This is a genomic window from Pontixanthobacter rizhaonensis (assembly GCF_012972675.1).
GTDB lineage: Bacteria > Pseudomonadota > Alphaproteobacteria > Sphingomonadales > Sphingomonadaceae > Pontixanthobacter > Pontixanthobacter rizhaonensis.
In genome coordinates, this window is sequence record NZ_JABCRE010000002.1 from 978126 (window position 1) to 1034451 (window position 56326).

At 54.5% G+C, this 56326-nt stretch carries 57 protein-coding genes, 1 tRNA gene and 2 pseudogenes (2 of these 60 only partly in view); 26 read left to right on the forward strand and 34 right to left on the reverse strand.

Going from position 1 to position 56326, the window contains the following annotated elements; translation table 11 throughout:
- Nucleotides 1–950, forward strand: the 3' portion of a protein-coding gene (carB, locus tag HKD42_RS04620; RefSeq protein WP_170010731.1) for a carbamoyl-phosphate synthase large subunit. The gene continues 2377 nt to the left of window position 1, outside the view; the window shows 950 of its 3327 coding nt (coding positions 2378–3327); the start codon falls outside the window, past its left edge; its stop codon occupies nt 948–950.
- 109 nt (nt 951–1059) lie between these two features.
- Nucleotides 1060–1527: a transcription elongation factor GreA gene (greA, locus tag HKD42_RS04625; protein ID WP_170010733.1), complete on the forward strand. Its 468-nt coding sequence runs from the start codon at nt 1060–1062 to the stop codon at nt 1525–1527.
- Nucleotides 1528–1549: 22 nt separating this feature from the next.
- Here greA and HKD42_RS04630 read toward each other — a convergent pair whose 3' ends face one another.
- The 6 genes from HKD42_RS04630 to HKD42_RS04655 all read right to left on the reverse strand — a co-directional run bounded on the left by HKD42_RS04630 (nt 1550) and on the right by HKD42_RS04655 (nt 4291).
- Nucleotides 1550–2029 (reverse strand): GNAT family N-acetyltransferase, encoded by a 480-nt coding sequence (locus HKD42_RS04630; RefSeq protein WP_170010735.1) that lies wholly within the window; start codon nt 2027–2029, stop codon nt 1550–1552.
- 23 nt (nt 2030–2052) lie between these two features.
- Entirely contained in the window at nt 2053–2283 is a 231-nt protein-coding gene (locus HKD42_RS04635) for a DUF4170 domain-containing protein (protein WP_170010737.1), read from the reverse strand.
- A gap of 129 nt (nt 2284–2412) precedes the next feature.
- The gene (locus HKD42_RS04640; RefSeq protein WP_170010739.1) at nt 2413–2904 is read right to left on the reverse strand and encodes a hypothetical protein; all 492 of its coding nucleotides are present in this window, start codon (nt 2902–2904) and stop codon (nt 2413–2415) included.
- A complete protein-coding gene (locus tag HKD42_RS04645; RefSeq protein ID WP_170010741.1) occupies nt 2901–3281 on the reverse strand; it encodes a hypothetical protein in 381 nt (126 codons plus the stop codon). Before HKD42_RS04645 ends, HKD42_RS04640 begins: the two co-directional genes overlap by 4 nt.
- Nucleotides 3278–3697, reverse strand: a complete 420-nt coding sequence (locus HKD42_RS04650; protein ID WP_170010743.1) for a phage holin family protein — start codon at nt 3695–3697, stop codon at nt 3278–3280. The genes HKD42_RS04645 and HKD42_RS04650 overlap by 4 nt, the downstream gene beginning before the upstream one ends.
- A gap of 39 nt (nt 3698–3736) precedes the next feature.
- Nucleotides 3737–4291 (reverse strand): hypothetical protein, encoded by a 555-nt coding sequence (locus HKD42_RS04655; protein WP_170010745.1) that lies wholly within the window; start codon nt 4289–4291, stop codon nt 3737–3739.
- A 222-nt stretch (nt 4292–4513) separates the two neighbouring features.
- Between HKD42_RS04655 and eno the strand changes: the two genes are divergently transcribed.
- The 3 genes from eno to HKD42_RS04670 are packed head-to-tail and all read left to right on the forward strand — an operon-like array spanning nt 4514 to nt 7997.
- Nucleotides 4514–5788: a phosphopyruvate hydratase gene (gene eno / locus HKD42_RS04660; protein ID WP_170010747.1), complete on the forward strand. Its 1275-nt coding sequence runs from the start codon at nt 4514–4516 to the stop codon at nt 5786–5788.
- 57 nt (nt 5789–5845) lie between these two features.
- The gene (locus HKD42_RS04665) at nt 5846–6919 is read left to right on the forward strand and encodes a phosphotransferase (RefSeq protein ID WP_170010749.1); all 1074 of its coding nucleotides are present in this window, start codon (nt 5846–5848) and stop codon (nt 6917–6919) included.
- Nucleotides 6906–7997 (forward strand): Rv3169 family protein, encoded by a 1092-nt coding sequence (locus HKD42_RS04670; RefSeq protein ID WP_170010751.1) that lies wholly within the window; start codon nt 6906–6908, stop codon nt 7995–7997. Before HKD42_RS04665 ends, HKD42_RS04670 begins: the two co-directional genes overlap by 14 nt.
- On the opposite strand, the gene ribH is transcribed toward HKD42_RS04670, so the two are convergent.
- A complete protein-coding gene (ribH, locus tag HKD42_RS04675; protein WP_170010753.1) occupies nt 7994–8416 on the reverse strand; it encodes a 6,7-dimethyl-8-ribityllumazine synthase in 423 nt (140 codons plus the stop codon). The genes HKD42_RS04670 and ribH overlap by 4 nt on opposite strands.
- A 212-nt stretch (nt 8417–8628) precedes the next feature.
- Here ribH and HKD42_RS04680 point away from each other — a divergent pair, with 212 nt between their 5' ends.
- Both HKD42_RS04680 and HKD42_RS04685 read left to right on the forward strand, forming a co-directional pair.
- Entirely contained in the window at nt 8629–9195 is a 567-nt protein-coding gene (locus HKD42_RS04680) for a hypothetical protein (RefSeq protein WP_170010755.1), read from the forward strand.
- Nucleotides 9192–10253, forward strand: coding sequence for a hypothetical protein (locus tag HKD42_RS04685; protein WP_170010757.1), 1062 nt, complete (start codon nt 9192–9194; stop codon nt 10251–10253). Before HKD42_RS04680 ends, HKD42_RS04685 begins: the two co-directional genes overlap by 4 nt.
- Nucleotides 10254–10268: 15 nt before the next feature.
- On the opposite strand, the gene HKD42_RS04690 is transcribed toward HKD42_RS04685, so the two are convergent.
- The 6 genes from HKD42_RS04690 to HKD42_RS04715 all read right to left on the reverse strand — a co-directional run bounded on the left by HKD42_RS04690 (nt 10269) and on the right by HKD42_RS04715 (nt 16062).
- A tRNA-Lys gene (locus HKD42_RS04690) sits at nt 10269–10344 on the reverse strand.
- 26 nt (nt 10345–10370) lie between these two features.
- Complete coding sequence (gene rodA, locus HKD42_RS04695; protein ID WP_170010759.1) at nt 10371–11489, reverse strand: rod shape-determining protein RodA; 1119 nt, start codon at nt 11487–11489, stop codon at nt 10371–10373.
- On the reverse strand, nt 11486–13561 hold the full coding sequence (gene mrdA / locus HKD42_RS04700) for a penicillin-binding protein 2 (protein ID WP_170010761.1): 2076 nt from the start codon (nt 13559–13561) through the stop codon (nt 11486–11488). Before mrdA ends, rodA begins: the two co-directional genes overlap by 4 nt.
- Complete coding sequence (gene mreD, locus HKD42_RS04705; RefSeq protein ID WP_170010763.1) at nt 13561–14115, reverse strand: rod shape-determining protein MreD; 555 nt, start codon at nt 14113–14115, stop codon at nt 13561–13563. Before mreD ends, mrdA begins: the two co-directional genes overlap by 1 nt.
- On the reverse strand, nt 14115–15005 hold the full coding sequence (mreC, locus tag HKD42_RS04710) for a rod shape-determining protein MreC (protein WP_170010765.1): 891 nt from the start codon (nt 15003–15005) through the stop codon (nt 14115–14117). The genes mreD and mreC overlap by 1 nt, the downstream gene beginning before the upstream one ends.
- Nucleotides 15006–15018: 13 nt before the next feature.
- Nucleotides 15019–16062 (reverse strand): rod shape-determining protein, encoded by a 1044-nt coding sequence (locus tag HKD42_RS04715; protein ID WP_170010767.1) that lies wholly within the window; start codon nt 16060–16062, stop codon nt 15019–15021.
- A gap of 192 nt (nt 16063–16254) precedes the next feature.
- Here HKD42_RS04715 and mutL point away from each other — a divergent pair, with 192 nt between their 5' ends.
- The gene (gene mutL, locus HKD42_RS04720) at nt 16255–18072 is read left to right on the forward strand and encodes a DNA mismatch repair endonuclease MutL (protein WP_170010769.1); all 1818 of its coding nucleotides are present in this window, start codon (nt 16255–16257) and stop codon (nt 18070–18072) included.
- A 10-nt stretch (nt 18073–18082) separates the two neighbouring features.
- On the opposite strand, the gene HKD42_RS04725 is transcribed toward mutL, so the two are convergent.
- From HKD42_RS04725 to HKD42_RS04765, 9 genes are all read right to left on the reverse strand, one after another.
- Entirely contained in the window at nt 18083–18547 is a 465-nt protein-coding gene (locus HKD42_RS04725) for a MaoC family dehydratase (RefSeq protein ID WP_170010771.1), read from the reverse strand.
- A 16-nt stretch (nt 18548–18563) separates the two neighbouring features.
- Nucleotides 18564–19664, reverse strand: a complete 1101-nt coding sequence (ychF, locus tag HKD42_RS04730) for a redox-regulated ATPase YchF (protein ID WP_170010773.1) — start codon at nt 19662–19664, stop codon at nt 18564–18566.
- A 78-nt stretch (nt 19665–19742) separates the two neighbouring features.
- A complete protein-coding gene (locus tag HKD42_RS04735; protein ID WP_170010775.1) occupies nt 19743–20738 on the reverse strand; it encodes an SDR family oxidoreductase in 996 nt (331 codons plus the stop codon).
- Between the two features lie 79 nt (nt 20739–20817).
- The gene (gene pth / locus HKD42_RS04740; RefSeq protein ID WP_170010777.1) at nt 20818–21390 is read right to left on the reverse strand and encodes an aminoacyl-tRNA hydrolase; all 573 of its coding nucleotides are present in this window, start codon (nt 21388–21390) and stop codon (nt 20818–20820) included.
- 108 nt (nt 21391–21498) lie between these two features.
- Nucleotides 21499–22158 carry a 50S ribosomal protein L25/general stress protein Ctc gene (locus tag HKD42_RS04745; RefSeq protein WP_170010779.1) on the reverse strand — a complete coding sequence of 220 codons (660 nt, stop codon included), beginning with the start codon at nt 22156–22158 and terminating at the stop codon, nt 21499–21501.
- 119 nt (nt 22159–22277) lie between these two features.
- Nucleotides 22278–23177, reverse strand: a complete 900-nt coding sequence (locus HKD42_RS04750; protein ID WP_170010781.1) for a TraB/GumN family protein — start codon at nt 23175–23177, stop codon at nt 22278–22280.
- A complete protein-coding gene (locus HKD42_RS04755) occupies nt 23177–24112 on the reverse strand; it encodes a TraB/GumN family protein (RefSeq protein WP_170010783.1) in 936 nt (311 codons plus the stop codon). The genes HKD42_RS04750 and HKD42_RS04755 overlap by 1 nt, the downstream gene beginning before the upstream one ends.
- Before the next feature lie 43 nt (nt 24113–24155).
- The gene (locus HKD42_RS04760; protein ID WP_170010785.1) at nt 24156–24587 is read right to left on the reverse strand and encodes a hypothetical protein; all 432 of its coding nucleotides are present in this window, start codon (nt 24585–24587) and stop codon (nt 24156–24158) included.
- Nucleotides 24577–24768 (reverse strand): helix-turn-helix transcriptional regulator, encoded by a 192-nt coding sequence (locus HKD42_RS04765; protein WP_170010787.1) that lies wholly within the window; start codon nt 24766–24768, stop codon nt 24577–24579. Before HKD42_RS04765 ends, HKD42_RS04760 begins: the two co-directional genes overlap by 11 nt.
- A gap of 597 nt (nt 24769–25365) precedes the next feature.
- Between HKD42_RS04765 and HKD42_RS04770 the strand changes: the two genes are divergently transcribed.
- The 3 genes from HKD42_RS04770 (at nt 25366) to ppdK (ending at nt 31098) form a co-directional block, all read left to right on the forward strand.
- On the forward strand, nt 25366–26289 hold the full coding sequence (locus tag HKD42_RS04770; protein WP_170010789.1) for a glycine--tRNA ligase subunit alpha: 924 nt from the start codon (nt 25366–25368) through the stop codon (nt 26287–26289).
- Nucleotides 26286–28349: a glycine--tRNA ligase subunit beta gene (gene glyS / locus HKD42_RS04775; protein WP_170010791.1), complete on the forward strand. Its 2064-nt coding sequence runs from the start codon at nt 26286–26288 to the stop codon at nt 28347–28349. Before HKD42_RS04770 ends, glyS begins: the two co-directional genes overlap by 4 nt.
- A gap of 79 nt (nt 28350–28428) precedes the next feature.
- Nucleotides 28429–31098 carry a pyruvate, phosphate dikinase gene (gene ppdK / locus HKD42_RS04780; RefSeq protein ID WP_170010793.1) on the forward strand — a complete coding sequence of 890 codons (2670 nt, stop codon included), beginning with the start codon at nt 28429–28431 and terminating at the stop codon, nt 31096–31098.
- Nucleotides 31099–31102: 4 nt separating this feature from the next.
- Here ppdK and HKD42_RS04785 read toward each other — a convergent pair whose 3' ends face one another.
- Nucleotides 31103–31858 carry a methyltransferase domain-containing protein gene (locus HKD42_RS04785; RefSeq protein WP_170010795.1) on the reverse strand — a complete coding sequence of 252 codons (756 nt, stop codon included), beginning with the start codon at nt 31856–31858 and terminating at the stop codon, nt 31103–31105.
- Nucleotides 31859–31911: 53 nt separating this feature from the next.
- Between HKD42_RS04785 and HKD42_RS13435 the strand changes: the two are divergent.
- The 8 genes and pseudogenes from HKD42_RS13435 to HKD42_RS04815 form a co-directional block, all read left to right on the forward strand.
- Nucleotides 31912–32073: pseudogene (locus HKD42_RS13435) on the forward strand (double zinc ribbon domain-containing protein); the annotation flags it as partial.
- 39 nt (nt 32074–32112) lie between these two features.
- On the forward strand, nt 32113–32700 hold the full coding sequence (locus HKD42_RS04790) for a ComF family protein (RefSeq protein ID WP_343042256.1): 588 nt from the start codon (nt 32113–32115) through the stop codon (nt 32698–32700).
- 312 nt (nt 32701–33012) lie between these two features.
- Nucleotides 33013–33390, forward strand: a complete 378-nt coding sequence (gene hisI / locus HKD42_RS04795) for a phosphoribosyl-AMP cyclohydrolase (protein WP_170010799.1) — start codon at nt 33013–33015, stop codon at nt 33388–33390.
- 31 nt (nt 33391–33421) lie between these two features.
- Nucleotides 33422–33889, forward strand: a complete 468-nt coding sequence (locus HKD42_RS04800; RefSeq protein ID WP_170010801.1) for a MerR family transcriptional regulator — start codon at nt 33422–33424, stop codon at nt 33887–33889.
- A 20-nt stretch (nt 33890–33909) separates the two neighbouring features.
- Nucleotides 33910–35715, forward strand: a complete 1806-nt coding sequence (locus HKD42_RS04805; protein WP_170010803.1) for an acyl-CoA dehydrogenase C-terminal domain-containing protein — start codon at nt 33910–33912, stop codon at nt 35713–35715.
- 218 nt (nt 35716–35933) lie between these two features.
- Nucleotides 35934–36833, forward strand: coding sequence for a sulfotransferase (locus HKD42_RS04810; protein ID WP_170010805.1), 900 nt, complete (start codon nt 35934–35936; stop codon nt 36831–36833).
- 252 nt (nt 36834–37085) lie between these two features.
- Nucleotides 37086–37208 (forward strand): annotated as a pseudogene (locus HKD42_RS13470) (TetR family transcriptional regulator); the annotation flags it as partial.
- A complete protein-coding gene (locus HKD42_RS04815; protein ID WP_246236737.1) occupies nt 37209–37631 on the forward strand; it encodes a hypothetical protein in 423 nt (140 codons plus the stop codon).
- Nucleotides 37632–37667: 36 nt separating this feature from the next.
- Here HKD42_RS04815 and cysK read toward each other — a convergent pair whose 3' ends face one another.
- The 4 genes from cysK to tyrS form a co-directional block, all read right to left on the reverse strand.
- Complete coding sequence (gene cysK / locus HKD42_RS04820; RefSeq protein WP_170012111.1) at nt 37668–38588, reverse strand: cysteine synthase A; 921 nt, start codon at nt 38586–38588, stop codon at nt 37668–37670.
- Nucleotides 38588–39874 carry an MFS transporter gene (locus HKD42_RS04825; RefSeq protein ID WP_170010809.1) on the reverse strand — a complete coding sequence of 429 codons (1287 nt, stop codon included), beginning with the start codon at nt 39872–39874 and terminating at the stop codon, nt 38588–38590. The genes cysK and HKD42_RS04825 overlap by 1 nt, the downstream gene beginning before the upstream one ends.
- A 78-nt stretch (nt 39875–39952) precedes the next feature.
- Complete coding sequence (locus tag HKD42_RS04830) at nt 39953–40291, reverse strand: PilZ domain-containing protein (RefSeq protein WP_170010811.1); 339 nt, start codon at nt 40289–40291, stop codon at nt 39953–39955.
- A gap of 111 nt (nt 40292–40402) precedes the next feature.
- Nucleotides 40403–41632 (reverse strand): tyrosine--tRNA ligase, encoded by a 1230-nt coding sequence (tyrS, locus tag HKD42_RS04835; protein WP_170010813.1) that lies wholly within the window; start codon nt 41630–41632, stop codon nt 40403–40405.
- A 132-nt stretch (nt 41633–41764) separates the two neighbouring features.
- Here tyrS and HKD42_RS04840 point away from each other — a divergent pair, with 132 nt between their 5' ends.
- Entirely contained in the window at nt 41765–42286 is a 522-nt protein-coding gene (locus tag HKD42_RS04840) for a DOMON domain-containing protein (protein ID WP_170010815.1), read from the forward strand.
- Nucleotides 42283–43491 carry an exo-beta-N-acetylmuramidase NamZ family protein gene (locus HKD42_RS04845; protein WP_170010817.1) on the forward strand — a complete coding sequence of 403 codons (1209 nt, stop codon included), beginning with the start codon at nt 42283–42285 and terminating at the stop codon, nt 43489–43491. Before HKD42_RS04840 ends, HKD42_RS04845 begins: the two co-directional genes overlap by 4 nt.
- Here HKD42_RS04845 and HKD42_RS04850 read toward each other — a convergent pair.
- A complete protein-coding gene (locus HKD42_RS04850) occupies nt 43488–44672 on the reverse strand; it encodes a vWA domain-containing protein (protein WP_170010819.1) in 1185 nt (394 codons plus the stop codon). The two genes, HKD42_RS04845 and HKD42_RS04850, sit on opposite strands and share 4 nt — an antisense overlap.
- A gap of 131 nt (nt 44673–44803) precedes the next feature.
- On the opposite strand from HKD42_RS04850, the gene HKD42_RS04855 reads away from it, so the two are divergent.
- Nucleotides 44804–46207 (forward strand): methyl-accepting chemotaxis protein, encoded by a 1404-nt coding sequence (locus HKD42_RS04855; protein ID WP_170010821.1) that lies wholly within the window; start codon nt 44804–44806, stop codon nt 46205–46207.
- Here HKD42_RS04855 and HKD42_RS04860 read toward each other — a convergent pair.
- From HKD42_RS04860 to HKD42_RS04870, 3 genes are all read right to left on the reverse strand, one after another.
- Nucleotides 46204–46476 (reverse strand): hypothetical protein, encoded by a 273-nt coding sequence (locus tag HKD42_RS04860; RefSeq protein ID WP_170010823.1) that lies wholly within the window; start codon nt 46474–46476, stop codon nt 46204–46206. The two genes, HKD42_RS04855 and HKD42_RS04860, sit on opposite strands and share 4 nt — an antisense overlap.
- Before the next feature lie 132 nt (nt 46477–46608).
- Nucleotides 46609–47472, reverse strand: coding sequence for an AAA family ATPase (locus tag HKD42_RS04865; protein ID WP_170010825.1), 864 nt, complete (start codon nt 47470–47472; stop codon nt 46609–46611).
- Between the two features lie 77 nt (nt 47473–47549).
- On the reverse strand, nt 47550–48773 hold the full coding sequence (locus HKD42_RS04870) for a serine hydrolase (protein WP_170010827.1): 1224 nt from the start codon (nt 48771–48773) through the stop codon (nt 47550–47552).
- 215 nt (nt 48774–48988) lie between these two features.
- Here HKD42_RS04870 and HKD42_RS04875 point away from each other — a divergent pair, with 215 nt between their 5' ends.
- On the forward strand, nt 48989–50206 hold the full coding sequence (locus tag HKD42_RS04875; RefSeq protein ID WP_170010829.1) for a bifunctional alpha/beta hydrolase/OsmC family protein: 1218 nt from the start codon (nt 48989–48991) through the stop codon (nt 50204–50206).
- Here HKD42_RS04875 and parE read toward each other — a convergent pair whose 3' ends face one another.
- The gene (gene parE, locus HKD42_RS04880) at nt 50207–52198 is read right to left on the reverse strand and encodes a DNA topoisomerase IV subunit B (protein ID WP_170010831.1); all 1992 of its coding nucleotides are present in this window, start codon (nt 52196–52198) and stop codon (nt 50207–50209) included.
- A 56-nt stretch (nt 52199–52254) separates the two neighbouring features.
- Complete coding sequence (locus tag HKD42_RS04885; RefSeq protein WP_246236739.1) at nt 52255–53430, reverse strand: penicillin-binding protein activator; 1176 nt, start codon at nt 53428–53430, stop codon at nt 52255–52257.
- A gap of 48 nt (nt 53431–53478) precedes the next feature.
- Between HKD42_RS04885 and rsmI the strand changes: the two genes are divergently transcribed.
- From rsmI to gshB, 3 genes are read left to right on the forward strand one after another with little or no spacing between them, the layout of a single operon-like run.
- Nucleotides 53479–54327 (forward strand): 16S rRNA (cytidine(1402)-2'-O)-methyltransferase, encoded by an 849-nt coding sequence (gene rsmI / locus HKD42_RS04890; RefSeq protein ID WP_170010833.1) that lies wholly within the window; start codon nt 53479–53481, stop codon nt 54325–54327.
- On the forward strand, nt 54324–54674 hold the full coding sequence (locus HKD42_RS04895) for a YraN family protein (protein ID WP_170010835.1): 351 nt from the start codon (nt 54324–54326) through the stop codon (nt 54672–54674). Before rsmI ends, HKD42_RS04895 begins: the two co-directional genes overlap by 4 nt.
- Before the next feature lie 26 nt (nt 54675–54700).
- On the forward strand, nt 54701–55663 hold the full coding sequence (gene gshB, locus HKD42_RS04900; protein ID WP_170010837.1) for a glutathione synthase: 963 nt from the start codon (nt 54701–54703) through the stop codon (nt 55661–55663).
- Between the two features lie 14 nt (nt 55664–55677).
- Here the strand turns inward: gshB and HKD42_RS04905 are convergent, their stop codons facing one another.
- Nucleotides 55678–56326 carry the 3' portion of a tyrosine recombinase XerC gene (locus HKD42_RS04905; RefSeq protein WP_170010839.1) on the reverse strand. The gene runs 248 nt beyond the window's last position, so only the last 649 of its 897 coding nucleotides appear in the window; its start codon lies beyond the right edge, outside the window; it ends in the stop codon at nt 55678–55680.

The following is a 56326-nucleotide window of genomic DNA, read 5'->3' on the forward strand; positions in this document are numbered from 1 at the left end:
GCGATGCGATTGAATGCGATGTTGATGTGATTTGCGATGGCGAGCAAGTCGTTGTCGCGGGCGTAATGCAGCATATTGAGGAGGCCGGCGTCCACTCAGGCGACAGTGCGTGTACTATCCCGCCATATTCGCTGCCATCTGACATTGTGGACGAGATGGAACGTCAGGCAGAAGCGCTTGCGATGGCGCTCGGCGTGCGCGGTTTGATGAATGTGCAATTCGCTGTGAAAGACGGCGTTGTGTATCTGATCGAAGTCAATCCGCGCGCGAGCCGCACCGTGCCATTCGTCGCAAAAGCCATTGGTCAGCCAGTGGCGAAAGTCGCAAGCCGTGTGATGGCGGGTGAAATGCTCAGCAGCTTCCCCGCATTTAAGCGCGATTTGCCCTATATGGCGGTGAAAGAGGCTGTGTTCCCGTTTGGCCGTTTCCCTGGTGCTGACCCGGTTCTTACACCTGAGATGAAGTCTACTGGCGAAGTGATGGGCATTGATGCTGATTTCCCGACCGCGTTCCTGAAATCGCAATTGGGGGCAGGGGTCACTTTGCCGCAAAGCGGGGTCGTGTTTGTGTCGGTGAAAGAAGGCGACAAGCCGATTATCGTGCCAGCAGTGCGCACTTTGATTGAGTGCGGCTTCACTATTATCGCAACCAGCGGCACTCAGCGGTACTTGTCTGAGCAAGGCCTTCCGGTGGAGCGGGTGAACAAAGTCGCGGAAGGGCAGCCCCACATTGTCGATAAGATGATCGATGGGGAAGTTGCCTTGGTGATCAATACAACCGAGGGTTGGCAAAGCATGATCGACAGTAAATCGATCCGCGCCACCGCCTTGGAAATGAAGATTCCATACTACACGACCGCCGCCGCCTCGCTGGCCACAGCGGAAGCAATCAAGTCGGTAAAACCGAGTGAGCTTGAAGTCCGCGCACTCCAAGACTATTATAGCGTGTAAATAGACGCACTCTCCCGACATTGTTTTGCGGAAATGCGCTGTCCCTGTTGGACGGCACGGTACTGAATTGTCTCTTGGGAGGGGCACTGAAAGAAGATTGAGAGTTACGATGGATAAGGTTCCAATGCTCGCTGAGGGCTACGAAACACTGACTGCTGAATTGAAAGAACTTCGCGCGGAGCGTCCGCAGATTGTCGATGCCATCGAAGAAGCGCGGGCACATGGTGATTTGTCCGAGAATGCCGAATATCACGCGGCGAAAGAACGTCAGGGTCAGGTCGAAGCAATGATCGCTGACATTGAAAACAAAGTGACGCGCGCGCAGATTATCGATCCAACGACATTGTCAGGCGATAAAATCGTATTTGGCGCGACTGTCACATTGCTCGACGATGATGATAAGCCAATTAAATATCAAATCGTCGGCCAAACGGAAGCCAATGCCAGCAAGGGCATGATTTCTTACAGCTCGCCCATTGGCAAAGCGCTGATCGGAAAAAGTCTGGGTGATGAGATTGAAGTCACTGTGCCAGCCGGTGACAAGTTTTATCTAGTCGAAAAAGTCGAATATATTTGATCTTAAAATCGGGAGCAGCCGCTTACTTGAGCGGTTTTTCCATCGCGTAATTGTGGATCGCGACCCCGTCTAAATCAAAGTCACGGCGATGCGTGACCATGTATCCGGCCCGTTCAAAAGCTGGGCGGGCCAACTCGCTTGCCTCGGTATAGAGCCTGCTGACAGATAACGCCCGTGCGTAATCTTCGGCCGTTGCAAGCAAGCGGTCGGGTAAGCCCTTGCGGCTGTGGTCTGGCGAACAATAGAGCTGGTCTAAGTGACCATCCTTTTCGAACATCGCAAATGCGGCCGGAGCATCGCATTCATCAACAGCGACGAAGATGACTGCACCATTCGCTGCCAAGTCTGCCAATCGCGACGGATTATTATGCCGTCCTGACCAAACCGCAATTTGCTCGTTTGAATATCGCGCAGACCCAATATTTTCGATAGCCTCAACAGTCATCGCATGCAGAGCAGCACTGTCCTCGGCGCGAAACCGGCGGATGGAGTAGCGGGACATCGGATATGGTTGTTACGGTTTGATTAAACGCGCGGCGTCAGCAGTTTGTGCAGCGGAACAATTACATATTTCATTTCAGCATCATCGACTGTGCGCTGGGCGTTTCCGCGCCAAGCTTCTACCGCATTGTCATAATCGCTAAACACGCCAGCGACATGGATACTTTCCGGGTCCTGGAATTCCATAGAGCGCGGATCTTTTACACGGCCACCCATAACAAGGTGGAGAGTTTGCTTGACTTCTGTTTCTTCCATGGCTCGGCTCACAATCGGGGAGGGCTGACTAGCAGCGGATGTGGGTGCCAATAATGGAATTGCAGTGTCAAGCAACCCCGTCGACGCAGGCCGGTGCGTATCCTGCGATCCTGTTGCACTACTGCGTCGTTAGTGTTTGGCCGCATTTCCCATATCGCGAAGCGCCCGGCCAGCCTTCTTGCCAGCCTCCCGCGAAATCGATTTGGCAGCCGCCGCAGCGTTCCCACCACTGAAAATCGCCTTCCGTTTCAAAGCACCGGCATTGTCGGTGACTGTATCGGTTACATCTTCGAGCGCGTCTTTGCCGTCACTGACAACTTCGCCCAAGGATGCGAGTAGACCTGCCGCGTAGGCAAGGCCGATTTCTGAAGCGTAACCAGCAAATTGGCCAGCATTGGCTCCGGCCTTTTTACCTGCCTCGCGGCCGGGTTTGGTCATTGCACCGATCGCAAGGCCAAGCACGGCTACGCCGGCAATTGCTGCGAGCGGGTGGCGCTTAACAAAATCGGTTGCCATTTCGGCAGCGTCTTGCGCTGTGTCACCAGCCAACCGCAGAGCGTTACGCATCTCAGCCGCTTCGATTTTGGCTTTCAAGGCATTGCGTTTATCGGCGGCACTCATTCGGGTATCTCCACATGATTGGCTTCGTCGCTGCTGCCATCAATTTCTCTGGCCGTGCTGGGTTTAGTCTCACTGCCATCGGCATTGACGGCGGTGTCTTCACCATCATTGAACAACGACATTATCGGATTGCGAGCGAACCATAGAGCTATGGCGGCTACAAGAACCACCAGGATACCACGTTGGTCGCTCGCTTTGGCCGATGCCTGTTCCAACACATCATGCGCGCCTTCTGTCATCCGATTGGCAAACCGCTTGCCAATGTTTTTGGCACTGTGGTCTTGTTTGACCTGTTCAATGTCTGCTTTGACGACAGCTAGCGCGCTGTCGCGCAAAACTTTATCCTCGCGCAATTGACGATCAAATTTATCGCTCATTGCTCACTATCCTCAGCGGCGCCGGTTTTAAACGCGTTGGACAGGCTTAGAAACTTGGCCCGTGCCATCCATAGGAACGCAGCAACGCCAATCAAAAGCCCGCCAACTACAGCGAGAGTAGCACCGCCAGGGCCCATTAGCGGTATCAAAGTAATTATTCCGCCGATGACAGCGCCAATCAGGGCAAGATGCAGGAACGCCAATGCGGCCAGAATGTAGATAACACCCGACTTTGACCGGTTGGCCGCAAGCGAAATTCGCGACTTTTGAAAAGCCAGCTCGGCTTCCACATACGTTTTGCCATCGTCGATGAGCGCATTGACGTCAGCCTGCAAGGAGCGGTCCAATTCTGGCCGCTCCTCGATAGGTTCATTGGCGTCGTTCTCTGGCTCGCCGGAGTGATTACTGTTCGTCATTTGGTCGCCCTAGCGCGGACTGCGTCCACTAGCGAGAGCTTAGCGGCTGCTGCTGAACAGCCGCGCCACCATAAAGCCGATTACTGCCGCAATCCCGATAGCGGTGCCGGGGCTTTTGCGGACGGCTGCACGCGCATCCTCGCCAAGCTCTTCAACGCTTTTATTATCAATCTTAGCCGCAGTTTCTTGCAGGCTGCGTGACGCGCTGCGTGCGTAATCGCCATATTTTTCGCCAAGTTTCTCATCGATCAGTCCGGCGTTTTCGGACACAACTTTTCCAAGTGTAGCAATGCCGTCGCTGGTTTTCGCTTTGGCTTCAACAGCCAGTTCGCCAGCCCGTTCTTTGGCGTCACCGGCCCAGTCTTCGGAACGAACCTTCGCTTCATCGCGGTAGGCGGCTGCTCGCGTTGCGGCTTCACCCTTAAGGGCGGCCGCGCCCGCTTTCGCTTCTTCCAGCGCCGTATTGAAACGTGTCTTGGCCTCGTCGGTCGCTTCGACCTTTTTAGCCGGAGCCGCTTTCTTTGCTGCGGGCTTACGTGCTGCCGGCTTTTTTGCGGCTGCAGGTTTGGTGGTGGTTTTCTTTGCTTCTGCCATGAGTATTCCCTCGTATTCCATTCAATATGTTGACCAGTTCGCTTGCGATGCACCACGCGGGATGCTTCTGCATACGGTTTCTGGCCGCTCAATATTACAACGCAACTTGCGCCCTTTTGTTCCTGCGAATAAGGCCACATTGCACGCTGATCCACTACCAATATGGCGGTGTATTAGAGAATTACAACACCGTATCTTTTTTGCTTTCTCCGGAGCCTATTCATGACTGCGATTATCGACATCCACGGCCGCGAAATTCTTGATAGCCGGGGGAACCCCACGGTCGAAGTCGATGTATTGCTGGAAGACGGTAGCTTTGGCCGCGCTGCGGTCCCTTCCGGAGCCTCCACCGGTAAGCACGAGGCTGTCGAACTTCGTGATGGCGACAAGGGCCGATATCTAGGCAAAGGTGTTCTGAACGCGGTTGCCGCAGTAAATGGTGAGCTTGCGGACAGCCTGCTCGGCCTGGATGCGGAAGACCAACGCGATATCGATTTGGCAATGATCGACTTGGACGGTACGCCGAACAAGGCGCGCCTAGGCGCAAACTCCATCCTGGGAACCAGCATGGCAGTTGCGAAAGCAGCGGCTAGCGCGCGGGGGATGCCGTTATGGGCGTATGTTGGCGGTGTTTCCGCCCACGTTCTTCCAGTGCCGATGATGAATATTATCAATGGCGGTGAGCACGCCGATAACCCGATCGATATTCAGGAATTTATGATTATGCCAGTAGGCGCCGACAGCATGGCTGAAGCGGTGCGTTGGGGTGCTGAAGTATTTCACACATTGAAAAAGGGTTTGTCTGATCAGGGTTTGGCCACTGCGGTCGGTGATGAAGGTGGTTTCGCCCCTGACATCGCCAGTTCGCGCGCTGCGCTGGACTTTATCATGGCATCAATCGAAAAAGCTGGCTTCAAGCCGGGTGAGGACATTGCATTGGCATTGGATTGTGCCTCCAGCGAATTCTTCAAGAATGGCAAATATGAAATCTCTGGCGAAGGCAAATCTCTGTCGCCTACCGAAATGGCAGATTACCTCGCCGCATTGTGCAACGATTATCCGATCCGTTCTATCGAAGACGGTATGGACGAAGATGATTTTGAAGGTTGGAAGGCGCTGACCGATGCCGTCGGCGGCAAGGTCCAACTTGTGGGTGATGATTTGTTTGTGACCAATCCGGCGCGGCTGACAATGGGTATCGAAAAAGGCCTGGCCAATTCGCTGTTGGTTAAAGTCAATCAGATCGGCACGCTCACAGAAACGCTGGAGGCAGTGAATATTGCCCACCGCGCGGGCTACACATCTGTCATGTCGCATCGCTCTGGTGAAACCGAAGATGCAACGATTGCTGATCTGGCAGTTGCGACCAATTGCGGGCAGATTAAAACTGGATCGCTGGCCCGGTCAGACCGTTTGGCCAAATACAACCAGCTGATCCGGATTGAGGAAGAACTGGGCGCCAGCGCACATTACGCCGGGGCAGCCTGTTTCGGCTAATCGGGTTGACCCTCTCTCTGCAAGGCATAGGATGCGCAGCAGAGAGAGGAGAGTGGCTTGGAGAGATTCCCAACCACGCCGGATGATATTGAAGGGGCATTTCTAAGCGCGGCATTAGATGCGCAGGTAGTGTCATGCAGCAGCGTACCTATTGGTGCCGGGCTAGTGGGTGATAGCGCGCGAATATCAATTGAATATGCGCACCCCAATAGTGGGCCGGCAACTATCGCTGCAAAGTTTCCTGCGGCAGACCCGACAAGCAAAGGTACTGCGGTATCAATGCAGCTATATGAAAGGGAAGTCGGCTTTTATCGCGAAATCGCACCGAACATCGGTACGCGCACACCGATCACATATTTCGCAGAGCATGAGAAAGAGAGCGGCAATTTTCTGCTCTTGATGGAAGATTGCGGTCCTGCACAGCAAGGCGATCAACTGGCTAGTTGCTCAGTTTCCCAAGCCAGAGCGGCCATTAAGGCGCTGGCCGCTTTGCACGGCCCCACTTACGAAAACCCGGAATATCAGAATCTGCCATTCCTCGCGCCAAACCCTGACGTTAGAGCATTTGCTGCCGCCGGATACCCCGGGGCGAGTGGGAAATTTTCGTCAACATATGCCGGAAAGATACCAGATGATGTTCTGGCGTATATCTGCTCGCTTGCCGATCATTCGGAACAGTATTTCCTCGGCGAAAGTGGTCCGGCACCGTGCGTGATTCACGGCGACTTTCGCCTTGATAACATGCTGTTTGATATTGCTGGCGGCACAGAACCCGTCGCCATTCTGGATTGGCAGACCATCGCATTGGGTCATCCTTTGACAGATCTTGGCTATTTCATGGGAGCAGGAATTGGCAGTGGTCTGCGGCGCGAGAACGAGGTCGAATTTCTGGAGCTTTACCGCGGTGAATTGGTTGCTCAGGGCGGGCCGGATCTTGGTGATATCCGCGTTTCTGATGAGTATGCGCGCGGCGCATTGCACGGCATTTCAACAGCCGTGTTTAGTGCCGCCTTCGTGGAGCATACGGACCGAAGCGAAGCGATTTTTCAATCCATGGCAGTAGGCGGCGCAGAGCTGGCTATGGAGATCGACGCAATGCGCATATTGGAGGGTGTTGATGGTGCTGAGTAGAGGTGATGAATATCCGATCCATCAGACACCGGAACCGGTGGCATATTCCGGAACGGACCGGAATTTCTATGATCGCTATTTCTTCAATGGCTATGCCCCTGATGGTATTGAGTTTTTTGCACTGGCATTTGGCGTATATCCTCATTTGGATGTCGCAGATGCCCATTTTTGCGTCATCAGAGACGGTGTTCAGCATTGTATTCATGCCAGCCGCGAATTGGGTATGGAGCGGATGGAGCTATCCGTCGGCCCGATAAATATTGAGATCATCGAGCCACTGCACAAAATCCGGGTGAGCGTTGCAGAAACTGACGGAATATCTGCCCAATTTGAATTCAGCGGCAGAGCGTTCCCCATAGAAGAGCCTCGCTTCACCCACCGCATCGGGCCGCGGACCTTTATGGACTATACGCGAATGACCCAAAATGGCGGCTACACCGGGGAAATCACCGTGGATGGCGATACCCGTAGACTGGCTGATGGCACCTTGGGAACACGTGATCGAAGCTGGGGCGTAAGGCCGGTTGGAGCGCGGGATACGCAACCAATGCCAGGCGTGCCTGCGCCGACTTTCTTTTGGCAATGGACACCGATCAATCTGCCGAGTGGCAGCGTATTCTGGCATAAGAATGCACATCCGGATGGCACCAACTGGAACAGCCGCGCAGCGTGGGTGCCATTGGGCGGAGGCATAGATGATGTGGTTGAAGGCGAAGGGCGACTGACTTCAACTTTGAAAAGCGGCAGTCGCTGGCCGAGCTCTGCTCAGCTCCAGCTCAACGTGCCGGGCGCGCCGGATAGCATCCAGCTGACACCGCAATCGCGCTTTCAGATGCGCGGGCTAGGGTACACCTCACCAGATTGGGGACACGGTCAACATCAAGGCCCATTGAAAGTAGCGCGTGAAGATATCGGGCTGGAAGAACTGAATCCCCTCCAACCCGAAAATTTACACGTACAAATGATTTGTAATGCCGCCGCAAGCAATGGCGAGACCGGCATCGGTATATTAGAACAATTGATCCTCGGGCCCTATGCGCCGCTAGGCCTCAAAGAGTATTTCGACGGAGGCAGTTAACCTGCAAATTGTGCCTGTAGATTGAGCAGGGCGAGGGCCGCTTTAGCCGCTTCACCGCCTTTGTTCATTTGTGCGGGATCCGCTCTAACAATAGCTTGCTGCTCGTTCTCGGTTGTCAGGATGCCGTTACCAATCGCAATCCCGTCCATCGTCAAAGCCATGATTCCGCGGGCGCTTTCGCCGGCAACAATCTCGAAGTGATACGTCTCACCGCGAATAACCACGCCGATTGCCACGAACCCTGCATATTGCTGACTTTCGACAGCAAGCGAGATGGCGCCGGGTATCTCCAAAGCGCCAGGAACGGTGAGCACATCAACGTCATGGCCTGCATCTTCCAATGCAGAGCGTGCACCAGATACGAGCATATCGTTCAGGTGGTCATAAAATCGGGCTTCAACGATCAAAAAACGGGCCATTACGTACTCCTATGAGTGCGCCCTAGCCACTGGGGCAGCAAGAAGAAACCTTCATCTGCATCTCAAAATCCTGAACAGCTATTTGTGCCGACCAAATTATGGTTTACAAACTGGAAACAGCGTGTGTGACCGGAAGCACAACTGATTGCGCATTTGTCCTATAATGAGCGTAGCGGACGTAGGATTGAACGGTTCGTTGAGAAGGGGGGCGCATGAACCAAGATACAAAATATGCCGGGGCACTGATCGCATTTGGGGTGCTTTGTGTCTTAACCGGATTTAGCGTTTGGCTGGCGTGGAATACCCACGCCGCCGCATATATTGTTGACCCGGACGAGCTTGAGTCAGAGCTGCTGTTCCCTTGGCGTATTGCAACGTTTTTCATGGAACTGGGTACCGGCATCAACGCGATGCTGGCCGGTGTGTTTGCGATCGTTACTGCGGTGACAGGTTGGATGACCGAGATATTCGCAAAGCGTTGGCAGCTTGCTGCTATCATCGTCCTTTGTGTCGCTGGGCTTCTTTCCATCATCTATACCATGGTGGAAATTGGCACGGATGGCTTGTCTCAACTGCGGTTTTATGGCGAACTTTATACCGACCTTCCGGATCAAGAAAGCATCGCAGAGACAACATCAGCATTCAGAGCCTTTGGCAGTCAATTGATTGCTGCATTTTCGTTCTTTCTCGCTTCCCGATTGGGTATTTCAATCGCATCCGACGGCGGCCGGGTGCGGCAATTTATCGGTAAAACACTTGGTAAGGATGACGGAGAATGAAGCAGGTATTGCGACGGGCAGTAGCGTTTACAGCGACCCTCACTGCATCCGTTCCGATGGCGGCTCAGGCACAAAGCGTTGAGAATAACGTGCCTATCGTATTAACGTGGAACAATGAGGGCGGGGCCCCTACCGGGGCAGCGTTTGATACACGCAGCGGGGTCAAGACGTTTGAAAAGCAAAACAGGCGTTTGGTCGGGTCGCGGTCCAGCTCAGGCCAGGTTGTTGCTCATGATATATCGGTGAACTTTAAGGAGTTCTCTGTTCCGCTCACCATTCATACTTGGGCTGATGACACCCGGGTTCAGATCAATACTGAACTCTGGTCGGTCAGTTGCAGACCAGCTGATGTTCGGCGGATCAATGCGGTCAACAGCAGTTCCGGGCAAACCAAGATTATCGGCGCAATCATAGCGGCACATTATATCGCCGAAGCAGTTGGAACAGCGTGCCCTAAACCCGTACGGACCAAGATGCGGCAAAAGTACTTCACCTTGTCATGCAATCTCGCAAAGAAAGTCGATTTCTTCGGTTTGTCACAGGATGCAATGCGGGCCTATGCCATTAGCAAGGACACGGGGCAACGCGAAGCAGAGGCATGTCAGAGGGCTGTGCAGGGAGAGGCATTTCGCAAACTCAATGGCCGACTTGAACAGCGCATGCGCAAGAACGACCTATCGTCCGATCAAATTGCGCAGGCTCGCGAAATCAAGGCTGCTTTGGTAAATCTGTCGACTGACCCAGCTTGGTCTGAGGGTGCGGCGCAGTTCGATTTGGATGCCAATACCTTGGCAGCCTACGAAGCTAAACTTACCTACCGGGAATCCATTCTGGCCTCTAACGACAGGAATTACGCGGAAGCGTTGACGCTGAACCAAAAGCTGCAAGGTCAGCTGGATGATGCAGATGGCCGGAGAGTTCTGGGAAAGGTGAGTATTAACGAACGCCTTCTTACTCAAGATGCCGCATTCTTTACGACAAGAATTGATCAGGCAGCAGCGCAAGAGGCACTGAATTCTGCTGCCGCTACGGCCAACATTGACCAATCCGGCATCTGACTTTTGAAATAAAGGTGGTGGACGCACCAGGGTTCGAACCTGGGACATGCTGATTAAGAGTCAGCTGCTCTACCAACTGAGCTATGCGTCCACATACTCTGCATGCAGTGCGCTTGCCTATCTAATGAAGCCAGACCGGTTCTGTTCCCGGTTCCACCGATTGACCATCATTAAAGTGCCAATGCAGATCATGTTGGTCATCATGGATGATCCGCCGTGGCTCATAAATGGCAACGGTATGCCAACCACGGGTGCCAGCCCCATGACCATCATCAGATTGATCGCAACGTAGAAGAACATTGTTGCCACCATGCCTGCAGCCAACAGCTTGGCGAACCGGTCATTGGCAGTCTTTGCAACGTTGAGACCCCACCGCATTATCAACGCGAAGATGAGGAGCACCAGAATACCGCCCAACAGGCCCCATTCTTCAGCCATCGTGGCGAAGACAAAATCCGTGTGCGGCTCCGGCAGATAATTGAGGTGGCTTTGAGAACCTTCGTTGAAACCTTTGCCAGAAAAACCGCCAGACCCGATGGCAATTTTCGATTGGGTGATGTGATAGCCTGACCCCAGCGGGTCGCTTTCGGGATCGAGGAATGTTGTGACCCGTCTTTGCTGATAATCCTGCAAGCCGAAGAAAAACGCCAGGGGGGTCGCGATCGCAGCAGCCACGCCGCCAGCGACAAACCAGCGCATGGGCACCCCCGCAAGAAACATTACAACAACCCCGCAGAATACGATCGCCAGCGACGTTCCCAGATCGGGTTGAAGCAGCACCAAGCCGACCGGTGCAATAATCAGGGCCGCAGCGGGCACTACAGCCCTCCAGCTTGCGATCATCCCGCTGGGCAAAGTTCCGTAAAAGCTCGCTAAGGCCAGAACGATTGTCGGCTTCATCAATTCGGATGGCTGGATCCGCAAAAAGCCCAGCTCTAGCCACCGCTGGCTGCCACCTTTAACCGCGCCCATCACTTCCACACCGACCAGCATGATCAGAACGACACCGAAAACCAGGTACGCAGCCGACTTCACGAAATTGCGTGGAAACCACACAATGATCGAAGCCATCACGAAGAACACGGCAAACCTGATCAGGTGGGAGCTAGCGAACGGTTGGAAATTACCACCGGCCGCCGAATATAAAACGGCCCCACCAAACGCCACCAGAATGAATAGCGGGATCAGCATTTGCCAAGGTTGGCGCGCGATCGGTGCGGGAATTACAGAATTCATCGCGGCGTTCCTGTCCCGCTACCGGTGCTATCACCGCTATTCGACCGGCCTTGTCTGACCGTGTCAGTGTTCTCAGCGAATTCCTCCGCTTGCTGTGCAGCCATTCGGGCTTCCGCATCGACACGGTCAAATATTTCTTCTGCGCGGGGCGGGGAAGGCGGAATTTCCGCGCCCGCTGCCTCTGCATAGCGAGCGTATTTTTGCGCCAAACGCTCCTTAGCATTTCCTCCCCATTGCCGTTCATAGCTGCGTAGCGCATCCATGCCTTTGGCGGGGTCGAACAGGAATGTCATGATATCCCGGGCGATCGGGTAAGCAGAGCCTGATCCACCGCCATGCTCAATCACCACGGCTCCTGCATATTTGGGTTTGTCGAGTGGAGCGAAGAATACAAACAATCCGTGGTCCCGGAATTTCCAGGGACCGGTTCTGCCGTCTGACACGTTAAGGCCGACAACTTGTGCGGTCCCCGTCTTACCAGCGATCTGGATACCATCGAGCGGTAGACGTGCCCGCCGAGCAGTTCCGGCACCGTTGACGACATCACTCATCGCCTGGCGGAGATAGGCCAAGTGTTCCTCATCAAAGCCCATATCGGCAGGTACGGGCACTTTCTGGTCCATGGTAAGGCGCGGCGACAATCGTTTGCCCGTTGCAAGCCGTGCCGACATTACTGCCAATTGCAGAGGATTGGCCAGATAATACCCCTGACCGATACTGGCATTGACCGTGTCGAACGTCCGCCAGGGCTCTCCGTACTTTTCTTCTTTCCAAGCCGGGGTGGGAACAGTTCCGTAAAACTGGCTCGTAACAGGAAGCGGGAATTGACGACCCATCCCAAGACGTTTTGCCAGCGCTGCGATTTTGTCAAAGCCGACTTGCTGTGCGAAATGATAAAAGTAGCTGTCACAGCTTTGCGCGATGGCCTTGTTCATATCAACCACGCCGTGATTGCTGTGACAGTTGAAAAAGCGGCTGCCGATACGCCGGCCGCCACCGCAAACGATTGTTTCGTTTGGATCGATACCTTCTTGCAAGAAGGTCATGCAGTGCATGGGTTTTATCGTTGATCCAGGCGGGTACAGGCCCTTCAATACCTTGTTGCGCAGCGGCACACGCTCGTCTTCGCGCAGCATTGCATATTCAATGCTGCCAATGCCTGACGAAAAGCTGTTCGGATCAAAACTGGGCATGGAAGACATACACAGCAAGTCTCCGGTGTCGCAGTCCATCACAACTGCAGAACCGGACTCAAGCCCGATGCGGCGTGCAGCATAATCTTGCAGCGGCCCATCAATGGTCAGTTTCACAGGGCTGCCCTGGACATCGGGGCGAGTATCAAGATCGCGAATGATCCGGCCTGACGCGGTTACTTCCACCCTGCGGGCACCGGCTTCCCCGCGTAGTTCCTGTTCGAATTGTTTCTCTAACCCGTCTTTGCCGATTTTGTAGCCTGGTGTGACAAGCAACGGACTACGATCGATCTCGTACTCCTCGGCAGAGGCAGGGCCGACATATCCAATCAAATGGCCAACTGAGGGTCCGGTTGGATAAAATCGAGAATAACCCCGTTGAGGAACCACGCCGGGCAAATCGGGCAAGCGAACGCTTATCGCCGCAAATTGTTCAAACGACAGCCCTGTTCCGATTTCCACCGGTTGGAATCCGCGCGCATCAGCGACAGTCTCTTTCAGATCACGTAAGGCCACAGCGTCCAAACTCAGCAGTTCGGCCAGCGTATCAAGCGTCCGTTCCGGATTAACCATCCGTTCCGGAATAACGTCAACGCGGAAATCGGCACGGTTGGATGCTAGCGGCGCTCCGTTGCGATCCAGCAACCAACCACGGCGTGGCGGGATGAGGGTAAGATTGACCCGGTTGCTCTCTGACTCAACCCGGTATTTCTCGTTCTCTGCAATGGCGATGTAGGCCATTCTCCCCGCAAGTAACGTCCCAACGCCCGCACCAACAGCGGTAATGACAAAACTGCGCCTGTCATATCTGCTTGCCAATGTTGATGCATTAACGGTCGGAGGCCGCTTTTGAGATTTACGCCGCTTGCCAAACGCCATCAGCCAATCTTCCAAAAGCGCATCAGGCGCACCCGATCCAGACGCGCCACTTGCCTGGCGATAACGGGAAAAAGCAATATCGCGATGAGCAGCTGTGGGACGAGGGCGACAACGGCCTGCCAATCTAGAGAAGCACCCGATAGTAAGGCGCCCAGCAACAGATATAGCGTGATGATCACAACAGCGCTCAGCCAATCCTGTATAAAGCCCCGCCAAGGGAAACGGGCTTCCAACACTTCAACGCTGATCAGAGCCAGCGACCACAGCATAATGGCAGACCCGAATGGCTGGCCGCTGAACAAGTCATCGATCATTCCCAGTGGGAAACCAGCCCAAATAGGAAACAGCCCCGGCCGAACCATCCGCCAAGCGAGCAAAGTGATGAAGCCCAAAGGCGGCATTAAGGGAACTGCACTGGCGATCGGTACAATCGACAGGATCGAACCGCACACAACCGTCAGCAGCGGGATACAATAGGCAAGGGTAGGGGAGTGTGCCCGGTTGATCCGGCTGCCATAAGCGTCACTACGTGCGGATGGCGCGAGGCGGTCCATTACGGCTCCAACGGCGCATCGGCAGGCTGTTCAGCACTTTCGATGGTTTCCGGAAGCCAGATCGATTCCACAGTAACAAAATTTGTTGCCGCAGGATCGCTAACTATCCGGGCGACAGCCCCGTCATCTGTCACCTCGGTCACAATTGCTACCGCGATCCCTGGTTCGTAATATCCGCCAGAACCACTGGTTACCAGCATATCGCCTTCTTCCAGAGGGTTCACGCCAAGATTGATCAACCGGATTTGTAACAAGCCATCGCCGCGCCCCTCAGCGAATGCAACCACATCTTCATCCGCCAATCGGACGGGCAAGATGCTTTGACTGTCTGTGAGCAACAAGATGCGAGCGGTTCCAGGGGAAACCTCCAGCACCCGGCCAACGACGCCGCGCGCACTGCGCACGGGCATGCCGGGTTGCACTCCGTCGGATGAACCAGCGCCAATATAGGCAAAACGCCGGCTGCTGGATGATGTTGATCCGATCATGCGCGTTACAGTGACAGATCTATCGCTTGCTTCGGTCAGAGACAGCAGTTCTTTCAGCCGAGCATTTTCCTGGCTTACAGCCTCCGCCTCCGCCAACCGGATACGGGCGAGTTCTACTTCTTTTTTTAGATGAGCATTTTGACCGCCAGCTTCCAAATATCCTGAGATGGCATCGAACAGGCTTTGGCCGCTGGTGCGCGCGGTGGCACTGGCTTCGCCGACCGGCTGAACGATAAGGTCCGAGGCCACATTCCGCGGGCCTGAAAAGCTACCGGGCTGCCACAGAGACAGCCCCAGCAAAACAGCACCAATTAGCGCACCAATCCCGGCGACGACATAGCCCGTAAAGGTACCATATTGCGCCCGTCGTGAGTAACTGGAGCGCCGGGATGTCGACGCCATGGCGCTTCTCCCCTTAGGCGGTCATCAACACGCCGCGATAGATCGGATCTTCCATCGCCCGGCCCGTTCCCACCGCGACGCAAGACAGCGGATCTTCTGCAATACTTACAGGCAGGCCGGTTTCTTCGCGAAGATGCTCGTCCAATCCCTCGATCAGCGCACCGCCACCGGTCAGAACAATCCCTTGATCGACGATGTCCGCAGCAAGTTCAGGTGCGGTGTTTTCAAGCGCAATCCGCACGCCTTCGACAATCGCTCCGATTGGCTCTGCCAAAGCCTCAGCAATGTGAGCTTGATTGATGCTAATTTCTTTAGGCACACCGTTGACCAAATCGCGGCCCTTCAATGTGATGGTCTCGCCAATGCCGTCTTCTGGCACCATAGCGACGCCGTAATCTTTCTTGATCCGTTCTGCTGTCGATTCACCGATCAGCAAATTGTGGTGCCGGCGGACATAGGAAACGATTGCCTCGTCCATCTTGTCACCTCCGGTACGAACCGATGTGGTGTAAGCAAGACCGCGCAGGGACAGCACAGCGACTTCTGTCGTGCCGCCGCCAATATCCACAACCATAGAACCAACCGGCTCTGTTACAGGCATATCTGCGCCAATAGCCGCTGCCATAGGCTCGAGGATAAGATAAACCTCGCTTGCCCCTGCATTGCTTGCTGCGTCACGTATCGCCCGGCGTTCAACCGATGTGGAACCTGACGGGACACAGATTGTAATCTCTGGATAGCGGAACATGCTTTTCGATCCATGCACCTTGCGAATGAAGTGCTTGATCATTTCCTCAGCGATTTCGATATCAGCGATAACACCGTCGCGCAGTGGGCGGATGGCTTCGATGCTGTCGGGTGTTTTACCCATCATCATCTTGGCTTCGTCTCCGACTGCCTTAACTTTCTTGAACCCGCCGATGGTTTCCATCGCAACCACGGATGGCTCATTAAGAACGATTCCCTGATCCTGAACATAGACCAGCGTATTGGCAGTACCGAGGTCGATTGCCATATTTTGCGAACCGATTTTGAAGAGTCGGGAAAAGAAGCTCATCCGAAGTGTATTCCGTAAAATTTATGGGCCTTTGCCGCGCGAACTTGCGAGAGATGCAACCCAATTATGACAGGGATGAAAGCCTCTTAACGAAACCCTCCGGAAAAGGCCAAAAATTTATGTCGGTAGTGCACCGCTTTTTCCACTGCCAAACTCGAATTTGCGCCGCTTCGTCGCTACCGCTGCATTTCCATGCCGATTATTCGCCGTCTCCCAGAAACTTTGGTCAACCGCATCGCTGCTGGCGAAGTGGTCGAACGACCTGCCGCTGCACTTAAAGAACTGGTGGAAAATGCCATAGATGCAGGATCTTCGCGGATTGCCATTCACATTGTTGATGGCGGCCTGACCCGGATAGAGATCGCTGATGACGGGTGCGGGATGGCGCCCGATCAAATAGCCTTGGCATTGGAACGCCACGCAACATCCAAGCTGCCGGATGAGGCGATTGAGCAAGTGGCAACGCTGGGTTTTAGGGGGGAGGCACTGCCATCTATCGCCAGTGTCGCGAAATTTACGATGGAAAGCCGGCCGCGCGATGCGGAGCAGGGCTGGCGCAAGATCGTTGATCATGGCGCTTTGGTGGAGGACACACCGGCTGCCTTGCCGCCCGGTACGCGGGTTCGGGTCGAAAACCTGTTTGCCAAACTCCCCGCGCGCAGGAAATTCTTGCGCACCCCGCGCAGCGAGTATGGCGCCTGCCTTGACGTTGTACGCCGTCTGGCGATGGCTCGGCCTGATATTGCCTTTACTTTTGAGCATGGGGAACGGCGCGTGCTGGCCGTGCAGGGCCGAGAGAGCGTCGAAACGCGCGTCGCCGGAATTGTTGCCAGAGAATTGGCGGATAATGGCGTGCTGATTGATTTGGAACGGCCAGCACCGAGTGGTGCGATGCGCTTGACCGGCGTGGCTGGATTGCCGACCTATAATCGCGGGGTGGCTGATCACCAATATTTATTCGTCAATGGCCGGCCAGTGAAGGACCGCTTGCTGACCGGGGCGGTTCGCGGCGCATATGCCGATATGTTGGCGCGTGATCGGCACGCAGTTCTGGCGCTGTTTCTGGAGCTGCCGCCGGAGGATGTAGACGTGAATGTCCATCCCGCCAAAACCGAAGTCCGCTTTCGCGATAGTCAGGCTGTTCGGGGTTTTATTGTGTCTGGCCTTCGCCAAGCGCTCGGAACAGGCGACCGCAGGAGCGCACAATCCCCAGACGCTGCGGCAATGGGCCGCTGGCAATCAGAACCTTTCCAGCAGGAACCCGCCCCTGCGCTTCGATCCATGTTTGAAGGGCGCGATTGGGGCCGCAGCCAGCCTTCCCATGTAGCATCGCCGTCGCAGCCCTATCACGGGTTTGAAAATGAGGATCTGGCTGCACCACAGGGCCGCGCCGAAGTGGCCGAGGATATCGGGGCTGAGGCTGACAAATACCCGCTCGGTATCGCCCGCGGGCAAGTCGCCAATACCTATGTCGTGGCAGAGGCCGCCGATGGTTTGGTGATCGTCGATCAACACGCCGCCCACGAACGTTTAGTGCTGGAACGCTTGCGCGCCGCGGGCGCAGAAGACGCGATAAAGCGCAGTCAGGCGTTGCTAATGCCCGATGTGGTCGAGCTGGAGGAACCCGACTGTGACCGGTTAGAAGACGCCATCCCTAAAATGGCCGAACTTGGGCTGGTTATTGAACGGTTCGGTCCGAATGCGATGTTGGTCCGCGCGGTCCCTCACGCTTTGGGTAAAGCCAATCCAGCCAAGCTGCTGCAAGACATAGCCGATGATATCGCCAAGCACGGGGAAGCCATCCTGCTGGGCGAGAAACTCGATTTGGTGCTGGCAACAATGGCGTGCCACGGATCGGTCCGGGCAGGGCGGACGCTCAGCGTCACCGAAATGAATGCTTTGCTGCGAGAGATGGAAGTCACCCCGCGCTCAGGCCAATGCAATCACGGCCGCCCGACTTGGGTGAAGTTGAGCATGGATGATGTCGAGAAGCTATTCGGGCGGCATTGATACCCTAACCTCAGCCCTCAATCGGCGCATCGGGATTTCGGACTTGGATGAGCCCGTTTGAGGTCATTTCCAGTACTACATCACCATCTTGATTGATCGTTTTCTGGGTCGATTTGAAAATACCCATTTCTGGGCGCGACTTGCTTCGCCGTTTTTCGATCAGAGTGGTTTCAACGCGCAACGTGTCGCCGGGATAGACCGGTTTTTTCCAGCGGAGTTGATCAACGCCAGGACTACCGAGCCCGGCCTGCTTGTTGACCTTCATATTTGCTACCATCATTGCCATAGTCATGGAACATGTGTGCCAACCGCTCGCGGAAAGCCGCCCGAAATGGGTCGCAGCCGCAGCATCATCGTCGAGATGGAACGCTTGCGGATCATACTTGCCCGCAAATTCTATCACTTCTTCGCGAGTTACTTCGTAATGACCGAATTTCTGGGTGGAACCGATTTCCAGATCTTCAAAATACAGCATCGCGAATTTGCTCCGATTACACGTTGAACTTGAAGTTCAGAATATCGCCGTCCTTGACAAGATAGTCCTTCCCTTCTTGCCGCAGTTTACCGGCTTCGCGTGCGCCGCTTTCACCCTCGCAAGCGATAAAATCATCATAGGCGATGGTTTCCGCTTTGATGAAGCCGCGTTCAAAGTCAGAATGGATTTCGCCAGCAGCTTGCGGGGCCTTTGCGCCCATCGGGAAAGTCCATGCGCGGGATTCTTTGGGGCCGGCAGTGAAGTATGTCTGCAATTGGAGTAACTCATAACCGGCACGGACCACACGGGCGAGGCCGCTTTCGCTGAGACCCAATTCGGACAGATATTCTCCGCGATCTTCCTCTTCCATTCCGACCAGCTCGGATTCGATGGCCGCAGAGACAACTACGGATTGGGCGCCCTCAGCAGAGGCCTTTGCCGCTACTTGTTCGGACAGCGCGTTTCCGGTCGCTGCGTCCTCTTCCGCCACATTGCAAACATACAGAACGGGCTTTGCAGTCAGCAGCTGTGCCTGATGAAACACCCGCTCTTCCTCAATATCTTTGGGCTCTGTCAAACGGGCTGGTTTCCCGGCACGCAGCAGCTCAAGCGCTTGACCAAGAACACTGGCAAGAACCTTCGCGTCTTTGTCGCCTGCCTTGGCCTTCTTTTCGGCCGCAGGAACACGCTTCTCGAGGCTTTCCAAATCGGAGAGCATCAATTCGGTCTCTACCACTTCGGCGTCGGTTGTCGGATCAACTTTGTTGGCGACATGTTGGATGTCATCATCTTCAAAGCAGCGCAGTACGTGGACGATGGCATCCACTTCGCGAATGTTGCCGAGGAACTGGTTGCCCAAACCTTCGCCTTGGCTCGCACCTTCGACAAGGCCGGCAATGTCAACAAAGGCGAGCTGCGTCGGGATAATCTTCGCGCTACCGGCAATGGCGGCGATTTTGTCGAGCCGTTCGTCCGGTACGGAAACCTGCCCGACATTAGGTTCAATGGTGCAAAACGGATAATTGGCCGCTTGGGCAGCCTGCGTCTCTGTCAACGCATTGAACAAGGTGGACTTACCAACATTGGGCAGCCCGACGATCCCACAACGGAAACCCATCACACACTCCGGTATATAAACAAGACGCGGCCTTTAGCGAGCGTCCCTGCTAAAGGCCAGTGCGTGTTGTTCAAATCATCAAACGTTATGGACCGCCTTGATCATTGGACCATAGGGGCTTTCGCCAAGCCAGCCGATTTGCGCCTTGGCTGACACTTCATTGATGGCGACTTGCGGCTTGGAACCGGGATGCACCGGACGGCGAAGAGGGCGCGTGCCTGCTGGCATAGCAATAATCTCTGCAATTGCATTGGGTACATCCATCGGATCGGTCGAGCCGCCATTATTGGAGGCAGAACGAAGCCGCGTCACCATCGCTTCATACCCGTTCAAATGCTTGTCCTCCGCGCGATCCAATAGCCCTTGGGTCAGAGCGTTGCTGTTCGCCCAAATCTCTGTCGGGTAGCCGCCGGGCTGGATGATCGTGACCTCGATATTGTGGGGCGCGAGCTCATAGGCCATTTGCTCGCTCATGGCTTCCAAAGCGAACTTCGTCGGGGAGTATTGACCAAAACCTGGCAACATGACGCGGCCGAGCTGAGACGATACGTTGAATATCTGACCTGACTTGGCAGCGCGCATGGCGGGCAGGGCGGCCCGAGCCATACGCTGCGGACCAAATACGTTGGTATCGAATAAGAGCTGCGTCGCAGCCATGTCTTGGATCTCTATCGGCCCGGCGGTAGAAATCCCTGCATTGTTGACCAGAACATCCAGCGCGCCGCCAGCCAAACGTTCAGCCTCGGCAACGCCGGCTGCAACCTGGGCGTCATCGGTTACATCAATTTCAAGGACGGTAATATCGAGCCCTTCGTCGCTGGCCAAAGCACTGAGTTCACTCGCTGCCGGGCGGGGCAAGTTGCGCATAGTGGCGAACACTTTAGCGCCTTTGCGCGCGTAATCTTCTGCCATCAAACGGCCAAAGCCAGATGAGCAACCAGTGATCAAAATTGTTTTCCCTTTTACCGATCCCGCCGGTTTGATCATATCTGACTGCGCCGCGGCAGCGGTGGCGGCCAAAACGGTGGTGGCAGCTGCGCCGCCAAGTAATGCTCTGCGATTGATATTGGGCATCAGGAAGATCCTCTCTCGATCAGTGTTCTTATGTCGCAATGTACCGCACTGTCAGCGGTTTCAGCAAATGCGTCAAATCTTAGCTGTCAGCTAGCCTCATGGCCAGCTCGCTCATGAAACGCGGATCATTGCCTTGCGCCAGCCAATTCGCCTCTGCCCCGATCCCGCCAAGCATGTCGATCAGCATCGGTTGTTCGGCCTTGGCATAGTTGCCGAGCACATGGCCGTGGACCCGGTCTTTATGACCGGGGTGGCCGATACCAATACGGACACGGCGAAATTCTGCATCAAGATGCTGGGTGATCGACCGAAGGCCATTATGGCCAGCATGACCGCCGCCCTGTTTTACCTTCACCTTGAATGGCGCAAGGTCCAGCTCGTCATGAAAAACTGTCAGCGCATCTGTGCCCAGCTTATAGAACCGAAGTGCTTCCCCAACAGCCCGGCCGCTTTCATTCATATATGTGGCGGGTTTCAGCAGAAGGATCTTCTCGGTCCCAATTCTGCCTTCTTGTACCCAACCTTGGAACTTCTTCTGGACCGGTCCGAAATTATGCATTTCGGCAATAACATCTGCCGCCATGAAGCCGACATTGTGCCGGTGCATCACATATCCCGGTCCGGGGTTTCCAAGGCCTGTCCAAATTTGCATGATCAGTAGGTAGTCACAATCAGCCGATGCGTGAAGTGGTTCAGATACAAAAACACCGGCCGTGCTTGCGCAGGGCCGGTGTCTTGAAATTGTTCAGCTAAGATCAGCTTATTCTGCTGATGCCTCGCCTTCAGCTGCTGCGGCTTCTTCGCCTTCAGCTTCTTCGCCTTCTTCGGTTGTATCGCCTTCAGCTTTCTTGAGCGCTGATGGAGCAACCAATGTTGCGATTGTGTAGTCACGGTCAGTGATCGCGCTTGTCGATCCCTCAGGCAGCGAGACTTCGCTGATGTGCAGGGAATCGCCGACTTCTTTGCCGGTAACATCGATTTCGATTTCGGACGGGATTTTGTCTGCTTCGCAAACAAGTTCCAGTTCGTGACGAACGATATTGAGAACACCGCCTTTTTTGAGGCCAGGTGAGGCTTCTTCGTTGATAAAGACTACTGGAATAGCGACTTCGATCTTCGAATCCTTCGACAGGCGAAGGAAATCGGCGTGGATCGGACGATCAGTAACCGGGTGGAATGCAACATCCTTAGGGATGGTACGAACCTTATCACCACCGATTTCAACCATGACGATTGAGTTCATGAAGTGACCGGTCATGAGCTGACGCATCAGCTCCTTGCCTTCGATGTGGATCGTTGTTGGTTCTTCTTTTCCGCCATAAATCACAGCGGGTACACGGCCCTCGCGACGCAATGCACGGGAGGCTCCCTTGCCTGCCCGTTCGCGCGCTTCGGCCGGCAGAGTAAGAGCGTCGCTCATAATAATTGCCTTTCAAATTGCATATTTCGTAATGTTCCGCGCCACGCCTCCAGGGATGACCATAGCTGCAGAAGAGCGGCCAACTAGTGTGCTTGCCCGTATTTGGCAAGCAAAACCGCCTATTGGATACGGGTAACTGTATAGCCCTGCTGGCGCAGCATATCTGGTAAGCCATCTGATCCGGCCATATGGGCAGCACCAACCGCGACCATTATCGGTCCGGTGTCGGGGAACAACACTTGCAATTGCCGGACCCAATCCTGATTGCGCTGGACAAGCAAGGCTGAACGCAGTTCTGGATCTGCGAGCATTCCCTTCATGCTTTCTTGTTCAAGCGCCTGCATATCGCCCTTGATCCATGTAGCAACTAAATCGCTTGGCTTGCCAGCATCCGTTTCCTGCGTTTCATCAATCACAGCGTGGAGGAGATCGATCTGTTCTTTGGCTGGTAATTGGTCAAATATACCGAGTTGCCGCGCGGTGCCTTCGAGCTCAATCAACAGGCGGTTGCCGGAACTGCGGATTAACGCGCGGTCTACTCCGTTTTCGGAATCTCCAACGCTTTGCAATTGAGCCAACGTAATGGCGGCGGCCCAGGTGTCGGTGGATTGAAAGTGACCTTGGTCAAAGTCCCCCTTTGCCATCATCCGCTCAAGCTTCTTCACGCGATCGGAAGATACCCGTTCAACCAATGCGAGCTGCCTGGGTGACAGGGCCAATTGGTAAAATGTGCGCGCTAAAGCTTGCTGATCGTCGAGATTTGCAATCTCCACCGCCAATGCCTCGGATTGTTGCAAAGCCCTGTCCAGAGCTTCCGTCCGCCATCTGACGCCGTCGGGCAGGGCATGGATGGTGCCGAACAACCAGCCTTCTGTATTGCCCGCATCGTCCGCTACCAACCACAAGGCGGGCGACGGCTTATCCGCCGTACCCGCCTCATTATTGTCAGACAAGACACTTCCGCAGCCCGACAGCAGCACAAGTGCCGCCAAAGGGCCGAAGAAATATTTCGAGATCATTATTGGACCCGAGTAACCTCAATATCGCGATCTTCAAGCATATCTTGAACGCTTTTCTCGCCAGCCAAATGTCCTGCACCCACAGCAATAAATACCGTGCCGGGTGTATCCATCCGGTTATCAATCCAATCAGTCCAGTTGGCGTTGCGGTTATACAGCAAGGCTTCGGCCAATACCGGGTCACTAAGCCCTTCGTTCATCAATTCTGCAAGAGCGTCAGCATCACCTTCTGCCCATTCGTCAACCATCTTGTCGAGCATTGGGACGACATCGTCTATGTTGGTCGCTACTTCCATCATGTAATTAACTTGAACGTTCATTGGCAGACCATCAAAAACACTGGTTTGGAATGCCACTGTTTCCAATTCGCCGCGCGCCATGTCGCCGGCCTTTTCTTCCAAAGCTGATTCCACGCCAGCATCGGGCGAGTATCCCTTTTGCAGCAACGGGATAATCGACATGTTCATTGCTACGAACCACGGTTCAAAACCATCAAATGCAGGTGCGGGGACGCCAAGCTTGCCCAATGCCGCTTCGTAAGCAGCTTTCTGTTCTTCGTTCAGAAGATCACGGACTTTACGGCCATCGGTGAAAGACCCTTCGCCCATCATGTACTGACCAGCTGCTGCCTCAGAGCCTTTTTCCATGTGGATTTCGGTAACTAGCTTGTCCGAAGCCGCCAGGGCGTTCGCTACTTTTGGAGTGTACCAATCGATACCTTCAGGCAGCAAATGGACAGTCCCAAACAGATAGATCGTGGTATCTTCGTCTGCGACTTTCCAAAGCGCCGGGCCAGCTGGTTTCGCATCCTCAATAGCTACTTCGGTCGATGCCACAGGCGTCGGCTTTTGCTGCTGCTGGGCGCAAGCAGTTGTTGAAAATAGCATTGCGATGCCAGCGGCAGTCGAAGCGAGAGCGTTTTTGTAGGTGTTCATTACATTACCTTTCGGGAAAGAGAGGGTGGATTAAAAAGTGAAATTAGTGGATCCCTAACTTGCGGGCTCCATAAACGACGAAGGTGGTAACGAGCATGAAAGCAATCACTGGCAGCGCGGAGGGTTCCGGCGCGCGACCTATATCATACAAGACGTACCACAGGCCAAATGCCCATAGAGTCACATAATAACCGATCAGATGGCTCCATAAATTATCGGCTAGGTCCAATTCGTCTATTCGTCTGAAGTAGTCCCTTGTGAACCAGGCTAGGCCGGCCAAAACGACCGCCCAAGCGGCATACAGTATCCAAATCGGCAGTTTCCCGCTTTCAAACAAACCGCTGAGGTACCCCGTGCCGAGACCTGCGCCGAAACTGATAAGAACGGCAATGATGAAGTAGCGGATCCATGCTGACCGGCGTGCCTTCAGTTTGAGCTCACCGGAAAGTGGTTCTACATCAGATTTATGCGTCATCAAAGATCTCCTCAATTGGCATATTGAACAAGCGAGCTATCTTAAAGGCCAGGGGCAGTGACGGATCATGCTTCCCCGTTTCGATTGCGTTCACGGCTTGCCGAGAAACTTCTAAACGACCAGCCAATTCTGCTTGGCTCCAGTCGCGTTCAGCGCGCAATACTTTTAGGCGGTTGTTCATGTCAGGCCTCGATAACGGCGCCAGTTAAACCCTACAAAAAAACCGCTAGCTAGGGCTAGATAGGTCCATTCATGAGGGAATCGCGGTTCATTGGGACTACCCATCAACCCATCAACCAATCCGAGAAGAAACGGGCCAATAAACACCCAAAATATAGCGGTTGCTAGGGCAGTGGTTGCCCCTGCTTGCCATAAGCCTCGCAGAAACTCGTCATTATGCTTTGCGTTCATCATCAGGAGTATCGACAGGAGGGCAATAATTTTGCCGATGAGAGCCAGATCAGGACTGCGAAAGTACACTTCACAGACAATAGCAAACATTGTTCCGAGCGCGCCGATCCAGCCTCCTGCTAGATACCATGCCGCATTATCATTTCGAGTGGGTTCTGATGAGTAGGGCATCGCCTCTACCAATATGTCCGTGGTTCGTGTGATGTAAGGTGTGCCTGACTATATGTCGTGATTCGCTGACTATGTCAAGAAAACCTTACAAAAAGTTTGGACAAGGTGACAGAACAAGCTCTGCTCCACCTCTATACTGAGCACAGGTTGCAGTGCAGCATTGACGCATTTGGGGCGGTGCGCCAAAGCCGCGCGCATGGCGACGACTACACCTTCTATTCCCGCTCGCAATCCTGCGAAATCGTTTCAAGATATGATCTTGGCCCTTCATGATTTCTGGAGCGCACATGGCTGCTTGATTTTGCAGCCTTACGATATGCGTATGGGGGCGGGGACGTTCCACACCGCAACAACCCTGCGTGCGCTTGGGCCAGAACCGTGGAATGCCGCCTTTGTGCAGCCGTGCCGCCGACCGACCGACGGGCGCTATGGCGAAAACCCCAACAGGTTGCAGCACTATTACCAGTATCAAGTGATCCTGAAGCCAAGTCCGTCCGATATTCAGGAACTCTACCTTAAGAGCCTCGAAGTGATCGGGATTGATCCGCTCAAGCATGATATTCGCTTTGTGGAAGATGACTGGGAAAGCCCCACGCTGGGCGCATGGGGTCTTGGCTGGGAAGTGTGGTGTGACGGGATGGAAGTCACGCAGTTCACCTATTTCCAGCAAATGGGCGGCTTTGATTGTAAGCCTGTTGCGGGCGAGCTGACATACGGGCTTGAACGCCTCGCCATGTATATTCAGGGCGTGGACAATGTGTACGACCTCGACTTCAACGGGCGCGGCGTTTCCTACGGAGAGGTATTCCTCGAAAACGAACGCCAGATGTCCAAATGGAATTTCGAAGTCGCAGACACCGATGCGCTGTTTGATCTGTTCAACAAGGCTGAGGCCGAGTGCAAAAATGCGCTTGCGGGTGACGTGCCCATCGCCGCCTATGAGCAAGCGGTTGAGGCGAGCCACATCTTTAACCTCCTCCAAGCGCGCGGTGTGATTTCTGTGCAGGAACGCGCCAGCTATATGGCCCGGGTCCGCGATCTGGCGCGCGGATCGTGCGAGAAGCATATGGAGCTGAAAAAAGACGAATGGGCCGAGAAGTTTCCGGAGTGGAGCGCATGAGCAATTTCCTCCTAGAACTCCGTTCCGAAGAAATCCCCGCCCGTATGCAAAAGGGTGCGCGGGCAGAGCTTGAGAAGCTGTTCCGCCGCGAGATGGATGCCGCCGGTGTGGCGCTGGGCGAGTTGACCGTATGGTCCACGCCGCGCCGCCTTGCCTTGATTGCGCGTGATCTGCCGACACAAACCGATGCCGTCAGCGAAGAAGCCAAGGGTCCGCCGGAGGGTGCTCCCGATCAGGCGGTCGATGGCTTCTGCCGCAAGAACGGCGTCTCGCGCGACCAGTTGGAAGTCCGCGACGTCAAAGGCCGCCCTACTTATTTTGCCGTAATCAATACGCCGGGCAGGGCGGTTGCCGAGGTTTTGGCTGAAGCTATCCCCGCGATTATCCGCGATTTTTCATGGCCCAAATCGCAGCGTTGGGGCGCGGCCTCGATCAGCACCGAAAGCCTGCGCTGGGTCCGCCCGCTATCGGGCATTGTAGCGCTGATGGATGGCGATGTGGTGGCGTGCGAAACACATGGCATCACATCGGGCAATGTTACCAAGGGCCACCGCTTCCATCACAATGGTGAAATTACGATTGGTAGCGCGGATGATTATGCAGCCAAGTTGCGCGATGCCCATGTGATTGTCGATCATGAAGAACGCCAAAACATTATCCGCACCGGCGCTGCCAAGGCTGCGCAGGATGCGGGCCTTGATCTGGTCGAGGATGAAGGCCTCGTCATCGAGAATGCGGGCCTGACCGAATGGCCCGTGCCGCTGCTTGGCCGGTTTGAGGATGATTTCCTCGAAGTGCCGCCGGAAACAATCCAGCTCACCGCGCGGGTCAACCAGAAGTATTTCGTGTGCGAAAAGGATGGCAAGCTTGCCAACGCCTTCATCTGCACGTCCAATATCGAGGCGGAGGATCCCGCTGTGGTGGTGGAGGGCAACCGCAAAGTCCTCGCCGCGCGTCTGTCTGATGCGAAGTTCTTCTGGGATGTGGACCGCAAGAAGACGCTGGCGGAGCACGCCAAAGGTCTTGAGCGGATTACTTTCCATGAGAAGCTGGGCACGGTTGCGGATAAGGTCGAGCGGGTGGGTTGGTTGGCCAAATGGCTAACACAACTGAATTTCGACCATGGCCTGGGGGACGCCGCAGAAAAAGCTGCGGGTTTGTGCAAGGCTGACCTTGTCACCGAAATGGTCGGAGAGTTCCCTGAACTTCAGGGACTTATGGGCGGTTATTACGCCCGCGCTGAAGGTTTAGGCGATGCAGTCGCTGATGCGATCCGCGATCACTACAAGCCAATCGGGAAGAGTGATGAAATACCAACTGCTCCGTTGACCGTGGCAGTGAGTTTAGCCGACAAGCTCGATACTCTGGCAGGCTTCTTCTCAATTGATGCAGCACCGACAGGATCGAAAGACCCATTTGCGCTACGGCGGGCCGCGCTTTCGTCGATCCTGCTGATTCAGCACAACAATTTGCGCGTTGGACTCGCTTCCGTTCTGGAACGGCATATGCGTCAATTTGGAAGTGAGAGCCCGCAAAAACTCCTCGACTTCTTCGCCGACCGCCTCAAAGTCCAACAACGCGATGCTGGCGTCCGTCACGACCTCATAGACGCAGTCTTTGCGCTCGGCGGCGAAGACGATCTCGTCCGCTTGCTCGCCCGCGTCCATGCGCTGCAATCCTTTATGGCCACAGAAGACGGCACCAACCTGCTCGCGGGTTACAAGCGTGCGTCCAACATTCTCAAGAAAGAGGAGTGGGACAATTCAGACTCTACGGCGGACAATAACAACTCTCTGTCCTACGCGCCGGAAACCAGCGAGAAGGCATTGATCGACGCGCTTGATGCAGCAGGCCCAAAAGCGGCCTCTGCGATTGAGAGCGAAGATTTCGAGGGAGCAATGGCGGCGCTCGCGTCATTACGTAGTCCAATTGATGAGTTTTTTGACCATGTCACGGTTAATGACAGCGATGCAGACAAGCGGGCCGCACGGCTCGATTTGCTCGCGCGTTTCCGCAGTGCGGTTCATCAAGTGGCGGATTTCAGCCGCATCGAAGGGTGATGTTAAATCCTGCTTTAGAACTATGTCCCATGTGTCCCTTTCCTACATTTAAGCCCACCATCCAAGCGAGGCCCGAACAGTGAAAACGGTTTATACATTTGGCGGAAATGCCGATCACAGCGATCCACGGCAAAAAGACAAAACCGTTACTGGCGGGAAGGGTGCCAATCTGGCGGAAATGGCGCAGATCGGTTTGCCAGTCCCACCGGGTTTCACCATCACCACAGAAGAGTGCGTAAAATACCTCGCTGGCGGGTCCGATTTCACCGAAGCGCTGCGAAATGACGTCAAGGCGGCATTAAACCATATTGAAGCCACCGTCGGTAAGTCCTTCGGAAATAACGAAGATCCTCTGCTGGTGTCCGTACGCTCTGGCGCCAGAGTGTCGATGCCGGGCATGATGGATACGGTTCTGAACTTGGGTTTGAATGACGCCACGGTGCAGGGTCTGGCCAAGACATCGGGCGATCACCGTTTTGCATGGGACAGTTACCGCCGGTTCATCCAGATGTATTCTGACGTCGTCCTGGAGGTTGACCACGGGTTGTTTGAAGAAGCACTCGAAATCGCCAAGGAAGACAAGGGCTTCTATAACGATACGGAGATGGAAGCTGAAGACTGGCAAGCGCTGGTCACAGAATATAAATCCATCGTTGAGAAGGAATTGGGCACACCATTCCCGCAAGACGTCACGCAGCAATTATGGGGCGCAATCTCTGCCGTGTTTGACAGCTGGGATGCTGACCGCGCGAAAGTCTATCGGCGGCTCAATGATATTCCTTCGGGTTGGGGCACAGCCGTCAATGTGCAGGCCATGGTGTTCGGCAATATGGGCGATACCAGCGCGACGGGTGTGGCCTTTACCCGGGACCCTGCAACGGGCGAGAAAGCCTATTACGGCGAATGGCTGGTCAATGCGCAGGGCGAGGATGTGGTGGCCGGCATCCGTACTCCGCAATATCTCACCAAAGCCGCCCGTGAACGCGCCAATGCCAAGCCGCTCAGCATGGAAGAAGCCATGCCCGCCGCTTATGGCGAATTGGCTGCTGTGTTCGAGCTGCTCGAAAAACATTACCGCGATATGCAGGATATCGAATTTACCGTTCAAGACGGCAAATTGTGGATGCTGCAAACCCGTTCCGGCAAACGCACGGCCAAGGCTGCGCTGAAGATGGCCGTCGATATGGCGGGCGAGGGGCTGATTAGCGAGGAAGAAGGCATTCTGCGCGTCGATCCAATGGCGCTGGATCAATTGCTCCACCCCACGCTCGATCCGCGCGCGCATCGTGACGTGCTGACAACTGGCTTGCCCGCATCGCCGGGGGCAGCCTCTGGAACCATTGTGCTGGATGCGGACAAAGCAGAACAAGCCGCCAATCGCGGTGAGAAAGTCATTCTGGTTCGCGTTGAAACGAGCCCCGAAGATATTCACGGAATGCACGCAGCGCAGGGGATTTTGACCGCGCGCGGCGGCATGACGTCACACGCCGCTGTGGTGGCGCGCGGGATGGGCCGCCCCTGTGTATCGGGCGCGTCCGCCGTGTCTATCGACATGGCAAGCCGTACATTGCGGATCGGCAACCGGGAACTCAGCGAAGGTGATACGCTCACGCTGGACGGCTCCAATGGCCAGGTGATGGCCGGCGAAGTTCGCACTATCGAACCGGAAATGGCGGGTGATTTCGGCGTATTGATGGGTTGGGCAGACAAGCATCGGCGGATGAATGTTCGGACCAACGCTGAAACTCCGGCAGATTGTAAGATGGCGCGCCAGTTCGGCGCCGAAGGCATCGGACTATGCCGGACAGAGCATATGTTCTTTGACGCTGGCCGGATCAGCGCGGTTCGCGAGATGATCCTGGCGGATACGGAAGCGGGCCGCCGTGAGGCGCTGGCTAAGCTTCTTCCTGAACAGCGCAATGATTTCAAAGCGATATTTGAAGTTATGGTGGGGCTTCCTTGCACCATTCGATTGCTTGATCCGCCGTTGCATGAATTCCTGCCGCATGGTGATGCTGAATTTGCAGACCTTGCCGATGTCACTGGCCTCAATGTCGATCATTTGAAACGCCGCGCGGCTGAGCTGCACGAGTTCAACCCCATGCTGGGCCATCGTGGTTGCCGCCTTGGGATTACCTATCCTGAAATTTACGAGATGCAGGCACGGGGTATCTTTGAAGCGGCGTGTGCTGTTGCCAAGGAATCTGGCGATGCTCCAGTGCCGGAAATCATGGTCCCATTGGTCGCGACCAAGCGGGAATTAGAGATTTTACGCGCACTTATTGACCGTGTTGCGCAGGACGTCTTCACCGAACAGGGCCGCGAGATCGAGTATCTTGTCGGCACCATGATCGAACTGCCACGTGCCGCTTTGATGGCTGGTGAAATTGCCAATGAAGCGCGGTTCTTCTCCTTTGGTACCAATGACTTAACCCAGACAACTTTGGGCGTTTCGCGGGATGATTCCGCGCGTTTCCTCGCACCTTATGTTGATCAGGGAATTTTCGAGCGCGATCCCTTCGTCAGCCTTGATGTTGATGGCGTTGGCCAATTGGTGGAAATGGCAGCCGAGCGGGGCCGGGCAACGCGCGGGGACATTAAGCTGGGCATTTGCGGGGAACATGGCGGTGATCCGGCCAGCATCAGTTTCTGCGACGATGTCGGCTTGGACTATGTCAGCGCCTCACCTTACCGGGTGCCAATTGCTCGCTTGGCGGCGGCACAGGCATCGCTGCGCAAAAAAGCCTAAGGGTTTATTTCCAACCGGTTAGGGTGATCATTTCAAAGCTCTCTTTGATCTTCCCATCATGGTCAGCAAGAGCTTGAAAGGCGATTTTAGCCCGAGCAAGCCCCTCACGGCAGATGTGCGGCGCTGAATTCATCAAGGCGTTATTCATGCCGTGATCGCGTAGATCACTAACAAGCCGGTCGAGCGATGAAAAACGTACTGAAAGTGTATGACTATCAACCACTTGCCGCTTGAACCCGGCGCGCTGTAACAAGCCCGCGGCGGACTGGTTATCGACCATAGGATGAATTCGCGCTGCAGGCCGATCACCATCAGCCGCCAGCATGGCTTGCCGCAATTTGGGCAAGCTCCCTGCGCCAGGGAATGTGGCGATCATCAGGCCTCCATCCGCAAGCGCATTCTTGCTGTGGATCAGCGCACCGGGCAAATCGTTGACCGTTGCCAAGCCCAACAGATGAATAACAAGATCATACGGGCCGCCGGAAATTGGCTGCTCTTCATCAAATACGCCAATGGGATAGCGGTCCACTTCGACCCCGCGCGCTTTCAAAACTGACGGCAAGAGGCCAGTCCAATCGCCTATAATGAGGGCGTTTTTTGGCGTCAGTTGCATAAAATCCATCCGCTCAACCACATCATCGACAGCGTCACGAAGCAGATAATCGGCGGCGTCTGGCGCCCTGGATCGGGTAATCAAACGGGCCCATTTGGCAGCCCGTCGGACGCGGCAGAATATGGTGGGCGGTGCAGCATTGCTCATCAGGTTGCACTGCCGTGCTTGCCGATGCGGTGCAAGCAAGACATTGTGGCCACGTGCATTTCTGGACCATCTTGAAAGACGCTGTTAAACCAGCGGTAGACCTGATCTATCCGCCACGGTGCCCCTTGTGCGGTGAAGGGATTGCTGAGCAAAAAGGCCTATGCGGCTCTTGTTGGGGGGAATTGGTTATCCCCGGGCAGCCAAGCTGCTCAACGTGTCAGAGGCCGTTTCCAGCGGATTATGGATCAGACCAAATGCAATGCGCGGTGTGTCTCGACATCCCTCCAAACCATGACGGGATCGCCGCTGGCACACTCTATAATGACGCGTCGAGAAAGCTGGTACTGGCATTCAAGCATGGGCGGCGAATTGCCTTGTCGCGCACTTTTGGCCCATTGATCGTCGCCCAATTGCCAGAGTTAGAGGGTGACTGGCTAATTGTGCCCGTTCCGCTTCATTGGACCCGGTTGTGGCACCGCGGCTTTAATCAAGCAGCACTTTTGGCGCAGCATATCGCCTCTGCCACCGGTAAAACACTGCTGGTCGACGGTCTGAAACGGACAAAGCGAACGCTTCCCCTCGGAGGACTGGGGCGCAAGGGTAGGGAACGTATGCTCACGGGCGCGATCTCTGTCAGCGCCGCCAAAAATGACGTCATGAAGGATGCGCAAGTCATTCTGGTTGATGACGTTTTGACCAGCGGCGCGACTAGCGAAGCGTGTGTGAATGCCCTGAAGAAGGCTGGTGCCTCAACCGTGATTATCGGGTGTTTTTCACGCGTTTTGGATGAAGCGCGAGATCAGCGCAAAACACCCCAGAAACGCGAAACGCCCGAGGTCTAAGACCCCGGGCGCCACGTGACGAATATATGTGGATCCGCCTTGCGGCTTGGGTGACTGTCCCCCTTTGATAGTCACCGGGATCCAATCCCTCATCGTTCAACAGGAGCGCCAGGCGATGAAGCCGGCAGCATCCTTACCCCCTGAACCAGGCACTCTTTGGAGCCGTTGTTCTGGAAGACACTTCCTTTCATTGGTTGGCGCAGTATGAAAGGCTGTTATGAACATCGAGCAAGTTTTGGTCACCATCTGTGGTTATCATGCAACAAACGATTAGCGGCCATTGTTGGCCGCCCAGATTGAAAGATCTCAAGAATGACCACTCCCACCAAAGCCGACCGAGAGAATGGCTCGCGCTTCTTGCCCAAATTTGATGATAACGGTTTGCTGACAGCTGTTATCGTTGATCATGAGACCCAACAGGTACTGATGGTAGGGTTTATGGACCAAGAAGCCATTGATCAAACCCTGACAACCAAGTTGGCCCACTTCCACTCCCGCTCACGCGGTAAGCTTTGGCAAAAGGGCGAGACATCAGGGAACGTCCTAAGGGTGCAAGATATCCTCGTAGATTGCGACCAGGATGCGCTCGTCATAAAGTGTGAAGCAAGTGGACCGACGTGCCACACCGGGGTCACGTCATGCATGTACCGCCGCCTGGAAGATGGCCAGCTGACACCCATCGATACTTGACGTTTACGTAAAGGGTAGTTATGACACTTGCATGACTACGCCATCCGATGTTCACGACGCCAAACCCGTTAGAGAGGCCCATGCTGGCGCTCATTTAGATCGTCCCGACAAGCTGGATCGGGAGCAATACAGCATTTCCGATCTCACGTCGGAATTCGATTGTACCGCCCGCGCACTTCGGTTTTACGAAGACGAAGGGCTGGTTGCGCCAAAGCGTATCGGGCTGACCCGGGTGTATTCCAAACGTGACCGCGCAAGGCTTGCATGGATCATGCGGGCCAAGAATGTTGGCTTTAGTCTCGTTGAAATCCGCGAGATGATTGACCTTTACGACCTTGGCGATGGTCGGGTCGAACAGCGCCGTGTCACAGTAGAAAAATGCCGCGACCATGTCGCCAAATTGAAGCGTCAGCGCGCCGATATCGATTCGTCGATCAAGGAGCTGAGCGCCTTCATCAATCAAATCATAGAGTTAGACCTCGACAGCTCAAAGAGCTGACTCCTTAAAAGGATCGAATTATGCCTACTTACACCGCACCAACGCGCGACGCGCGCTTTATCATCAACGAAGTGCTTGATCTGGCGAGCTACAATAATCTGCCGGGTTTTGAGAGCGCGACGCCCGACATGATCGACACCGTCGTGAATGAAGCTGGCAAGTTCTGCTCTGAAGTGCTCGCTCCGCTTAATCAGGTCGGAGATAAAGAAGGTTGTACTCGCCACGAAGACGGGTCTGTAAGCACCCCAACGGGCTTTAAGGACGCGTTTGAAAAGTATCGCGAGTCGGGTTGGGGCACAATCGCCCAGCCTGAAGAGTTTGGAGGGCAGGGTATGCCTCATGTCCTCGGCTTTGTGGTCGAAGAGTTTGTGGGCACAGCCAACCAAGCCTTTGCGATGTATCCTGGCCTTACCGGCGGCGCCATTGCCGCTATCACGGCGAAGGGATCTGACGAGCAAAAGGAAACCTACCTGCACAAAATGATCGCCAATGAATGGACGGGTACAATGAACCTGACCGAACCGCATTGCGGTACCGATTTGGGGATGATCCGGACCAAGGCAGAACCGCAAGCTGATGGATCCTATGCCATCACCGGTACCAAGATTTTCATCTCTGCCGGCGAGCACGATATGGCGGAGAACATCATTCATTTGGTTCTCGCCAAAACACCGGGTGCCCCTAACAGTTCAAAAGGCATTTCGCTGTTCGTCGTGCCGAAATTCTTGGTCAATGAAGATGGTTCTTTGGGTGACCGTAACACGCTGGAATGCGGCTCGATCGAAGAGAAGATGGGCATCCACGGCAATTCCACCTGCGTCATGAACTATGATGGTGCTAAGGGCTGGATGGTCGGCGAAGAGCATAAAGGCCTTGCCGCAATGTTTATCATGATGAACGCCGCCCGCTTAGGCGTCGGCATCCAAGGCTACGCCCAAGCAGAAGTCGCCTATCAAAATGCGGTGGCTTACGCGCTGGATCGCCGCCAAGGTCGTGCCCTTAGCGGCCCGGCCGAGCCAGAGGCGGCAGCTGATCCAATCTTTGTTCACGCGGATGTTCGCCGGATGTTGATGGACGCAAAAGCCTATGTCGAAGGAATGCGCGCACTGGCGTTATGGGGTGCGTTGCAGGTCGATCTCACCCATAAAGGTGCAACTGAAGAAGACCGCGCAAAGGCGGACCAGATCATCAGTCTGCTAACCCCTGTCATTAAAGGATACGGCACTGACAAAGGCTACGATGTCGCAACCAATATGCAGCAAGTCTTTGGCGGCCATGGCTATATCCAGGAATGGGGTATGGAACAATTTGTTCGCGATAGCCGCATTGCTATGATTTACGAAGGCACCAACGGGGTGCAAGCGATGGACCTTTGTGGCCGTAAGCTTGCCCAAAATGGCGGTGCAGCCATCCAGACATTCTTTGCTACCGTCGATGAAGAAATCGCTGCGGCGAAAGATATTGAAGCCCTTGCTCCATTTGCCGAGAAGCTTGAGAAAGCACTTGGCGAGCAGAAAGCTGCAACCATGTGGTTTATGCAAAATGCGATGGCCAATCCAGATCATCTGGGCGCGGGCGCGCATCATTATATGCACATCATGGGCATCGTCTCCCTCGGCCTGATGTGGCTCAGAATGGCGACAGTTGCGCAGGCAAAACTGGATGCAGGCACGGATGATGCGGCATTTTATGAAACCAAACTGGCGACGGCACGCTACTTCGGTGATCGCTTCCTGCCAGATTGCGGCTCGCTTCGCCGGAAGATTGAAACTGGTTCTGACAGCATGATGGCACTTGGCGAAGATGCGTTTTTGACCGCTGCATGAATATAGCAGCGCGCTTTCCGCGTTGCGCTCATTATTCAGCAACGGCCCATTGCCTTGTTTCTGCACGAGCCGGCTACCGAGACTATCGGTAGCCGGCCCGTTTGCAATTGGGCGCTGTTACAGAGCCTTACTATCCGCTCAGTGCGCTGTAATTCGGACTCTATGCTGATTGCGACGAATGGCTGGCCTGCGCGCGTAGCCATGCTAGACCTAGCGGTATGAAGCAGACTTTCTTTGTCGGGATTGGCGCACACAGATCGGGAACGTCGTGGCTGTACCACTTTGTAAATAGCAATCCGGATTGCCGCCTCTCCAGTATGAAAGAAATGCATTATTACGATTCATTTCATGCGCAGGATATTACCGGCATACGGTCCCGAATAGCTCGCCACCGCTCTCGCGTGCGGTCAATTGGTTTTAATCAGTTGGCTTATTGGACCGGCTTGCGGCGCTTTCATGGCTACACAATGCGGGAGCATTTTGCTCTTCTGAAAGACTATGAAAACTTGGCTTCCGGGCATGAATATTCTCCTTCAGCATATGCCGAGATGCTGCGACATCATGCTGGGGAACATAAGGTCTTTGGGGAAATCACTCCCGCTTATGCGATCTTACCTGCAGAGCAGCTCGGGCAGATTTACAGGGCTTCCTCCGATACAAAGCTGATTTTTCTGATACGCGATCCGATCAGCAGATTGTGGTCCCATGCACGCAGAGCGGCGGGAAATGGCCGTGAGATAAAAGCCAACGATATTCTGCATGATATCAATTCTGGGAAATATCCTGATGTCTTGAAGCGAAGTGATTATCGCCAGACTATTCTCAATTTAGAGAGCGCGGTGCCGCTTTCAAATGTGCACATCGAATTTTCGGAAAACCTGTTCTCTGGCGGGAAGACAGCCGCAGAAGCGAGAAACAAGATTTGCCATTTTCTGGCGATATCACACCACTCGCCGCCATTGGTTGATCAAGTGAGGAATGGGGCGCCTCCAGGTGATTTGCCAGATAAACTGGCGCGTGAAACGATGGCCTTGCTGCGCCCCCAATATGAATTCATCGCCGATAGATTTGGCGGGTTGCCGCAAATCTGGGCAAGCAACCTCAGTAAGTACAGCTAACGGTACCTGCTACGGGGCGACGCACGTGAAAAGGGGCACTCCTTATAAAGAGTGCCCCTTTTTTTCGTGTTTTTGGTGTTTAATGGGCCGTTAGATGGCTTAGATAAATATGTTACTATACGGTCACAATATGCGGCCGCGTGTTGACGCGGGGGTATTCGGTCCCAAAGCTCAAAAGGTTACCATTCGGTCCAAAAATATTGATAAGGTGCTGTTATAGGACGCAAAAAACTCTATCATCGCGATGATGCATTGCTCGCTATCAAGCATCATTTCTGGAAATATGGTTTCGAAGCTACTTCACTTTTCGATTTAGAGCGGGTTTCGGGGTCGCCCAAACAAACATTGTATCGCGAATTCACGGATAAGGAGGGCATGTACGTAGCTGCATTGGCCCATTACCAAGTTCAAGAAGTCCAAAGTGCAAACAGATTGCTCAAGACGCAGGAAAACCCGAAAGCCCGTTTCCAAGCCCTTTTTGATGCCATCCTAGCCGATGCGGGCAGCCCGAGCGGACGGCTAGGGTGCTTCATTTGCAATGCAGCTGCGGAGCGCACCAATCTCGGCTCTCAAGCAACCGATCAACTTGTCGATGCGCTTGGGCGACTTCGGTCAATATTCGCGGACGCTCTCAACGTGCCTTCAGGTGATGACTACCTCGCTGACAGCGTCTTGGCCGGGTATATCGGTTTCAGGAACCTGGTCCGTAACGATTGGTCGACAACAAACTTGCAAGCGGTTGCAAATGATCTGTTGAGCATGACCGACCGCGGGGCGAAATTGCCGCAGCAGCCCTAGGGTAGGCAATCGTTAGCTCAACTTATCACGGCGCTATTATGCTTCAGGCAAAAACTCTGGCACCGACAAATATCGCTCACCAGTATCGTAATTGAAGCCCAGCACGCGGGACCCTTCCGGTAGGTCAGCCAGTTTTTTCGCAATCGCGGCCAGCGTGGCGCCGCTTGAAATGCCAACCAGCAACCCTTCTTCGGCAGCGCAGCGGCGGGCCATTTCTTTAGCAGCCTCTGCATCCACCGGGATAGCGCCGTCAATCGCCTGAGTGTGAAGGTTGCCCGGGATGAAGCCAGCGCCAATACCCTGGATCGGGTGAGGGCCGGGTTGCCCGCCGCTGATCACGGGGGATAGTTCGGGCTCAACCGCATAGGCTTTCATGCCCGCCCAATGCCGTTTCAATTCTTCGGCACACCCTGTCAGGTGCCCGCCAGTGCCGACACCGGTAATCATGACATCAATGGGATCATCGGCAAAGTCAGTGAGAATCTCTTGCGCGCTGGTGCGCACATGGACTGCGACATTGGCTGGATTGTCGAACTGGGCGGGCATCCAAGCACCATCAGTTTGGCTGACCAGCTCCGTTGCGCGTTCAATAGCGCCTTTCATGCCCTTGGTTTTATCAGTCAGGTCAAATGTGGCGCCATAAGCAAGCATCAGTCTGCGGCGTTCGAGCGACATCGATTCCGGCATCACAAGGACGAGCTTATAACCCTTGACCGCAGCCACCATTGCCAGCCCGATACCGGTGTTTCCGCTGGTGGGTTCAATGATAGTACCGCCTGGTTTCAGATCACCGGCTTCTTCAGCAGCTTCCACCATCGCCAAAGCAATGCGGTCTTTAATCGAACCGCCAGGATTGCCGCGTTCCGACTTCACCCACACCTCGTGATTGGGGAACATACGGGAAAGCCGGATATGCGGAGTATTACCAATGGTAGCGAGGACGGAATCGGCTTTCATCATTTCTCTCCTGAGGAATTCGTATTGCTTACATCTAGCAATTCTTCTGGCGGATCAAAGGTCTTCGTGGTGCGAAGGACGGGAAATAGCTGGCTCCAAATAGCGACAGTCATGATCGCGCCTGCCCCGCCAAGCACTACAGCAAGAACTGGGCCGATGAAGAATGCCAGCGTTCCAGAGAAGAAATCGCCGAATTCGTTCGAGGCGGAAATGGTCATCATCGACACCGAAGATACCCGGCCCCGCTTATCATCTGGAGTGTGCAGCTGGATAAGCGATTGGCGAATATAGACCGAGAACATATCCGCTGCGCCCACAATCACCAGCATCGCAAGCGATAGCGGCATCGACGTGGAAAACCCGAAGACGATGGTCGCAATCCCAAACATGGCAACCGCGCCCAGCATCTTGGGGCCAACATTGGTCTTGATTGGGAAGAAAGAGAAGAAGGCTGCCGTAACGACTGCACCGACTGCGGGTGCCATCGCGAGCTGACTAAGGCCAGTTGATCCAACCTGTAGAATATCGCGGGCATATACCGGGAAAAGCGCCGTCGCGCCGGCCAAGAATACTGCAAACAAATCGAGCGTGATCGCACCCAGTACCATCTTATTGCGGATGACATATTGCAGGCCATCAACGATCTGTCCGATTGGACGCTGGGCGCCCTTTATTGCGCTACGCGGGACATCGCCGATGGTGGTGAGCGCGACGATCGATACAGAAAACAGCGCGAAGGCGACCGCATATGGTAGAGCGGCCTGAATATCATACAGATAACCGCCGATTCCCGGGCCAGCTATCATGCCGACTTGCCATGCGATTGAAGAGAGAGCGATGGCATTGGGCAAGCTGGCTTGGGGGACCAAATTAGGTGCCAAGGCAGACAAGGCCGGTCCGGCAAAGGCGCGGGCGATTCCCAAGCAGATGGCGACACCAAACAGGTTGGGGATTGTGATTGCATCGGTCCATGTGAGCCATGCCAGATAGCCCGCACACGCCATTTGCAGTGCGACTGTCAGCCGTGCCACTGTCCTGCGATTAAATCGATCTGCGGCGAGGCCTGAAAACGGCGTCAGCACAAACAATGGCAAAAATTGCAGAAGACCGATCAAAGCCAGCTGGCCCGAAGACGCTCCGACACTCAGACCGCTATCACGCGCGATGTTGTATGTCTGCCAACCGATGATCAGCAGCATGGCATATTGCGCCAGCGTCATTGATAGACGCGATACCCAATATGCGCGGAAATTATGTATGCGAAATGGATGCGTAGGTTCAGTCACATGGACGCCATGACAGGGGAGGGTCCCCGTGCCAAGCGCTCACTGAGTTAGCGAAAGACTAGAGCGCCCTATTCAGGCTTAGCGGTTCTTACGCAATCTTGGGTTGGGCTGAAGCGTGTCGATCATCTCGACAAAGTCATCGACGCGCAAAATCCGCTCAAATTGAAACCCGATGCGGGGCTCTCGCGTCCAGATAACATACGCTTCGATCCGGCCGATAACTGGTAAGCGGATAATCACACGGTCGCCGCGAACAAGATCCACACCGTCATCCACCATAAAGCCATGGGCCGACAGGTTGCTGATATGCAGCTTGATATCACCGCGTTGTGCATGCTCTGCGATTACAGGATGGTCTACTGGATGCCGCGCCGCGCGCCGCATATCAGTTACCGAAAGTTGTGCTCCAACACCCATTGGTCCGCGACCCTCCTTGATCGAGTGGAAGAGCCCTAATGCGGTATAAAGCCTGATATTTTGTAAAGTTCCGTTGTCTCAATATGGCACAAAACCACGCATTTCTGCGGGTTACAGCGTGATCACCCCATGTTTTTTCTTACCCAAACTCAGTTTTTTGTCGGCCCCTTCGGTAACCGTAACCAAAAAACCGGGGTCATTGACGCTTTCGCCATCCAGTTTGACCGCGCCCTCTGCCAGTTTGCGCTTCGCTTCCCCGTTGGATGCGGTGAAACCGATGGCAGTCAGAACAGCGCCAATGCGCATACCTTCGCTACCCACCGCCAAAGTCGGCAGATCTTCCCCGGAACCACCGCCTGCAAATGTTGTGGCTGCAGTGGTTTCAGCAGAACGGGCTGCATCTTCCCCGCGCACCATTTTTGTCACTTCATTGGCAAGAATCACCTTTGCGTCGTTGATCGCGCTGCCTTCCAACGCCTCAAGATCCGCAATTTGTTCCATCGGCAGGTCCGTAAACAAGCGTAGAAACTTTCCGACATCCCTGTCGTCTGTATTCCGCCAATATTGCCAGAAATCGTACGCTGGCAACTGGTCTTCATTCAGCCAGATCGCGCCGTCAACGGATTTACCCATCTTCGCACCGTCCGCACGGGTGATCAGCGGCGCTGTGAAGCCATAGACTTCCTTGCCATCAATCCGGCGAGTCAGTTCAATCCCATTGACGATGTTGCCCCATTGATCGCTCCCGCCCAATTGGAGGCGGCAACCGTAATCCCGGTTGAGCACAAGATAGTCATACGCCTGCATGATCATGTAGTTGAATTCGATAAAGGTCAGCGGTTGTTCGCGGTCTAGCCGCGTTTTCACCGAATCGAATGTCAGCATACGGTTGATAGTGAAATGCGGGCCAACGTCGCGTAGCAGTTCGATATAGCTCAGTTTGCTGAGCCAATCGTCATTATTGATCAGCAAAGCGCCACTTTCGCTATCGTCAAATCGCAATATCCGTTCGAAACATCCTTTGATCGACGCGATGTTACTGGCGAGCCTTTCCTCGGTCAGCATTTGACGGGTTTCGTCTTTGCCGGATGGATCGCCAACCTTGGCGGTACCGCCGCCCATAATCACGATCGGACGGTGTCCTGCCTGCTGCAATCTTTTGAGCAGCATGATCGACGCCAGATTACCAATGTGCAGGGACGGCGCGGTCGGGTCAAAGCCGACATACCCGGTCACAACTTCTTTTTGCGCAAGGGCATCAAGCGCTGCCGCATCTGTAATCTGATGCAGATGGCCACGTTCTTCTAGCAGGCGGAGTAGGTCGGAATTGTAGTTGGTCATAAGTACCCTGTGATTTGAACGGGCGCTTTAGCAATGAAATTTGCCGTCGGTAAGTGGCCTTGCACAGCTGTTCTGTTTGTTAAACGGAGCAATGGACTTGCGAGGGCTTTCTGCTGCGCTAATACGCACCTTATGCAAACACTCATACTTCATCCCGATTGTGCCGCAGGTCCCATCACCAATGTCCAAGCCGAGATCGAGGCAACAAAGCAGGGCTGCAAAGCTCGCTTTCGGTTCGATGGAGATATCTCACGGATCAAAGTGCCCATGCACGCGGCCAGTGAACGCATGGACTTTCTGTGGAAGACAACCTGCTTTGAAATATTCTGGCAACCAGAAGGCGGCCAATATTACCGGGAATTCAACCTGTCTCCGTCAAGCCGTTGGGCGTGTTATGACTTCGATGATTTCCGGTTAAACAGCAGGAACGCTCCGGTGGAGGCAATCGCAATTGCCTGTTCGCATGATGGCACGTCCCTACAACTTGAAGCCAGCATAGCTTCCGAACTCCCATTGCCTGCCGCCGTGGCATTGAATGCGATCGTGGAAGACAATGACGGCAATATCCAGTTCTGGGCATTGGCTTTCGAGGACGGCAAGGCAGAGTTTCACAGCGAAGTATGCCGGGCAATCACACTGGAGAAACTGGCATGAGTGTCCAATTCGGAATAGATCGGCTGCTGGCAAATGCTGACCTGCGGAAGCCGCTGGAAAATAAGCGGGTGGCGTTGGTCGCCCATCCCGCATCGGTAACAACTGATCTTACCCACTCTTTAGACGCGCTGATCGGCGCGGGCGTGAATGTAACCTCAGCCTTTGGCCCGCAACATGGCCTGAAGGGCGACAAGCAAGATAATATGGTCGAAACGATGGATGAGACCGATCCGACCTACAACATACCGGTGTTCAGCTTGTACGGCGAGGTGCGCCGCCCAACAGCGCAGATGATGGCGAGCGCAGATGTATTTTTGTTTGACCTGCAAGACCTTGGCTGCCGAATATATACCTTCGTAACGACACTGTTATATTTGCTCGAGGCGGCGCAAGAGCATGGCAAAGAAGTATGGGTCCTGGATCGGCCAAACCCCGCCGGAAGGCCCGTTGAAGGCACTATCCTGCAATCAGGCTATGAAAGCTTTGTCGGCGCTGGCCCAATGCCAATGCGCCACGGCCTGACCCTTGGCGAGATGGGGCATTGGTTCATCGACCATTTCGGGCTCAATGTTAATTACCGCGTTATTGAGATGGCGGGGTGGAAACCGGAAGGAAGCGGGAAAGGTTGGCCAACAGACCGCATCTGGATCAACCCCAGTCCCAATGCCGCGGCGTTAAATATGGCGCGCGCTTATGCGGGCACTGTAATGATCGAAGGCGCAACCGTTAGCGAGGGCAGGGGTACCACACGGCCGTTAGAGGTGCTGTTTGGCGCGCCTGATCTAGATGCCAAAGCAATTCTTGCCGAGATGCAGCGCTTTGCGCCGCAATGGATGGCGGGATGCTTGCTGAGAGAATGCTATTTCGAGCCGACCTTCCACAAACATCAGGGGGAGCTTTGCAGCGCACTGATGATCCATGCGGAGGGGCCGCATTATGATCATGACGCGTTCAAACCATGGCGGTTGCAAGCTCTGGCATTCAAAGCAATCAGGGTGCTGTATCCTGACTATGATTTGTGGCGCGGGCTGGATTTCAAATATGAATACACAAACGACGTCTTGGCGATTGATGTGATCAATGGCGGGTCATCACTGCGCGAATGGGTGGATGATCCATCATCGCAGCCTGATCATTTGGATGCTCTCGCCAACCCTGACGAAGCGGCGTGGCGAAACGATGTTCGCCAGCACTTGCTTTACTAGGCGCCGTTCTTCCGCGTTAGCTCACGCATGGCATCGTCCAAACCGTCCAAAGTCAGGCCGTACATCCGGTCATTGACCAGTTCTTTGATAATTTTCGTGCTTTGAGAGTAATTCCACTGCTTCTCTGGCACCGGGTTGATCCAAACTGTTGCAGGATATGTGTTGGTAACACGGCGCATCCACATGGCTCCGGCTTCCTCGTTCATATGCTCCACGCTGCCACCCTGATGGGTAATTTCGTAAGGGCTCATGGCTGCGTCGCCCACAAAAATGACTTTGTAGTCATGACCGTATTTATGCAGGATGTCCCAGGTATTGGTTCTTTCCTGCCAGCGGCGTTTATTGTCTTTCCAGACGCCTTCATACAGGCAGTTATGGAAGTAGAAAAACTCCATATTTTTGAATTCGCTATTGGCTGCGCTGAACAGCTCTTCGACCATCTTGATAAAGGGATCCATTGATCCGCCGACATCAAGGAACAGCAACAACTTTACCGCATTATGGCGTTCCGGGCGCATGCGGATATCTAGCCAGCCTTGCTTGGCAGTTCCTTCGATGGTTGCGTCCAGATCCAGCTCATCCGCATTTCCCTCACGGGCAAAACGGCGGAGTCGCCGCAGCGCCATTTTGATATTGCGCGTGCCAAGTTCTTTGGTGTTGTCGAGGTTTTGAAACTCGCGCTTCTCCCAAACCTTCACCGCTTTCTTATGCTTGCTTTCGCCGCCGATCCGAACGCCTTCGGGATTGTAACCGGAATGACCAAACGGGCTGGTGCCGCCGGTACCAATCCATTTATTGCCGCCTTCATGGCGTTTCTCTTGTTCCTCAAGACGCTTCTTGAGGGTGTCCATAATCTCATCCCAATCACCCAGAGCTTCAATCTCGGCCATTTCTTCTGGAGTAAGGAACTTTTCCGCGACCGCTTTCAGCCATTCCTCGGGAATATCAACGGCTTCTTGGCCATAGTCTGACAGAATGCCTTTGAAAGTCTTGTTGAAGACTTGATCAAACCGGTCGAGCAAACCTTCATCTTTCACGAAGGTGGCGCGGCTTAGATAATAAAAAGCCTCAGGGGTCTGATCAATCACATCACGGTCAAGGGCCGCAAGCAAGGTGAGGTGCTCCTTAAAGGACGCCTGAATACCCGCCGCGCGGAGCTCATCTACGAAATTAAAAAACATGAATCATGCTTACCATGTTGGCCGCGCGTTACCAGTCAGTTTCAGTTCGAATACCAAATTGCCGCTCTTAAGAGTTCGATAACCATAAGTCCGGTAAAGACGGCCAATACAAAATTGGGGTGATCTTCCGAATGAAACATGCCGAATTCGATAAGGCCGATAGCCAAAGCATCGACACCATTTCCGAGAGCTGCGGCGATGTAACCGTCGGTTGTGCCGATGTTGCCGGATTTGTTGAATCGGTAATGGCATCTTACGATGGCCTTAGAGCTGAACACGAAGCTTTGCATGAAACAGTAACGGGGCTTGAGGCCGACCAGCTGAAGGTGTCCGAGGCAAGTGACGAAGCGCGCCTTCTGTCTGAACGCGCGATCGAACGGCTTGGGCAGGGCACCAACCTCATTCAGTCCTCGCTGGGTCAAATATCCGATTTATTGGAACTGGTTGAGACACTCACCCAGCACGTAACTGGCTTTGCAGCAGCGATGGAGCAAGTCCGCAAATGCTCGCAAGACATTGATCAGATCGCCGAGACGACCAATATTCTCGCCTTAAATGCCACCATCGAAGCGATGCGTGCAGGCGATGCCGGGCGCACTTTCGCAGTGGTGGCCAACGAAGTGAAAAGCTTGGCCGGCGACACCCGCCGGGCAACAGAAGAAATCAGCAGAACCATTTATGCACTGGGCGGGGAAGCCGAGACTGTCATCGCTAAAATCGAAGCTGGTGCAGCGGCCAGTAAAGCCGCCAAAACCTCTGTTTCGCAGATTGAACAGACTATCGATGGCGTGGCCAATCTGGTCGAAGAAGTTGACCGTCAGAACGATCAGATCGCGCGCACGACGGGCACAATTAGCGACCATGTGCATAAAGTCCGCGATGTGTTGGTTTCTTTCGACAATGCTGGCCTCAACAACGAGAAGCATTTGAAATTGGCGCAAGAGCGTATGCGCGGCCTTGAGCTGACGGCCAGCCAGATGTTCGATGATATTGTCAAAGCGGGTATGTCGCCTCGGGACAGTGTGATCGTCGAACAGGCGCAGAAGCACGCCAAGGAAATCGTTGAGAAAACAGAAGCCGCGATAGAAAGCGGCGATTTGAATTCAGAAGCGTTGTTCGACCAAAACTATATTCAAGTCGAAGGCAGTAATCCGCCACGCTTCCGGACAAGCCTGAGCGATTGGGCCGATCAAAATTGGCGGCCAGTGCTTGATCATGTGTCCAAGCAAGGCGGACCGATCAAAATGTGTTCGCAAGCTGACATGAACGGGTTCCTGCCAACACACGTCTCAGACAGGTCGAGAACACCCACGGGCGACCTGGCGCACGACACAGAATATTGCCGCAATGGCCGCATATTATTCGACGCGACTGACCAGAAAGCCAAACGCAGCAATGCACCCTACATGATGGCGGTCTACCGTCAGGAAGGGAACGGGCAAGAATACATCGTAGTCCGAAACGTATATGTGCCGATTTACATCAATGGCCGCCGCTGGGGCGACTTTGAAGTGGCCTATATTTTTGAGGATTAACGAGGGTTGCGCTGCAATCCCAATATAGCCAGCGCGAGGCCAAGCAATGACCAAACCATACCAGCAGCTATCAAATCGATGTAAAGCCCCGCGACGCTAGCATCGCGGTGAGGGTCGACGCCTTCTGCGACATTTCCTGCGAGCGACATCCAACCCATCCCCAGCCCGAAGGCCCATCCCGCGCTCAGTGTCGGGCCACCCCAATAACGGCTTTGCAGGGTACCAACCGCACCGAAAATCAGCAGGGTTGCAGCGACATAGTCAACCAACCACTAGGGCCACCATTGCCATTGCCCCCAATTTATCCAGGTTTCAACGAAGCCGAGGGCGATACCCGAAGCCAGTGCCATGTAAGAGGAAATACGAAGCAGAAAGCTGGTCCTAGATTGGGATTGGGTTTATTAACCCGGATTACGACGCGACATGAAGGCGAGACGTTCAAACAGCATGATGTCCTGTTCATTCTTAAGCAGCGCGCCGTGCAGCGGCGGAATAGCCTTTGTGGGGTCCTGATTTTGCAGCACGTCCAACGGCATATCCTCGTTCAGAAGCAGCTTTAGCCAGTCGAGGAGTTCCGACGTGCTTGGTTTCTTCTTGAGACCGGGAACCTCGCGGATTTCATAGAACATTTCCATCGCCTTGCTGACCAGAGTTTTCTGGATGCCAGGGTAGTGGACTTCGATAATCGACCGCATTGTGTCGCGATCAGGAAACTTGATGTAGTGGAAGAAACAGCGGCGCAGGAAAGCGTCAGGCAGCTCTTTCTCGTTGTTTGAAGTGATCACAACAATCGGGCGTTCTTTAGCCGCGACCCGCTCTTGAGTTTCATATACATCGAAGCTCATCCGATCGAGTTCCTGCAACAGATCGTTGGGGAATTCGATATCCGCCTTGTCGATCTCGTCGATCAGCAGCACTGGCAATTCAGAAGAGGTGAACGCTTCCCAAAGCTTGCCTTTTTTGATGTAATTACGAATATCGTGAACACGCTCTTCACCGAGCTGTCCATCGCGCAGACGCGCCACAGCGTCATATTCATACAGGCCCTGCTGGGCTTTAGTGGTCGACTTCACGTTCCATTCGATGAGCGGCGCACCAACGGCTTTCGCGATTTCATGCGCCAAGACAGTCTTACCGGTTCCCGGCTCACCTTTGACCAACAAAGGGCGGCGCAATGTCACCGCAGCATCGACGGCTACTTTAAGATCATCTGTTGCAATATAATCGTCAGTACCGCCAAAGCGCCCAATAGTCGTATCGGTCATGAAATGTCCTATCCTAAGCTTATCTTTACGTAAGCGTTAAGCTGAGCGGCACAAAAGGGCAAGCTTTGAAAACCCGGCTACTTCGCAAAAGTGATCAACCGCTGCGCCAAAAGGTCGAGCGTCGTTTTATCGACATCAGCCTCAGTATTGTTCCAGCTCAAGGTCAGCACGTGCCATTTTCCAGTCTTGCTCTGCAACAGCCAAGTAAGGTTGAGCACACCAGGTTCGGAGCCACCCTTATATCCGACATATGACCAATCCTTCACCCGGGCTTCCGGCATTGCGTTTGATACAGCCAATATTGTTCGGGCTGTTGGATCAGCAAGATCTGTGATGCGCTGCAAAATACTCTGAATATCACGGGCACTCGCAAACCATTCGAGCGTATCGATCTGGGTTGGCGAAGAGAAACGCGGCGGAGTTATCTGATCAGGATCACCACCAACATCATCTTCAAAATCCAACAGAATGCGCCGCTTTCCTACATCATCTGCCGCAAGATATTTCGCGGCATTTGACGGGCTACCTTTCAAGGCGAAAAGTTCCAGCGTGGACAGGAACGGCAATGTGCGGCCGGGCTGAGAGTGACCGCTGGATAGCAGCTCACTTTCGACAGCGTTCCGGCCCAGCTCATGCAGCAAAATATCTGTGGCAGTGTTGTCGCTGATCGAAATCATCATGGTAGCCAATGTCTGAATGGTTACCGGAGCATCTTCAGGCCAATTCTGCATCATCCCGCTGGGGAAAGATCGGCGATTGATCGTCACAATGTCGGACCAATTTCGCTCACCGTTCTCTATCGAACGTGCCAACGCCGAAAGGATATACAGTTTGAACGTAGATCCGATCGCAAACTGATCATCATCATTGAGGGAAAAAACCGCTTTCGCTGATGGATCAAGCGGGGTGAACAGCACGCCAACAGAACCCGGTAATGCCTCCAGTTCAGTACGAATCTTGGCCAGATCATCGTCAATCGGATCAAAGGTTTGCAGCAAAAGGCCGTTCACCTTAAACGGCTCGGCCTCCGTGATATTCATTGAGGCAGTGCCCAAAGCACGTTCAAATCGAAATACTATTTTGGCACTCGTGGGGCCGTTGGCTTCAAGGCTTTCGACCCCGATAATGTCGCCAAATTGCGCTGTCAGCTGGCGATTGATCTGTTCCAGCTGGGCTGGGGGCACCTGCGCAAGAAACGCGTCATCAAACACGTCCTCTGCCGCAGTGCGTCCTTGGAACACCGATACAACGTCTACTGCACGCTGTTGTAAGGTGTTGCCCTCAGAAGTTTGCGCTGACACAGTCCCGGTCGCGGGCTGAAGCACAAATATCACGGCCAAAAACGTAAATAACAAGCGGCTCAACATATGACTCTCCAATCGTCCGACACTGCCGACATCGACACTTAAGATCAACCGCATCGGAAGAGGTCACAACTTATTGCGCGCCCATAGAAACTTTATGGTAGCGTCCCGCGAACACTCCTTGAGAGTCCAAAACGGACAAAGGAACAATCATGCCGACCGAGACCATCACCATTCAAACGCCCTCTGGCCATTCATTGGCTGGTTCCCTGGAGCTACCGACCGGTTTGGTTAGGGGTACAGCGCTGTTCGCCCATTGCTTTACTTGTACCAGGCAAAGCCGCGCGGCTGTCGCAGTGGCACGGGCTTTGGCCAAAAACGGAATAGCCACGCTGCGGTTTGATTTCACCGGCCTTGGCGGAAGCGAAGGTGAATTTGGCAGGGCGGGGTTTGCAACGGATGTGGGCGACTTGGTGGCTGCGGCGGAAAGCCTGATTGCGCGTTTCGGCGGTAAAATTCTGCTCGTCGGTCACAGCCTTGGCGGCGCGGCGGTTCTGGCAGCAGCAGACGATTTGGGATATGACCAGATTGCAGCCATTGCGACAATCGGTGCCCCGTCCGACGTACCCCATGTTTTGGAACGCATTGAAGGTGATCTTGACGCTATCAGACGGGATGGCCAGGGCAATGTTACTATTGGTGGACGGCCCTTTGCGTTGAGCCGGGACTTCATTGATCGGACTGTTCAAACCAATTTATTGGAGGAAGTGGGTCGCATCCGTGTCCCGCTGATGGTCTTGCACTCACCAACAGATGATTATGTAAGTATAGATCACGCCAGCAAGCTGTTTGTGGCAGCGAAGCACCCGAAGAGCTTTGTCAGCATGGACAATGCTCATCATCTCTTGCTGGATGAGAAAGACGCCTGGTTCGCCGCAGATGTTATCGCGAGTTGGGCTGACCGGTATTTGCCAAAGGCTGCTGAAAGCGCGTTCCCGGAAAACGGTATTGTCGTGCGGACAGGTAACGGGAAATTCGGAACGGAGGTCCATACGGCAAGCCACCGGTTCGTTGCTGACGAGCCAGTATCCTATGGCGGTGAGGATACCGGCCCCACGCCATACGATCTTTTATTGGCTGCGCTTGGTACCTGCACAGCGATGACAATGAAGATGTATGCCGACAGGAAGGGGCTACCATTTGAAGGCGCCACTATCGCTTTGCGGCATGAACGAAATCACGCGGAAGATTGCGGCCATATGTTGGATGCGGAGGAGGAAGGTATGCCGACGCAAGCGTTGTACCGCTCGATAACGCTTTCCGGTAACTTAAACCCGGACGAGCAGGAGAAACTGATCAAAATTGCGGACAAATGCCCAGTGCACAGAACGTTAGAGGGGCATTTGCATATTCACACCGAACGAGCGTGATTATGCATCAATCATATCGCGGTCCATATCGCCCGCATTATTCTGGATGAAATTGAACCGGTGCTCCGGATTGCGACCCATCAGTTGATCAACCAGTTCTTTCACCACCGCGCGCTGTTCAAACTCGGCCGGTAGAGTAATCCGGATCAAACCCCGCGTATCGGGATTCATCGTCGTTTCGCGAAGCTGTGCCGGGTTCATTTCACCCAGACCTTTAAACCGTCCAACATCAACGGTTTTGCCTTTGAATACGGTTGCCTCCAGCTCTGCGCGATGCGCATCATCCCGTGCGTAGCGGCTCTCTTTGCCAGCGGTTAGCCGGTAAAGTGGCGGCTGCGCGAGGAACAGATGCCCTTTGCGAACAATATCCGCCATTTCCTGAAAGAAGAATGTCATCAGCAGTGTCGCGATATGGGCACCATCGACATCAGCATCGGTCATGATGATGACGCGGTCATACCGCAGGTTTTCTGCGTCACAATCTTTGCGTGTTCCGCAGCCCAATGCGAGAGCCAGATCGGCAATTTCAGCGTTTGCGTTAATCTTGTCTTTCGTGGCGCTGGCGACGTTTAAGATTTTACCGCGGATCGGCAAGATCGCTTGTGTCTTCCGATCACGAGCCTGTTTTGCACTGCCACCCGCAGAATCACCCTCGACGATAAATAGCTCAGTCTCCCGATCAGTCTCTCCGCTACAATCGGTGAGCTTGCCCGGTAGGCGTAATTTTTTGGCACTGGTCGCGGTTTTGCGCTTGATCTCACGCTCTTGCTTGCGGCGCAGGCGTTCATCCATGCGCTCCATCACCTGACCGAGCAGAGCCTTCCCGCGATCCATATTGTCGGTCAGAAAATGGTCGAAATGGTCACGGACGGCATTTTCTACCAATCGGCTTGCTTCTGGCGAGGTCAGCCGGTCTTTGGTCTGCGACTGGAATTGCGGGTCGCGGACAAAGACTGACAGCATGACTTCGCCGCCGGTCATGATGTCATCCGCAGACAGATCCTTCGCCTTTTTCGTGCCGGTCAGTTCGCCAAACGCGCGCAGTCCTTTGACCAGCGCAGCCCGCAGACCTTGCTCGTGCGTACCGCCATCTGGCGTCGGAACTGTGTTACAATACCAGCTTGTAGACCCGTCAGAATAAAGCGGCCACGCACACGCCCATTCTACGCGGCCCTGTTGGTTGCCGTCTTCGTCTTCCGGAAAGTCTTGATTACCCGCAAAGGGGAGGGTGGTGATGCATTCGCGATCACCTAGCTCCTCAGCCAAATGATCAGCCAGCCCGCCAGGGAATTTGAATGTTGCCTCAGCCGGGGCATCATCGCTGGTTAGACTGTCCGCACATTTCCAGCGAATTTCTACTCCCGCAAACAGATAGGCCTTGGACCGTGCCAACTTGAACAGACGATGCGGTTTGAATTGCCGATCACCGAAAATCTCAGTGTCAGGGGTAAATGTAACCGTGGTGCCGCGGCGATTTGGGGTGGGGCCGAGGTTCTCAATCGGCCCAAGCGTCTGCCCCTTGGCAAAGTTCTGGACATATAATTGGCGATCACGCGCAACTTCGACACGGGTGTCGCTGGACAAGGCATTGACGACACTTACACCCACTCCGTGAAGACCGCCGCTGGTGGCGTAGGCCTTGCCGGAGAATTTACCGCCCGAGTGAAGCGTCGATAGAATGACTTCCAAGGTTGATTTGCCCGGAAACTTGGGATGCTCGTCCACAGGTATGCCGCGGCCATTATCGGTAATGCTCAGCCGATTGCCCTCAGCCAAGCTCACTTCGATGCGGGTCGCATGACCGGCGACCGCTTCGTCCATAGCGTTGTCGAGTACCTCGGCAGCCAAATGGTGCAGGGCGCGATCATCTGTCCCGCCAATATACATGCCCGGCCGGCGCCGAACAGGTTCTAACCCCTCCAGCACCTCGATAGATGAGGAATCGTAATCACCACTGGAGGCAGGGGTACCATCGAAAAGATCATCGGACATATATCAGCTATAAGCGCGAGTTTCCCCGCCTTACAAGCAACTATCCGGCTTTATCTTCAGTCCTCGAATTTGGTGGGGGCCGCTTCAACGATGACAACCTCCCCGTTCCGAATTTCGCGAACTTCCATTGCCCGCTCAACAACGCCGTTACGGCGGAAGCGGAAAGCGCCGTCCAGGCCCAAGAACCCGTCCTGCGCACGCAGCTTGCTGACCGGAAAATTAGATCCAACCCGCCAGTCGCGCGCAACACGCAGGCTCAGCAGAACACTGTCATATCCCAATGTAGCAATCCGGAATGGCTGAGAGCCGAAGCGCGAGGAATAACTGTCTGAAAACCGTTTGAACCGGGCATCTGACACAGCAGAGAACCACGAGCCGCGCAAAGCTGACGCCCGTGTGACAGAGCTTTCACCGCTTAGCAGCTCAGTCCCCAAGAGCTGGGTCGCACCAACACCGCGCGGGCGGAGTTCCCCGGCGGCTAGAGCCGCCAAACGCGCCCCATCGGCGATCAGGACCGTATCAAAGCCGCCGGCCGCTTTAAGCCGCTGGGCTGCACTGACAATGGATGTGTTACCGCGCGAATACCGTTCCGTCCGTACCAATGTGCCGCCGGAACTTGCAATCGCTGTAGACAAAGCTGTTTCCGCACGGCGACCATATTCGCCATCAGGGGCGATCACGGCGAAGTTCTGCGAACCTTTGTTGCGTGCATATTCCAATGTCCGCGCGATCGACTGGTCAGGCACATGGCCCATAACAAACACGTCTGGCCCAGCAACGCTGACATCGTTGGAATATGAAATCAAAGGCACATCAGCCGGTCTCGCTTCCGCCAGAACGGCCGGGACGTTGTTAGCAAGCAACGGCCCCAGAATGAGCTTGTTTCCGTCAGACACCGCTTTGCGAGCCGCGTCGCGGGCACCATTGGCAGTATTGTAAGTGGTGATCCGCAAGTTTGATGCGTTGGTATCGAGTAGCGCCATAGTGGTTGCATTGGCAATTGCGTTACCCACACCGCCATTCCGCCCTGTCATTGGGACAAGCAAAGCCACCCGGTGCCGCGTTTCATCTGTCGGCAATGCCGTTGCGGACGGTGTAGGGCTTGGACCGGTTGCCGGACCTTGGGTACTGGTTGTCGGCCCTTTGGGAATGACTTGGCACCCGGCCAACAATACAGTCGCAGCCACCATCATAATATTCCGGCGGTTCATTGCGGTTTTGACCAAATTCATGCGCTTCATCCTTGCGGTCCTACTCACCGGCGTTCAATAGCAGGGCCTGTGTCACACGAAAATGCCCCTGAACCCCTAATTCCCGGCCTCTATATAGTGGCCACGCCGATTGGCAATCTCGGCGATGTAACAATACGCGCGGTTGACGTTTTAACGCGTTGTGATGTTGTGGCGTGTGAAGATAGCCGCGTGACGGGCAAGTTACTGAAACATCTTGGCATACACAAACGGCTGATCCGGTATAATGATCACAGCGATGAAAAAGCGCGCAGCAAATTGATTTCTTCCATGCGTGACCAAGCGGTTGCCTTGGTCAGCGATGCCGGAACTCCCTTGATTTCAGATCCCGGTTATCGGCTGGTACAGGATGCAAGATCTGCCGACATTGCGATAACCAGCCTTCCTGGCGCGTGTGCGGCTGTAGTCGGCTTGACGCTTTCAGGACTTCCTAATGATCGTTTTATGTTCGCAGGCTTCCTGCCTACGAAAGAACAAGCGCGCCTTGCAGCCTTGGAATCCGTAAAATCTATCGATGCGACCTTAGTTTTTTACGAGACCGGCCCCAGACTGGTGAAGGCGCTTGACGCCATCCAAACTGTATTGCCCGGCCGTGAGGTATCGGTCGCGCGGGAGCTCACCAAGCTGTTCGAGGAATGCCGGACCGGATCACCGGAGGAGTTGGCGGCTCATTACCGCATGGAACCGCCAAAAGGCGAGATTGTCCTGTTGATTGGCCCGCCGATACCAGAAGTTACCAGCCCTCAGGATGCTGACGCACTTCTGAAACTGGCTCTGGAAGTAGACAAACCGTCCCAAGCTGCTGGAAAGGTAGCGAAAGAAACGGGGCTTGATCGCAAGACGCTCTATGCTCGCGCGCTTGAGCTGCGCAACGAATGAAGCGTCAGCGTGCCGAAAAAAGCGGCCGCGATGGCGAGAGAAGAGCCGCTATATGGCTAAAGCTCAAAGGCTGGTCGGTTCTGGCGCGAAGAGTAAAAACTCCTCGCGGAGAAATTGACTTGGTTGTCCGGCGAGCGGGCGTTGTTGCGTTTGTAGAAGTGAAATGGCGCACAAAAGCGGCCGATCTTGATCATGCAATCGATGAATATAGGCTGCGGCGCGTTGCAGCAGCGGTGGAATGTGTGGCGCATGAATATGCTGCATCGGGCGAAGATATACGAATTGATGTGATGCTCCTTGCGCCCGGCCTGTTGCCTCGCCACATCGTCAATGTTTGGCAGCCTTAAACGCTGCCTCAATGGAGTGAATGATTATGGCCCTGCGCGTTGCAGTCCAAATGGACCCGATGGAATCGATCAATATTGCTGGCGATTCCAGCTTTGCCCTGATGCTTTCCGCTCAGGCTCGCGGCGCGGAGCTGTGGCACTATGATGTGCGCACGCTCGCCTATGACACATCTGTTGCTGGCGGTACCTTAACCGCTCACGCCGCGCCGGTGACCGTTCAACGGGTGGAGGGCGACCATTATACAATGGGTGAACGCCGACGGATTGATCTGGCAAAAGACATTGATGTCATTTTCATGCGGCAAGATCCGCCATTTGACTTGGGTTACATCAGCGCTGCTTTGATGCTCGACCGGCTTAAAGGGCAAACGCTGGTGACCAATGATCCTCGCGAAGTCATTAACGCACCAGAGAAGATGTTCGTGCTTGATTACGCGCAGTTTATGCCGCCGACGCTTATCGCGCGTGAGCTTGCCGATGTGCGTGCTTTCATGGATACCCACGGGGCGGTGGTGGTCAAACCGCTACATGGCAATGGCGGCAAAGCCATCTTCAAGGTTGATGAAGACGGTACAAATATCTCTGCTTTGTTTGAAATGTTCAACCAGACATGGCCAGAGCCGCATATGATCCAACCTTTCCTGCCGGAAGTTGCCGAAGGGGATAAGCGCATCGTTCTGGTCGATGGTGAATTCGCCGGAGCCATTAATCGTAAGCCGGGCAAGGGCGAGTTTCGCTCCAACCTTGCCCAAGGGGGCTATGCGGAAGCTGCCGGTTTGACGGCGCGCGAGGAAGAAATTTGCGCGGCAATGGGGCCGGAACTGAAAAAGCGCGGGTTGGTTTTCGTTGGGATCGATGTGATCGGCGGAAAATGGCTGACGGAAATCAACGTCACCTCACCCACCGGTATTGTTGCGATTGACGCGTTTAACGGGACCGATACCGCTGGCCGGATCATGGATGCGGTGGAAGCCCGGTTAAACGCCTGATCTGATACTGCACATTAGCTTTTCTCTCGGGGGTGTGCGCCGCGATAAGCCTCCAGCAAAGCGGCCGAATCCACCTTGGTATATATCTGCGTGCTACCCAAACTCGCATGACCGAGCAGCTCTTGCAGGCTGCGCAAATCCGCACCGGCGCCGAGAAGATGTGTGGCAAAACTGTGCCGCAGCGCATGGGGGGTCGCCGTCGCTGGCAAGCCCAACGCAATGCGGGCTTTTGCCATCGCCTTTTGCACCATGCCTTGGCTGAGAACACCCCCGCGAAACCCGCGGAAAATCGGTTCTTCATCCGATATCGGCCATGGTGAGGAATCCAGATACTCGGCAACCGCCTGTTTGATGATCGGTAAAATCGGCACGACCCGCTCTTTGCCGCCTTTACCGGTTATCACCAGACTATTGCCCAACGGAATATCTGATCCGGTAATTGAAAGTGCTTCTGCGATGCGCAATCCGGCGCCATATAGTAGCAGCAGAACCGCGCGGTCTCTGGCGCCGACCCAATCATTGACCGCTGTACTTTCGACCATGTCTGCAACACCAAGCGCGTCATCGGGGGTTACAGGGCGGGGGAGCCCTTTTTTGATCCTTGGCCCCCGCATTCTGGGGCCGCCAGTGTCGGACAGGCCAGCCTGTTTGCGTGCGAAGCCG

Bases quoted from the DNA above. Each gene is read 5' to 3' on its own strand.
- greA (WP_170010733.1), top strand. From the start codon at position 1,060: ATGGATAAGGTTCCAATGCTCGCTGAGGGCTACGAAACACTGACTGCT.
- HKD42_RS04630 (WP_170010735.1), bottom strand. From the start codon at position 2,029: ATGTCCCGCTACTCCATCCGCCGGTTTCGCGCCGAGGACAGTGCTGCT.
- HKD42_RS04635 (WP_170010737.1), bottom strand. From the start codon at position 2,283: ATGGAAGAAACAGAAGTCAAGCAAACTCTCCACCTTGTTATGGGTGGC.
- HKD42_RS04640 (WP_170010739.1), bottom strand. From the start codon at position 2,904: ATGAGTGCCGCCGATAAACGCAATGCCTTGAAAGCCAAAATCGAAGCG.
- HKD42_RS04645 (WP_170010741.1), bottom strand. From the start codon at position 3,281: ATGAGCGATAAATTTGATCGTCAATTGCGCGAGGATAAAGTTTTGCGC.
- HKD42_RS04650 (WP_170010743.1), bottom strand. From the start codon at position 3,697: ATGACGAACAGTAATCACTCCGGCGAGCCAGAGAACGACGCCAATGAA.
- HKD42_RS04655 (WP_170010745.1), bottom strand. From the start codon at position 4,291: ATGGCAGAAGCAAAGAAAACCACCACCAAACCTGCAGCCGCAAAAAAG.
- eno (WP_170010747.1), top strand. From the start codon at position 4,514: ATGACTGCGATTATCGACATCCACGGCCGCGAAATTCTTGATAGCCGG.
- HKD42_RS04670 (WP_170010751.1), top strand. From the start codon at position 6,906: ATGGTGCTGAGTAGAGGTGATGAATATCCGATCCATCAGACACCGGAA.
- ribH (WP_170010753.1), bottom strand. From the start codon at position 8,416: ATGGCCCGTTTTTTGATCGTTGAAGCCCGATTTTATGACCACCTGAAC.
- HKD42_RS04680 (WP_170010755.1), top strand. From the start codon at position 8,629: ATGAACCAAGATACAAAATATGCCGGGGCACTGATCGCATTTGGGGTG.
- HKD42_RS04685 (WP_170010757.1), top strand. From the start codon at position 9,192: ATGAAGCAGGTATTGCGACGGGCAGTAGCGTTTACAGCGACCCTCACT.
- rodA (WP_170010759.1), bottom strand. From the start codon at position 11,489: ATGAATTCTGTAATTCCCGCACCGATCGCGCGCCAACCTTGGCAAATG.
- mrdA (WP_170010761.1), bottom strand. From the start codon at position 13,561: ATGGCGTTTGGCAAGCGGCGTAAATCTCAAAAGCGGCCTCCGACCGTT.
- mreD (WP_170010763.1), bottom strand. From the start codon at position 14,115: ATGGACCGCCTCGCGCCATCCGCACGTAGTGACGCTTATGGCAGCCGG.
- mreC (WP_170010765.1), bottom strand. From the start codon at position 15,005: ATGGCGTCGACATCCCGGCGCTCCAGTTACTCACGACGGGCGCAATAT.
- HKD42_RS04715 (WP_170010767.1), bottom strand. From the start codon at position 16,062: ATGAGCTTCTTTTCCCGACTCTTCAAAATCGGTTCGCAAAATATGGCA.
- mutL (WP_170010769.1), top strand. From the start codon at position 16,255: ATGCCGATTATTCGCCGTCTCCCAGAAACTTTGGTCAACCGCATCGCT.
- HKD42_RS04725 (WP_170010771.1), bottom strand. From the start codon at position 18,547: ATGCTGTATTTTGAAGATCTGGAAATCGGTTCCACCCAGAAATTCGGT.
- ychF (WP_170010773.1), bottom strand. From the start codon at position 19,664: ATGGGTTTCCGTTGTGGGATCGTCGGGCTGCCCAATGTTGGTAAGTCC.
- HKD42_RS04735 (WP_170010775.1), bottom strand. From the start codon at position 20,738: ATGCCCAATATCAATCGCAGAGCATTACTTGGCGGCGCAGCTGCCACC.
- pth (WP_170010777.1), bottom strand. From the start codon at position 21,390: ATGCAAATTTGGACAGGCCTTGGAAACCCCGGACCGGGATATGTGATG.
- HKD42_RS04745 (WP_170010779.1), bottom strand. From the start codon at position 22,158: ATGAGCGACGCTCTTACTCTGCCGGCCGAAGCGCGCGAACGGGCAGGC.
- HKD42_RS04750 (WP_170010781.1), bottom strand. From the start codon at position 23,177: ATGATCTCGAAATATTTCTTCGGCCCTTTGGCGGCACTTGTGCTGCTG.
- HKD42_RS04755 (WP_170010783.1), bottom strand. From the start codon at position 24,112: ATGAACACCTACAAAAACGCTCTCGCTTCGACTGCCGCTGGCATCGCA.
- HKD42_RS04760 (WP_170010785.1), bottom strand. From the start codon at position 24,587: ATGACGCATAAATCTGATGTAGAACCACTTTCCGGTGAGCTCAAACTG.
- HKD42_RS04765 (WP_170010787.1), bottom strand. From the start codon at position 24,768: ATGAACAACCGCCTAAAAGTATTGCGCGCTGAACGCGACTGGAGCCAA.
- HKD42_RS04770 (WP_170010789.1), top strand. From the start codon at position 25,366: ATGGCGACGACTACACCTTCTATTCCCGCTCGCAATCCTGCGAAATCG.
- glyS (WP_170010791.1), top strand. From the start codon at position 26,286: ATGAGCAATTTCCTCCTAGAACTCCGTTCCGAAGAAATCCCCGCCCGT.
- HKD42_RS04785 (WP_170010795.1), bottom strand. From the start codon at position 31,858: ATGAGCAATGCTGCACCGCCCACCATATTCTGCCGCGTCCGACGGGCT.
- HKD42_RS04790 (WP_343042256.1), top strand. From the start codon at position 32,113: ATGCAATGCGCGGTGTGTCTCGACATCCCTCCAAACCATGACGGGATC.
- hisI (WP_170010799.1), top strand. From the start codon at position 33,013: ATGACCACTCCCACCAAAGCCGACCGAGAGAATGGCTCGCGCTTCTTG.
- HKD42_RS04800 (WP_170010801.1), top strand. From the start codon at position 33,422: ATGACTACGCCATCCGATGTTCACGACGCCAAACCCGTTAGAGAGGCC.
- HKD42_RS04805 (WP_170010803.1), top strand. From the start codon at position 33,910: ATGCCTACTTACACCGCACCAACGCGCGACGCGCGCTTTATCATCAAC.
- HKD42_RS04810 (WP_170010805.1), top strand. From the start codon at position 35,934: ATGAAGCAGACTTTCTTTGTCGGGATTGGCGCACACAGATCGGGAACG.
- HKD42_RS04815 (WP_246236737.1), top strand. From the start codon at position 37,209: ATGTACGTAGCTGCATTGGCCCATTACCAAGTTCAAGAAGTCCAAAGT.
- cysK (WP_170012111.1), bottom strand. From the start codon at position 38,588: ATGAAAGCCGATTCCGTCCTCGCTACCATTGGTAATACTCCGCATATC.
- HKD42_RS04830 (WP_170010811.1), bottom strand. From the start codon at position 40,291: ATGGGTGTTGGAGCACAACTTTCGGTAACTGATATGCGGCGCGCGGCG.
- tyrS (WP_170010813.1), bottom strand. From the start codon at position 41,632: ATGACCAACTACAATTCCGACCTACTCCGCCTGCTAGAAGAACGTGGC.
- HKD42_RS04840 (WP_170010815.1), top strand. From the start codon at position 41,765: ATGCAAACACTCATACTTCATCCCGATTGTGCCGCAGGTCCCATCACC.
- HKD42_RS04845 (WP_170010817.1), top strand. From the start codon at position 42,283: ATGAGTGTCCAATTCGGAATAGATCGGCTGCTGGCAAATGCTGACCTG.
- HKD42_RS04850 (WP_170010819.1), bottom strand. From the start codon at position 44,672: ATGTTTTTTAATTTCGTAGATGAGCTCCGCGCGGCGGGTATTCAGGCG.
- HKD42_RS04855 (WP_170010821.1), top strand. From the start codon at position 44,804: ATGAAACATGCCGAATTCGATAAGGCCGATAGCCAAAGCATCGACACC.
- HKD42_RS04865 (WP_170010825.1), bottom strand. From the start codon at position 47,472: ATGACCGATACGACTATTGGGCGCTTTGGCGGTACTGACGATTATATT.
- HKD42_RS04875 (WP_170010829.1), top strand. From the start codon at position 48,989: ATGCCGACCGAGACCATCACCATTCAAACGCCCTCTGGCCATTCATTG.
- parE (WP_170010831.1), bottom strand. From the start codon at position 52,198: ATGTCCGATGATCTTTTCGATGGTACCCCTGCCTCCAGTGGTGATTAC.
- HKD42_RS04885 (WP_246236739.1), bottom strand. From the start codon at position 53,430: ATGAATTTGGTCAAAACCGCAATGAACCGCCGGAATATTATGATGGTG.
- HKD42_RS04895 (WP_170010835.1), top strand. From the start codon at position 54,324: ATGAAGCGTCAGCGTGCCGAAAAAAGCGGCCGCGATGGCGAGAGAAGA.
- gshB (WP_170010837.1), top strand. From the start codon at position 54,701: ATGGCCCTGCGCGTTGCAGTCCAAATGGACCCGATGGAATCGATCAAT.